45 protein-coding genes (1 of these 45 cut by a window edge) are annotated in these 57,671 nt (G+C 55.6%); 18 read left to right on the forward strand and 27 right to left on the reverse strand.

Features of this window, described 5'->3' with window-relative positions; all coding sequences use genetic code 11:
- Nucleotides 1-44: 44 nt before the first annotated feature.
- Both FAES_RS27800 and FAES_RS27805 read right to left on the reverse strand, forming a co-directional pair.
- The gene (locus FAES_RS27800; RefSeq protein WP_015334541.1) at nt 45-950 is read right to left on the reverse strand and encodes a prohibitin family protein; all 906 of its coding nucleotides are present in this window, start codon (nt 948-950) and stop codon (nt 45-47) included.
- Nucleotides 951-1,299: 349 nt separating this feature from the next.
- A complete protein-coding gene (locus FAES_RS27805) occupies nt 1,300-1,722 on the reverse strand; it encodes a DUF1573 domain-containing protein (RefSeq protein ID WP_015334542.1) in 423 nt (140 codons plus the stop codon).
- A 291-nt stretch (nt 1,723-2,013) separates the two neighbouring features.
- On the opposite strand from FAES_RS27805, the gene FAES_RS27810 reads away from it, so the two are divergent.
- The 5 genes from FAES_RS27810 (at nt 2,014) to FAES_RS27830 (ending at nt 8,441) form a co-directional block, all read left to right on the forward strand.
- Nucleotides 2,014-4,422 carry an alpha-ketoacid dehydrogenase subunit alpha/beta gene (locus FAES_RS27810; RefSeq protein WP_041258450.1) on the forward strand — a complete coding sequence of 803 codons (2,409 nt, stop codon included), beginning with the start codon at nt 2,014-2,016 and terminating at the stop codon, nt 4,420-4,422.
- 90 nt (nt 4,423-4,512) lie between these two features.
- On the forward strand, nt 4,513-5,748 hold the full coding sequence (locus tag FAES_RS27815; RefSeq protein WP_015334545.1) for an acyl-CoA dehydrogenase family protein: 1,236 nt from the start codon (nt 4,513-4,515) through the stop codon (nt 5,746-5,748).
- A 23-nt stretch (nt 5,749-5,771) separates the two neighbouring features.
- The gene (locus tag FAES_RS27820) at nt 5,772-6,818 is read left to right on the forward strand and encodes a phosphotransferase family protein (RefSeq protein ID WP_015334546.1); all 1,047 of its coding nucleotides are present in this window, start codon (nt 5,772-5,774) and stop codon (nt 6,816-6,818) included.
- A gap of 254 nt (nt 6,819-7,072) precedes the next feature.
- Nucleotides 7,073-7,393: a hypothetical protein gene (locus FAES_RS27825; RefSeq protein WP_041258451.1), complete on the forward strand. Its 321-nt coding sequence runs from the start codon at nt 7,073-7,075 to the stop codon at nt 7,391-7,393.
- Nucleotides 7,394-7,637: 244 nt separating this feature from the next.
- Nucleotides 7,638-8,441: a hypothetical protein gene (locus tag FAES_RS27830; RefSeq protein ID WP_015334547.1), complete on the forward strand. Its 804-nt coding sequence runs from the start codon at nt 7,638-7,640 to the stop codon at nt 8,439-8,441.
- 121 nt (nt 8,442-8,562) lie between these two features.
- On the opposite strand, the gene lpcA is transcribed toward FAES_RS27830, so the two are convergent.
- A complete protein-coding gene (gene lpcA / locus FAES_RS27835; protein ID WP_015334548.1) occupies nt 8,563-9,141 on the reverse strand; it encodes a D-sedoheptulose 7-phosphate isomerase in 579 nt (192 codons plus the stop codon).
- Between the two features lie 91 nt (nt 9,142-9,232).
- On the reverse strand, nt 9,233-11,008 hold the full coding sequence (locus FAES_RS27840) for a hypothetical protein (protein WP_015334549.1): 1,776 nt from the start codon (nt 11,006-11,008) through the stop codon (nt 9,233-9,235).
- A 197-nt stretch (nt 11,009-11,205) separates the two neighbouring features.
- On the opposite strand from FAES_RS27840, the gene upp reads away from it, so the two are divergent.
- The gene (gene upp, locus FAES_RS27845) at nt 11,206-11,874 is read left to right on the forward strand and encodes a uracil phosphoribosyltransferase (protein WP_015334550.1); all 669 of its coding nucleotides are present in this window, start codon (nt 11,206-11,208) and stop codon (nt 11,872-11,874) included.
- A gap of 29 nt (nt 11,875-11,903) precedes the next feature.
- Here upp and FAES_RS27850 read toward each other — a convergent pair whose 3' ends face one another.
- Both FAES_RS27850 and FAES_RS27855 read right to left on the reverse strand, forming a co-directional pair.
- A complete protein-coding gene (locus FAES_RS27850) occupies nt 11,904-13,226 on the reverse strand; it encodes an OmpA family protein (RefSeq protein WP_015334551.1) in 1,323 nt (440 codons plus the stop codon).
- A 102-nt stretch (nt 13,227-13,328) separates the two neighbouring features.
- Nucleotides 13,329-14,351: a lysylphosphatidylglycerol synthase transmembrane domain-containing protein gene (locus FAES_RS27855; protein WP_015334552.1), complete on the reverse strand. Its 1,023-nt coding sequence runs from the start codon at nt 14,349-14,351 to the stop codon at nt 13,329-13,331.
- Between the two features lie 104 nt (nt 14,352-14,455).
- Here FAES_RS27855 and FAES_RS27860 point away from each other — a divergent pair, with 104 nt between their 5' ends.
- The 4 genes from FAES_RS27860 to FAES_RS27875 all read left to right on the forward strand — a co-directional run bounded on the left by FAES_RS27860 (nt 14,456) and on the right by FAES_RS27875 (nt 18,581).
- Nucleotides 14,456-16,567, forward strand: coding sequence for a DUF7657 domain-containing protein (locus FAES_RS27860; RefSeq protein ID WP_015334553.1), 2,112 nt, complete (start codon nt 14,456-14,458; stop codon nt 16,565-16,567).
- 98 nt (nt 16,568-16,665) lie between these two features.
- Nucleotides 16,666-17,388 carry a glycosyltransferase family 2 protein gene (locus FAES_RS27865; RefSeq protein WP_015334554.1) on the forward strand — a complete coding sequence of 241 codons (723 nt, stop codon included), beginning with the start codon at nt 16,666-16,668 and terminating at the stop codon, nt 17,386-17,388.
- Between the two features lie 32 nt (nt 17,389-17,420).
- The gene (locus FAES_RS27870) at nt 17,421-17,813 is read left to right on the forward strand and encodes a DUF2304 domain-containing protein (RefSeq protein WP_229364551.1); all 393 of its coding nucleotides are present in this window, start codon (nt 17,421-17,423) and stop codon (nt 17,811-17,813) included.
- Nucleotides 17,814-18,581 carry a glycosyltransferase family 2 protein gene (locus tag FAES_RS27875; protein ID WP_015334556.1) on the forward strand — a complete coding sequence of 256 codons (768 nt, stop codon included), beginning with the start codon at nt 17,814-17,816 and terminating at the stop codon, nt 18,579-18,581.
- Nucleotides 18,582-18,591: 10 nt separating this feature from the next.
- On the opposite strand, the gene FAES_RS27880 is transcribed toward FAES_RS27875, so the two are convergent.
- The 9 genes from FAES_RS27880 to rfbF form a co-directional block, all read right to left on the reverse strand.
- Complete coding sequence (locus tag FAES_RS27880; protein WP_015334557.1) at nt 18,592-19,770, reverse strand: glycosyltransferase family 4 protein; 1,179 nt, start codon at nt 19,768-19,770, stop codon at nt 18,592-18,594.
- A 3-nt stretch (nt 19,771-19,773) separates the two neighbouring features.
- Nucleotides 19,774-20,799, reverse strand: a complete 1,026-nt coding sequence (locus FAES_RS29385) for a glycosyltransferase family 2 protein (RefSeq protein WP_015334558.1) — start codon at nt 20,797-20,799, stop codon at nt 19,774-19,776.
- A gap of 58 nt (nt 20,800-20,857) precedes the next feature.
- Nucleotides 20,858-21,598 carry a cephalosporin hydroxylase family protein gene (locus tag FAES_RS27890; protein ID WP_015334559.1) on the reverse strand — a complete coding sequence of 247 codons (741 nt, stop codon included), beginning with the start codon at nt 21,596-21,598 and terminating at the stop codon, nt 20,858-20,860.
- A gap of 9 nt (nt 21,599-21,607) precedes the next feature.
- Complete coding sequence (locus FAES_RS30250) at nt 21,608-22,375, reverse strand: hypothetical protein (RefSeq protein WP_148289462.1); 768 nt, start codon at nt 22,373-22,375, stop codon at nt 21,608-21,610.
- Between the two features lie 921 nt (nt 22,376-23,296).
- Complete coding sequence (locus FAES_RS27900; RefSeq protein ID WP_015334561.1) at nt 23,297-24,184, reverse strand: NAD-dependent epimerase/dehydratase family protein; 888 nt, start codon at nt 24,182-24,184, stop codon at nt 23,297-23,299.
- 84 nt (nt 24,185-24,268) lie between these two features.
- Nucleotides 24,269-25,591, reverse strand: coding sequence for a class I SAM-dependent methyltransferase (locus tag FAES_RS27905; RefSeq protein ID WP_015334562.1), 1,323 nt, complete (start codon nt 25,589-25,591; stop codon nt 24,269-24,271).
- A gap of 10 nt (nt 25,592-25,601) precedes the next feature.
- Nucleotides 25,602-26,129, reverse strand: coding sequence for a dTDP-4-dehydrorhamnose 3,5-epimerase (gene rfbC, locus FAES_RS27910; RefSeq protein WP_015334563.1), 528 nt, complete (start codon nt 26,127-26,129; stop codon nt 25,602-25,604).
- On the reverse strand, nt 26,126-27,214 hold the full coding sequence (gene rfbG, locus FAES_RS27915; protein WP_015334564.1) for a CDP-glucose 4,6-dehydratase: 1,089 nt from the start codon (nt 27,212-27,214) through the stop codon (nt 26,126-26,128). The genes rfbC and rfbG overlap by 4 nt, the downstream gene beginning before the upstream one ends.
- Before the next feature lie 96 nt (nt 27,215-27,310).
- Nucleotides 27,311-28,087, reverse strand: coding sequence for a glucose-1-phosphate cytidylyltransferase (gene rfbF / locus FAES_RS27920; protein WP_015334565.1), 777 nt, complete (start codon nt 28,085-28,087; stop codon nt 27,311-27,313).
- A 204-nt stretch (nt 28,088-28,291) separates the two neighbouring features.
- Here rfbF and FAES_RS27925 point away from each other — a divergent pair, with 204 nt between their 5' ends.
- Nucleotides 28,292-29,089 carry a hypothetical protein gene (locus FAES_RS27925; RefSeq protein WP_015334566.1) on the forward strand — a complete coding sequence of 266 codons (798 nt, stop codon included), beginning with the start codon at nt 28,292-28,294 and terminating at the stop codon, nt 29,087-29,089.
- A gap of 153 nt (nt 29,090-29,242) precedes the next feature.
- Nucleotides 29,243-31,543 carry an ATP-dependent helicase gene (locus tag FAES_RS27930; protein WP_015334567.1) on the forward strand — a complete coding sequence of 767 codons (2,301 nt, stop codon included), beginning with the start codon at nt 29,243-29,245 and terminating at the stop codon, nt 31,541-31,543.
- Nucleotides 31,544-31,574: 31 nt separating this feature from the next.
- Here the strand turns inward: FAES_RS27930 and FAES_RS30865 are convergent, their stop codons facing one another.
- The 6 genes from FAES_RS30865 to FAES_RS27960 form a co-directional block, all read right to left on the reverse strand.
- On the reverse strand, nt 31,575-31,967 hold the full coding sequence (locus FAES_RS30865) for a type II toxin-antitoxin system VapC family toxin (RefSeq protein ID WP_041258455.1): 393 nt from the start codon (nt 31,965-31,967) through the stop codon (nt 31,575-31,577).
- The gene (locus FAES_RS27940; protein WP_041259590.1) at nt 31,967-32,185 is read right to left on the reverse strand and encodes a hypothetical protein; all 219 of its coding nucleotides are present in this window, start codon (nt 32,183-32,185) and stop codon (nt 31,967-31,969) included. The genes FAES_RS30865 and FAES_RS27940 overlap by 1 nt, the downstream gene beginning before the upstream one ends.
- A gap of 139 nt (nt 32,186-32,324) precedes the next feature.
- Nucleotides 32,325-32,747 (reverse strand): rRNA maturation RNase YbeY, encoded by a 423-nt coding sequence (gene ybeY / locus FAES_RS27945; protein ID WP_041258456.1) that lies wholly within the window; start codon nt 32,745-32,747, stop codon nt 32,325-32,327.
- Nucleotides 32,748-32,877: 130 nt separating this feature from the next.
- A complete protein-coding gene (locus FAES_RS27950; RefSeq protein ID WP_041258457.1) occupies nt 32,878-35,262 on the reverse strand; it encodes a TonB-dependent receptor in 2,385 nt (794 codons plus the stop codon).
- 610 nt (nt 35,263-35,872) lie between these two features.
- Complete coding sequence (locus tag FAES_RS27955) at nt 35,873-36,802, reverse strand: DUF4249 domain-containing protein (protein ID WP_015334571.1); 930 nt, start codon at nt 36,800-36,802, stop codon at nt 35,873-35,875.
- Nucleotides 36,802-39,231: a TonB-dependent receptor gene (locus FAES_RS27960; protein ID WP_015334572.1), complete on the reverse strand. Its 2,430-nt coding sequence runs from the start codon at nt 39,229-39,231 to the stop codon at nt 36,802-36,804. The genes FAES_RS27955 and FAES_RS27960 overlap by 1 nt, the downstream gene beginning before the upstream one ends.
- Before the next feature lie 172 nt (nt 39,232-39,403).
- On the opposite strand from FAES_RS27960, the gene FAES_RS27965 reads away from it, so the two are divergent.
- On the forward strand, nt 39,404-40,300 hold the full coding sequence (locus FAES_RS27965) for a TraB/GumN family protein (protein WP_015334573.1): 897 nt from the start codon (nt 39,404-39,406) through the stop codon (nt 40,298-40,300).
- Nucleotides 40,301-40,306: 6 nt separating this feature from the next.
- Here FAES_RS27965 and FAES_RS27970 read toward each other — a convergent pair whose 3' ends face one another.
- Together FAES_RS27970 and FAES_RS30785 are read right to left on the reverse strand one after the other, a co-directional pair.
- Nucleotides 40,307-41,188, reverse strand: a complete 882-nt coding sequence (locus FAES_RS27970; RefSeq protein ID WP_015334574.1) for a PPK2 family polyphosphate kinase — start codon at nt 41,186-41,188, stop codon at nt 40,307-40,309.
- A 191-nt stretch (nt 41,189-41,379) separates the two neighbouring features.
- Nucleotides 41,380-41,511, reverse strand: coding sequence for a hypothetical protein (locus tag FAES_RS30785; protein ID WP_015334575.1), 132 nt, complete (start codon nt 41,509-41,511; stop codon nt 41,380-41,382).
- 170 nt (nt 41,512-41,681) lie between these two features.
- Here FAES_RS30785 and FAES_RS27975 point away from each other — a divergent pair, with 170 nt between their 5' ends.
- Complete coding sequence (locus tag FAES_RS27975) at nt 41,682-43,283, forward strand: D-arabinono-1,4-lactone oxidase (RefSeq protein ID WP_015334576.1); 1,602 nt, start codon at nt 41,682-41,684, stop codon at nt 43,281-43,283.
- Between the two features lie 34 nt (nt 43,284-43,317).
- Here the strand turns inward: FAES_RS27975 and FAES_RS27980 are convergent, their stop codons facing one another.
- Nucleotides 43,318-44,196: a PPK2 family polyphosphate kinase gene (locus FAES_RS27980; RefSeq protein WP_015334577.1), complete on the reverse strand. Its 879-nt coding sequence runs from the start codon at nt 44,194-44,196 to the stop codon at nt 43,318-43,320.
- A gap of 258 nt (nt 44,197-44,454) precedes the next feature.
- Between FAES_RS27980 and msrA the strand changes: the two genes are divergently transcribed.
- The gene (gene msrA, locus FAES_RS27985; RefSeq protein ID WP_041259593.1) at nt 44,455-45,027 is read left to right on the forward strand and encodes a peptide-methionine (S)-S-oxide reductase MsrA; all 573 of its coding nucleotides are present in this window, start codon (nt 44,455-44,457) and stop codon (nt 45,025-45,027) included.
- Between the two features lie 254 nt (nt 45,028-45,281).
- Entirely contained in the window at nt 45,282-46,679 is a 1,398-nt protein-coding gene (locus tag FAES_RS27990) for a GAF domain-containing sensor histidine kinase (RefSeq protein ID WP_015334579.1), read from the forward strand.
- A gap of 933 nt (nt 46,680-47,612) precedes the next feature.
- On the opposite strand, the gene FAES_RS27995 is transcribed toward FAES_RS27990, so the two are convergent.
- A complete protein-coding gene (locus FAES_RS27995; protein WP_015334580.1) occupies nt 47,613-48,689 on the reverse strand; it encodes a mannose-1-phosphate guanylyltransferase in 1,077 nt (358 codons plus the stop codon).
- 358 nt (nt 48,690-49,047) lie between these two features.
- On the opposite strand from FAES_RS27995, the gene FAES_RS28000 reads away from it, so the two are divergent.
- Both FAES_RS28000 and FAES_RS28005 read left to right on the forward strand, forming a co-directional pair.
- Complete coding sequence (locus tag FAES_RS28000) at nt 49,048-52,110, forward strand: TonB-dependent receptor (protein WP_015334581.1); 3,063 nt, start codon at nt 49,048-49,050, stop codon at nt 52,108-52,110.
- Between the two features lie 282 nt (nt 52,111-52,392).
- The gene (locus FAES_RS28005) at nt 52,393-54,414 is read left to right on the forward strand and encodes a T9SS type A sorting domain-containing protein (RefSeq protein ID WP_015334582.1); all 2,022 of its coding nucleotides are present in this window, start codon (nt 52,393-52,395) and stop codon (nt 54,412-54,414) included.
- Between the two features lie 85 nt (nt 54,415-54,499).
- On the opposite strand, the gene FAES_RS28010 is transcribed toward FAES_RS28005, so the two are convergent.
- Both FAES_RS28010 and FAES_RS28015 read right to left on the reverse strand, forming a co-directional pair.
- Nucleotides 54,500-56,407, reverse strand: coding sequence for an amidophosphoribosyltransferase (locus tag FAES_RS28010; protein WP_041258458.1), 1,908 nt, complete (start codon nt 56,405-56,407; stop codon nt 54,500-54,502).
- A gap of 257 nt (nt 56,408-56,664) precedes the next feature.
- Nucleotides 56,665-57,671: the 3' portion of an NAD-dependent epimerase/dehydratase family protein gene (locus tag FAES_RS28015; RefSeq protein WP_015334584.1), read on the reverse strand. 10 nt of this gene lie beyond the right edge of the window; 1,007 of the gene's 1,017 nt are visible here — the last part of the coding sequence; the start codon falls outside the window, past its right edge — the gene reads right to left on this strand; it ends in the stop codon at nt 56,665-56,667.

Consider the following 57,671-nt stretch of genomic DNA (forward strand, 5'->3'; position numbering starts at 1 on the left):
GGAGCAGCTTACCTGCTCCGGGCTTTGTTGCTTAACTGGTAGCGCTACTTGTCGCTCAACAGCAGGGGCGCATTGCCCCGGCTCCCCATTACCACGATCTTGGTATTGGGCGAAGCCGCCAATTCGCGCTGCGCTTTGATGGCTTCGTACTGCAACTGCTTGTCTGACAAGCCCGTCGACAGGATTTTCTGGTAATCGGCGATCCCCTGCGCCTCGACGCGTTTGCGCTCGGCTTCTTGCCGTTCCTTCTGCAACACAAACTGCATTTTTTGGGCTTCCTGCTCGGCACTGATCTTCGACTCGATCGTCTGCTTCACCGAGTTGGGCAGGTTGATCTTCCGTACCAGCAACTGCTCCAGCGTCAGGCCCCGTTTCTTGAAATCCGATTCGATCGTCTTGTAAATCCGCCCCTGAAACTCGTCGCGGCGGGTCGAGTACAGCGCGACGGCATCGTAATAGACGGCGTTGTCGCGGATGCGGGTACGGGTTACGGGGCGTACGATCTTGTCGTTGTAATCGGTACCGATTTCACGGAAGATGCGCGGCGCCTCCGACGGAATCACCCGATACAGCACCGTGAGGTCGACCACCACTTCAAGCCCATCGGCGGTGAGCACCCGAATGGCATCGTCGCCGTGCTTTTCGCCTTCGTCATAATCAGCCGACATGGTGTAGTTCTGCGTTTTCACGTCGAACTCCGTCACCGACGCCAACGGATTCACCAGATTCAGTCCGGGCTGTAGCACCCGATCCGACACGCTACCAAACAGCGACACCGCCCCGACTTGACCGGCATCGATCTGCCGGATGCTGGCGGTCAGCAACCCGAGAAGCACCAGTATAACGCCCACCACTTTCAGGGGGCGCGAAAAACGAGCAAACGCCAGCGCGGGCGTATTGATGGCAAAGCCGACAATGAGGGTCAGGATGCCAAGGACAACAAAGAACATTGGTTAGGATAAGTTGATCAGCAGTAGGTGGGTGGCTGTCGTTTCATCTCTTGGCGTAAGCAACTTATAGTCAAGCTGTTTTACGGCAACATTTATCCGTCCGACTGCTGCGTAAATGTATCCTGCGCGGCTCCGCCCGGTAGCGGAATTACAAGAGTGGATGCCCGCCTATAGCATCGGTTGCGGGCCAGGATGACCATGCCAGTAGGGCACAAAAAAAGCACCCGATATACGATCGGGTGCTTTTCCTGCACTACTTGATCAATTAACCCTTCAGTAAAAGCGTTTACAGTCGGTCAGTGACTAGTGCATCAGCAATGTGCGCGTCAGCAGCGTATAGACTTGCGACTTATTTCGTTCCTTTCTTCTTGCCAGCCTGAGCAGCCGCGTCGGCGGCTTCTTTCGAGACAACCTCACCTTTCAGCGTAAGGTAGATCGTAGAGGTTTTGGCATTGGTCGTTACCGTAACCGTTTTGTTAAACGGCGAGATAGCCGCAGCGTTGAACGTAGCCGAAATCTGACCTGAAGCACCCGGTGCCACAGGGTCTTTCGAGAACGTAGGCTTGGTGCAGCCGCATGACGCAACGGCATCCAATACAACCAAAGGCTCAGTACCCGTATTTTTGAACGTGAAGACGTGCGTCACGGGCTTGCCTACCTCTACCTTACCAAAGTCGTGCGTCTCTTTAGCGAAAACGATGTTCGCATTCTGGGCAAAGCTAACGCCGACAAAGGCAAATAAAGCTACGAAAAGTGATAATGCGGTTTTCATTTGCGTACTCAATAATTGGTTTGGTTGTCAGATCGAAACAGATGATAAAACAAAGATACCACAAACGCTTTGCCAAAGACTGTTCGGTGGTCGCCTTCTTAACAAAGAACGACAAAAAATCGTTTTTTTGATCCCTTTGTTCCTTTAACGTACTTTTACTACAGGCTGGCTTAGCTGCTGGTTAGAGCCGACTGACGACGAAACGTTTAATTTGGTCGTCAGATTTTTCAGGTGAGCCAATCCCACACTTCATCATCTTATCTGACAACCATCAAATTACGTGCCTTCACTGTGATAGCCAATGAACCGCTTCGCTCTACCGACGCGCTAACCCGCGACGCTATTCTGGCCGATTACCGTCTTGCCTGCGAAAGCCGACAGGTAAGCCTGTTGGGGCGCAAAGACGTAATGGGTGGCCGGGCCAAGTTCGGCATCTTCGGCGATGGCAAGGAACTAGCGCAGATCGCCGCCGCCCGCGCGTTTCAGCGGGGCGATTTCCGCTCGGGTTACTACCGCGACCAGACCTTTGTGGCCGCCCTGGGTGAGCTACGCTGGACTGAGTTTTTCGCCCAGCTTTACGCCCACACCGATCTGGTACATGAACCCAACACAGCCGGGCGGTCGATGAATGGCCACTTTGCTACGCGTTGGCTCGACGAACAGGGGCACTGGCGCAACCAGACCGATTTCTATAACTCGGTCTGCGACATCGCCCCTACCGCCGGTCAGATTCCGCGCTCGGTGGGCCTGGCCTATGCCTCTAAACTGTACCGCGAAAACCCCGATTTAGCCAGTCTGACGGCCTTTTCGCGCCACGGTAACGAGGTTACCTTCGCCACCATCGGCGACGCCTCCACCTCGCAGGGGATGTTCTGGGAAAGCATGAACGCTGCTGGTGTGTTGCAGGTGCCGTTGCTGATGTCGGTCTGGGACGATGGGTATGGGATCTCGGTGCCGGTGGAACTGCAAACGACCAAAAGCAGCATTTCCAAGGCCATGGCCGGTTTTCAACGCGACGGACAGGATCCGGGCTTTGCTATTTTTACGGTAAAAGGCTGGGATTACGCCGCCCTGATCGACACCTACGAGCGCGCCGCGCACATTTGCCGCCATGAACACGTACCCGTGCTGGTACACGTGCAGGAACTGACGCAACCTCAAGGGCATTCGTCGTCGGGGTCGCACGAACGCTATAAATCGACTGAGCGGTTGGCCTGGGAGCGGGCACACGACTGCAACGTTCAGTTCCGCAACTGGATTCTGACCAACGGCTACGCCAGCGACGACGAACTGACGGCCATCGAAAAAGAAGCCCTGACCGTAGCCCGCGACGCCCGGAATACCGCCTGGAAAGCATTTCAGGAGCCCATCAAAGCTGATCTGGAACAGGCTTGCGACCTGCTGCAACAGGCGGCCCGCAACCACCCCAAAGCCGCCGAGCTGATGGCGTTGCGGCAGGAGTTGCAGCGGAACACCTCGCCGCTCTACCGCGACGCGTTCGCCGCGATTCGGAAAGCTGTGCATCTGCTCCGTACCGATCAGGGGCAGGGTAAGCAACTGCTGGTCAACTGGCTGCAAAAAGCCCGGCCGATCAACGACGACCGCTTTAGCTCGCATCTGTACAGCGAATCCGACGAATCGCCATTGCAGGTACGTCCCATCGCCCCCCAATTCTCCGACGATAGCCCCGTGCTCGACGGCTATCTGGTGATGCAGAAGTATTTCGACAGTCTCTTCAGCCGGGAACCGCGTGCCGTAGCCATCGGCGAAGACGTGGGGCACATCGGTGACGTGAACCAGGGCTTTGCCGGGTTGCAGGAGAAATACGGGCATCTGCGCATCACCGATACGGGCATCCGCGAAACCACCATCATCGGGCAGGGCATCGGCCTGGCTATGCGCGGTCTGCGGCCCATCGTCGAGATCCAATACTTCGATTACATTTTCTACGCTCTCGCTACCCTCACCGACGACCTGTCGACACTGCTCTACCGCACCAAAGGCGGGCAAAAAGCCCCGGTCATTGTCAGGACGCGGGGCCACCGGCTTGAAGGCATCTGGCACTCGGGTTCGCCGATGGGCGCCATGCTGAGCAGCCTGCGCGGCATGCACGTGCTGGTGCCGCGCAACATGGTGCAGGCCGCCGGTTTCTACAATACGCTCATCAAGAGCGACGACCCGGCCCTGCTGGTCGAATGCCTCAACGGCTACCGCCTGAAAGAACGCCTGCCCGACAACCTCGACGAGTTCTGCCTCCCGCTGGGCCAACCCGATATCCTGCGCCCGGGTACCGACGTAACGGTAGTTACTTACGGGTCGATGTGCCGGATCGTGCTGGAAGCCGCCAACCAACTGGCCGACATAGGCATCAGCGTTGAGGTGATCGACGTGCAGACATTGCTGCCGTTCGACCTGACCGGCACGATTGTGGAGTCACTGAAAAAGACGAATCGGGTGCTGTTTGCCGACGAAGATTTTCCGGGCGGGGCCACGGCCTACATGCTCCAGCAAACGCTCGACGCCCAAAACGGCTACCGCTACCTCGACGCGCCCCCGCGCACGCTTTCGGCCAAAGCACACCGCCCGCCCTACGGCTCCGACGGCGACTATTTCTCGAAACCGAGTGTCGACGACGTGTTCGAAAGCGTATACGCCATTATGCACGAAAGCGACCCAGCGCAGTTTCCGGCACTGTATTAATGAGTGAAAGAGTGATCCCTCACCGCTAGAAACGCTCTTTCACCGCAGCGGCGGACCGTTCTCTATCTCTTTCACTCTTTTTCTTCTCCCATGGAACCCATCTTCGCCACCGACCATACGCGTGCGCTGATTCCGCGCATTCGTGATTTCATTCAGCATGAGATCATCCCGCTTGAAACAACGGAACACCTCACGGGCAATTTCTCGACGGTGGCCCGGCTGCTCGACCAAAAGCGGGAGCTGGTGAAGAAAGCCGGTCTTTGGGGCCTCCAACACAGCATGGCGGAAGGCGGCCTTGGGCTATCGCTCTGCGAGTTTGGGCAGATCAGCGAAGTGCTGGCCTACAGCCCATTTGGGCATTATACGTTCAACTGCCAGGCACCCGACATTGGCAACATGGAGTTATTGCACAAATACGCCCCGGAGCACCTCAAGCAGACATACCTGGAACCGCTGAAAGCTGGCCATATCCGCTCGTGCTTCTCGATGACCGAACCCGAATTTGCCGGCTCCAATCCGACGCAGCTGGGTACGCTGGCCGAGCAGCAGGGCGACGAATGGGTCATCAACGGGCATAAGTGGTTCACCTCGTCGGCCGACGGGGCCGCTTTTGCCGTGGTCATGGCCGTGACCAATCCCGACGCCGCCCCCCACAAACGCGCCAGCATGATTCTGGTACCGACCGACACGCCGGGGTTCGAGCTGGTGCGCAACATCAGCATCATGGGCGACCCCTCCGACCATTGGGGGAGCCATGCCGAAGTGCGCTATACCAACTGCCGCGTGCCGCTGAGCAACCTGATTGGCGGCGAAGGGCTGGGCTTCACGCTGGCACAGGAACGGCTGGGGCCGGGCCGCATTCACCACTGCATGCGCTGGATTGGCATTGCCGAACGTTGTTTCGACCTGATGTGTCGCCGCGCCGCTACCCGCGAGGTTGAGCCGGGGGTGATGCTGGGCGAAAAGCAGTTTATTCAGGGGTTCATCGCCGAAAGCCGGGCCGAGATTGACGCCTCGCGGCTGATGGTGCTCCGAACGGCCCACAACATCGACGAGCAAGGGGCCGCCGCCGTGCGCAACGAGATTTCGACCATCAAATTCTTTGTCGCCAACATGATGCTGCGTGTGGTCGATCGGGCGATTCAGGTGCACGGCGCGCTGGGCGTTACCGACGATGTATTGCTGGGCTGGTACTACCGCCACGAACGCGGGGCCCGCATCTACGACGGTGCCGACGAAGTACACAAAACGGCCCTGGCCCGCAGCATCCTGAAAGGCTACGGCCTGGATACCCGCAAAAAAGTGAGCGACGCCGTGCGCTCGTGACGAACACCAAGCTGCTTGCTCGAATGCTCCAACCCGACGTACCCACCGCCGTTCGTGCGGGCGAAGAACTGAACGAAACTGCCCTGGCAACGTACCTGAGCCTTGGGCCAATCGCCCGCGTGGCGCAGTTTCCCGGCGGCTACTCCAACCTGACGTACCTGCTCACGATTGGCAAAACTGACTACGTGCTGCGCCGCCCGCCTGTGGGGGCCAAAGCCATCCGGGGTGGGCACGACATGGGTCGTGAGTTTCGGGTACTGTCGCTGCTGCGGGAAGCGGGATACACGAAGATTCCGAAGCCGGTAGCCTATTGCGACGACGAAACCGTTATTGGTAGCCCGTTTTATGTGATGGAACGCGTACCGGGCGTAATCCTGCGGGCGGGTTCGGCCCCAAAGCTCGGCCTGTCCGAAACGACCATGCGGCACTTGTCGGAAGCGCTGGTCGATACGCTGGTGGAGTTGCACGCGCTGCCCGTTGAGCCGACGCTGCTTCAGTTGGGCAAACCCGATGGGTACGTGCAGCGACAGGTCGACGGCTGGCGCAACCGCTACCTCGCCGCCCAGACCGACGACATCCCGGCGATGACCACGCTGGCAACGTACCTGACGGAGCAAATGCCTCCGCAGAACCCGGCCGTGACGCTGCTCCATAACGATTTCAAATACGACAACGTGGTGCTTTCTGACGACCTGAGCGAGCTCCGGGCCGTGCTCGATTGGGAAATGTGCACCGTCGGCGACCCGCTTATGGACGTAGGTACGTCCCTCTCCTATTGGGCCGAAGCGGGCGACGATCCTTTTCGTAAGTCGTTTAACCTGACTTGGCTACCGGGCAACCTGACCCGGCAGGAAGTCGCCAACCGCTACGCCGACCGATCAGGCCGCGACGTCGGCAATATCCTATATTATTATGTCTTCGGCCTGTTCAAAAACGCCGTCGTCATGCAACAGATTTACGCCCGATACAAACAAGGCCTCACCAAAGACGAACGCTTCGCTGGTCTGTTGGCAGGCGTAAAGGCGTTATCAGTCGTAGGAGTGAAAGCGGTGGAGACAGGTACGTTGTAAGTAGTTTTTTAATTGTCGACGGTAATACATTGTATTGATATACAGTCTTTTACTATTTCGCTTTTTTACGTACATTACTATATTGGGTTGTCTCAGACAATTTTCTCACGGGCAGCGTTTTGGGCGATAATTCAAGTCTGTGATAGGCAGCGTTTTTTGCTTGTGTGCCGCGTCTTGTCTAATAATTCAAATTCGTGTGACGGGCCGCTTTAGTTCGTTGAGTAAGACATATTCGACATGGCAAATGATCAAAGATGACAGTAGAAGAATTTAAGCAAAGGTTATCTTGGAACAAGGGTCCTGACCGACAGTTTGGCAACTGGCAAATCATTGATATTCATCATATACTAGTACCATTGCTCGATCAGCAAGAAGTAGATTTCTATTGTTGGAATCAGCAAGATGTCTATCTCTTACGACTTCGTAACCGACCGCAAGAGGGTTTCTTTATTGTTCAACCAACAAAGGCTTGGGAAACACTGACCTATTTAATTGCTGAGCGACCTATTAGTGTTATTGATGATTCGTTTATAGAAAGCACGTTAGCTCGTTTCGATTTGCCCAAAAAAGTTTAGTTTCCAATCCCATATTACGACGGACAGGCAACATTTGGGTACGCCACGTATTGCAGCTCAACCAAGCATGTGTGAAAAGGTACTGGGTACGTCCGTTTGTTCTAGCGTCTCATCCACAATCAACACTTGTGAGCGTTGGGCAGAGTAACCAATCTATAAGCTTACTAATCAATTAAACCTTTTATCCCAACGTGCATCTATTGAGCAACCTGTTTACATTAACGTACCTAAATGCTCAATATGTATGAAATCAGTACTACCTGCGCTGGCGGCGTTGCTATTGCTAGCTGGCTGTGCCCCGAGCACATCGCAACTCATCACGCTCAGCAGCAATAACCTGACGGCCTCGCCCAAACAGGGGTTCGTGTATGACAACGATACCCTGCGCCTGAGTTACCAGTTCTTCAGTGAACGTGGTACCATCCATTTCACCATCGAGAATAAACTGAACAAGCCGCTCTACGTCGACTGGAAACGATCGGCGTTTATCGTTGGGAAGGCGAAGCTGGATTACTGGCGCGACGAAGCCGAGGTAAACCTGACAGGAACGAGCAACGCGCTCGCCTACACGCGCTACTGGAACCGCAGTTATTTCGATGTTAACGGCACCATCCGCAAGGCCAACGCCGTTGATTACATCCCGCCGGGGACAAAGCTGGAACGTGATCAATTCGTTGTCGTTCCGGGTTCAGCGCTGGTCTTGCCAGGGCAGTTTTCAACCCAAAAAGTGGCCTCGACCAATCCCTACAAGTCCAAGCCCGTCGACGTGCAGGTTTACGAATACAACGCCCAGAATTCGCCGCTGTCGTTTCGGAATTACCTGACGCTGGCAGTTGACAAAGAGTTCAAGCAGGAGTTTGTGCTGGATAGCCAGTTCTGGGCATCGGGCGTGCAGGTGATGCCCTTCAAACAACTAACTGGCGGGCAGGAGCTACTAGGCACCGAGCAGTACACCGGCAATATGCTTCGCAACCTTCCTTATTACCGCGCCGATGGGTTCTTTCTGACTTACACGCCGGTTACGGGCTTGAGCAACGCGCCCAGGTAATGTTTTAATTGCAGTTGGTTAGGCTTTTTGTCATCCCGACGACAGGAGGGATCCTGGGTTGTCCTTGCTTGTGATTGAGACGCCTCGAGCTCCTTCCTATCGTCAGGATGACGAAAAAACCTTACGCCAAACCCAACTGCTGTTCGATCAGCAGAATGAAGAGGTGGATCACTTTGATGTGCACTTCCTGAATGCGGTCGGCAAAACCAAAATGCGGCACCCGCACTTCCACGTCGGCCTGCCCGGCGAGTTTGCCGCCGTCTTTGCCGGTTAGCAGTACCACCTTCATGCCTTTGGCGCGGGCCGCTTCTACCGCCCGGATGATGTTGCCCGAGTTGCCGCTCGTGCTCAGGCCCAGCAACACGTCGCCGGTCTGACCGAGGCCTTCCACAAATCGTGAAAACACCGATTCATAGCCGTAATCGTTGCCTACGCACGACATGTGGCTGGGGTCCGACACGGCAATGGCAGCCAATGAACGGCGTTCGCCCCGGTAGCGACCCGATAGCTCTTCGGCAAAATGCATGGCATCGCAGTGGGAACCGCCGTTGCCGCAGGAAATAATCTTATGCCCATCGCGCAGGGCGTCGGCCATCAGCCGCGCCGCCTGAGCAATAGCGTCGATATGGGCCGGATCGGCCAGAAAGGTATCCAGTACCGACCGGGCCTCGGTCAGTTCAGTCAGTATGATGTCGTGCATGGAAATGTCGTCTGACGGTTCGGATTCAACGTTTTGCGGTCCTGCCCATTGAAGCAACCTTAAACGTCAAACTCGACACGTCAAACCCGATTTAAAAAACCCAACTCCGATACGGGGCGTTCCAGCGGATGGCGACGTTGACGATCGACGTCTTGTACGTGTCGGGAATGTACTGGCTGTCCTGCATGCGGTTGAGGTAACGCCCTTCCAGAAACAGGTTGTGTTTCAGCATATAGGTAAGCCGCAGATCGGTGTAGGTCGTAATGGTTTTGCGGCCCTGCCCGATGAAATTATCGTAGTCGCGCAGCCGTTCTTCGTAGTCTTTCAGCACGTTGCCACCGTAGTTGCGGCCCGGAGGATCGGTGCCGTACATCATCAGCGAAAACGTGCCGTTGACCGACAGCCGTTTGTTCTGGTAGCGTAACGTACCCAGCCCTTCCATGAAGTTGGCCCCCAACGGCGACGCCATTGGCTGGTTGAAGTGGGCGTAGTTTGTCTGTCCCGATTTGTGCGCGTAGGTATACGGCCGGGCCATGTTGAACTCGCCCTGCAAGTCGAGGTTGGGAACGCCCAGCACGTCGATGTATTTCAGGCCGGCCTGCACCGCAATCTTGTTCGTCCACGACCCACGCGCCGCCCGGATCTCCTTGATCAGGAATTCGTCGAGCATCAGTTGGCTGTAGAAAAGCAGGTGCTGCGCCGCGTTCACCTTCAGGTCGAGCCCAACGAACGCATTGTCGGCACTACCCCGCGAGGCTTCCACGTAGCGATACAGGATAATCGGGTTCAGGTAATTAATGTCGAACCGATCGCGGCTGTACACTTCGGCCTCAAACAGACCCAGATTCACCCGGCGGCTGATATTGACGCTCAGGTGGTGCATGGTCGTGAATTTCTGGGGCAGCAACTCGATACCCGATAGCGTCACCTGTCCGTTCTGTAACTCGGTAAACAGGTTGGTGTACTGGAATCGCTTGCCAAAGCGGGTCGATAGCTTCAGGAAGAGGTAGGGCGCCGCGTTGTCGGACAGCAGCAGCGACCGAATGCCATTGCCGAAGAAATTACGGTCGTGGCCAAACTGAACATTGATGATTTTCAGCGTATTGAAGGTAATATACCCCCGCGCTTCGAGGAAATCGGCGGCGTTGTTGTTGAACAGCTTCACCACACCCTGCCCCGGCGATGACCCACCGCCAGCGGCCGTCAGCCGGTAGCTTTGGCCGTAATCCTGCACGTATTTGGGGTAATAGGCCTGATTATCGGCGAAGTACGAATAGAAGCCCAACTTGCCGCCGATGCTACCCCGCACCTCGATACCGCGCGTGTTGGTATAAAGCGGGTCAGTCAGCACCTGATCGCGGCCATAGCCGACGTATACAACGGGGTTGATGTGCAGGTCGTATTCTTTATTCTTGACGCTGTAGAAATCGCTTTTCTTTCGGTAAAAAAAGCCCAGAAGCGGCCGTTCGCTGTTGCCCGGCTCTTCGTAGCGGAGCACCACCGGCTGCGTGGCCGACGAATCGGTCGACTGCCCGAAAGCAACCGATACCCGCGGAAACTGCGCTTTTACGGGCTGCGGCGAGGCCCACTCCCAGCTGTCGTCGCGCAGGTAGTTGATGTTGAAGCGGTCGGTGGGTGACAGGCTAATTTCCTGATCGGGGTCATTTTCGAGCGTATCAACCAGTTGCATCACCGCCTGCCGGTTGTAGGGTTTTACGGTACTATGGTGCTGATCGGCCCACCGGCCCAGCCGAATTTCGTAGCGGTCGATGAGGTGGTAGTAGTCCTGATTAAGCGGGATGAAGGGGCTTTGCGCATAAACCAGCGAAAGGGGCAGCAAACAAAACAGGCTCAGCAAATAGCGCATACAGTAATGGGCAACGGTCGGTGGGTGCAAGGTCCCTTTTAGCCAAAATAAGTCGATTCCGTTGGCATTCCGACAATGAGCGGGCTAAATTACGCAAAGCCGATGGCAGTTTTCGGTCTACCGTTTGGCGTTGCGTTGCATATTAGCCTGCGGATTTGCCGGTTGGCACGACCTGACACCCCAAAACTCATTACCCTATGTTTGTTTTTGCCCAGCAGGCTTCCATTGCCAACCAATACATCGCCGAGCTCCGCGACTTGCGCCTTCAAGCTGATCGGGCGCGCTTTCGCCGGAACCTCGAACGGCTGGGTGAACTGACGGCCTACGAAATCTCCCGGACGATGGCCTACCAGAACGGTACGGTACAGACGCCGTTGGCCGTGGCGGAGTCGCAAACGTTGCTACAACAGCCGGTGCTGGCCACCATCATGCGGGCGGGGCTTCCCTTTCACCAGGGCTTTCTGAACGTGTTTGACCAAGCCGACAACGCCTTTGCGGGGGCTTATCGAACAGCGGCCCGCCGCCAGCCCGATACCGACGAACTGGACGAAAATGAGTTCGATATCGTGATGGAGTACATCAGCAGCCCTGATCTGAGCGGCCGCACGCTCATCCTGATCGACCCGATGCTGGCCACGGGGCGGTCGCTCGAGCAGGTGTATCACTCGCTGCTGCGCTACGGTATTCCGGCCCAAACGCACATTGCCGCCGCCATTGCCAGCCCCGAGGGCGTCAGGTACGTGCAAACCCAATTACCGCAGTGCCACCTCTGGCTGGGTGCCATCGACTCCCACCTCAACGCCCACTACTACATCGTGCCGGGCCTCGGCGACGCGGGCGATCTGGCGTTTGGCGGAAAAATCTGATCGCTGACGGATCGTCAGGTACGTTCCCGTCACCGGCTGACAATGAACTCGACCCGCTGGTTGGTCGCTCGGCCCTCGGGGGTGTCGTTCGGGGCGATCGGTTGCGCTTCGCCCTGTCCGTCGGTGGTAAGGCGGTCGGCCCGGATGGCAAACTGACTGACCAACGCCGCCCGCACTACATCGGCCCGCCGTTTGGCTAGCAATCGGTTGGCTTGTTCGTCGCCGTCTGAGTTGGTATGGCAAACGATCTGCACGTGCCGCTGTGGCGCCTGAGTTAGCCAGTCGGCTACTTCCTTCAACGATGCATAGGCGATCGGTTTAAGCGTGGCGTCACCGGGTTCGAACTGAATGCCACCGGCCGTGCATCGCCCCTCGGTGCGTAGGTGCTGTTGCATGGCCGGGTCGCCCACCGCAAAGCGCAGGTTGCCGAGGTAATAACTGTCTTCATCGCGGTGCATAGCGCCTATACCAAACACCAGCGAATTGTAGGGCACGCCCGGCTGGAAAGCCTCAGGTACGTCCCAGACCTTCTCTTCGTTGACATACACGCGTAATCGCTGCTGTTGCCGGCAAATCGAGACAGTCACGATGTTTCGGCCCAACGCCCAGAACGTACTGACGGGTTTCTCGCGGTGTAGCACCGGCTCACGATTGGCCCGGACCGTCAGCTCGCTCATGCCCTGCCGACCAGCGGCGTTCATGGGGTGCAGCAGCAACGTCACACCCCGGTCACCGCCCGCCATTGCCCCCCATTGGGTATACTCGTTGGCGGGGTTGGTCAGGGCGGCGAAGGTGACGTACAGGCCTGTGGAGTAAAAGCTAAAAGCATGGGAACAGGCCAGGTCAAATTGCAGGGTGAACTGATCGGGCAAGTCGGTGATGGCTTCCGGAGAAAACTGACCCGCCTTACCCAACGCCAGCCAATGCGCCGGATCGTCGTCTAGGGTCACGATTTCACCCATGCTGTTGGTACGCCAGCGTGCCGGAAATTCGCCGACGGGGGTTTGGGCGAAATCGTCGAGCAACCGCAGTTGTTTGGCCTGCACAAAATCGACCTGCTCGTACGTTTTAAACGCCGCGGGCACGCCCGTGTTGGGGTCGTAGGTGGGTGGTTTGACTGGCGCAGTGACCGTCGGCGCCAGCGAAGCCACCCCATTATCGGCCGCTACCGGAGCCAGATGAGGCGCTGTTTCGGTTACCCGGAGTTGACTGGTCTGATGAATAGGTCGGCTGGCTGGGGGCCGTCTATTAGCAGATGGTGGATCGCTTTTGGGCGACAGAGAAATACGTAGTTGTGCCTGCATCGTACCAGTGGTTACAACGCACAGCACTGCACCAACAAGAAACTTCATATAAGGCTGATTTCTAGCCAAATGTAAGTATCAGTACCGCTAGTAAGCTACCTGATTAAGGCAGCGGTCAGGCCGACCGTTCTGGTGGCTCTGCGTGCGTAGTTATGCCTGCTCCACGGGCGGCGATTCGATGGGCTTTTTCAGAAACCGCAGGGCCGCGACAAAACCCAGCGCGCTGAACAGCAGGTTGACGAGCGTGATGACAGCGTGCGAAAACGTAGCCCAGATGGTGCCGGTCAGGAGGGGCACCCCATACGCCAGCAGGCCCCGGCTCGCCAGGAAATGATAGGAGCCAATGTTGGCCTGAGTCGGGATGGTAAGGCTGCCCATTGACGTGAGCGCAAAGGTGGTCAGCGAGGCTGAAAGGGGTAGTTTGGCCGTGATGGGCAGGGCCCGAAACAGCGACGCCAGCACCACCAGCGATAGGGCATGGATGGTGCCGGTGATCATCCAGTACAGAGCTGGGTTGTCCACCCGCCGGATGCTCAATAACCCCCGCCGGAACCCCTCGAACCGCTCGCGAAGCCGCAGGCGGTCGTTGAGGCGAGCGCCCAGCCCACGGTCCAGCAGGTAACGCAGGCCTAGGTACGTTACGGCGGCCAGCATTAGCCCGGCAACGCCCACACCGACCCACTGCCCAGCCGACAGGGCAGATAACCAGGTCGGGAGTTGCAGGTACGTTTGGGCGTAGGCCAGCAACCGGCCCGACTCGAGCAGCAAAGTGACCGTCAGGAAAACGGCCGTGGCCAGCAGATCAACCAGCCGCTCGGTGATGATCGACCCCACACTTTCGGTGATGGGTACGTTGTCGGAGCGTTGCAGCAGCGTGCAGCGCAGCAGTTCGCCCGAGCCGGGAATCACCAGCCCCGATGCACTCCCCGCCAGCATCGCCGACAGAGCCCGGCCCGTTGAGGGCTGATGGCCCAGCCCTTGCAGCAGCATTCGCCAGCGTAGCGCACGCAGGACCGTTTGCAGGCCCATCGTTAGGGTGGTCAGGGCAATCCAGGCTGGGGCGGCCTGCCGCAGCTGATCAAGCAGACTGGTGAGCGGCATTCCCCGCAGGGCGTAAATCAGCAGGCCCAGCGCCAGCGCTACCGCCAGTACTTGTTTCAGCGTTTTGTTCATTTTCTCATACTTGGCACAGCCTTTGTGAACGAAGGCACTGTTCACCTACCGGCAAAATTGGTAAATTTGTCTGATTAGGCCCTAAACGCCACTTGACCCAACGAATGAGTAAGAAAGGCAAAAAGCCCGTTCAACCCACTGAACGCCCCCGCCCGATGGCGACGCCAGTGAGTACGGTTTCGCCCACCCAGCCCGTTGTTTCCACACCAACTGCCCCCCCTGTTTCTGCATCAACCCCACCGCCCCCGTCGGATGGCCTTATCCAATTCGACCGGCGCGTCAAGATCACCCTGGGCATCTTTGTTGGCCTGTTCCTGCTGTTTGTGCTGTTCAAATGGCATTACATATCGCTCTCGGCCTGGAATGAGATTCTGCCTGATGGTGGACCGGCGAAGCGTGGTTTGGTAGCCGGTACGCCCAAACGCATCCGGATGGATGATTATGCCGTGGGCGCGCCCTGGATTTTGTCCAACGCCAATACTGGCTTCCAGACCGAAAACGAAGCCATTGGCGGCTTGAAAACACCCCTGATGACGGTGCCGGTAAAGCACCCAGTCACTCTCTTTAAGTTCGGCCACTGGGGGTTCCTGTTTCTGGATGTCGAGCGCGGGTACAGTTGGATGTACAACAGCAGTCCGTTAATTCTGCTGCTGGGTACGTTCCTGTTTTTCCTGCTGGTCACCAAAAACCAGTACTGGCTCTCCCTGACGGGTACGTTGGTGCTGTTTCTCTCGTCGGGTACAGTCTGGTGGTCGTTTATACCCTCGTCGATGATCGGGTATTGCGGGGCAGCCTTCGTGGCGGCGGTCTACCTGTTGCGGAGCCGCAAGCCAACCGTCATTATCCCCGTTGCGGCGGCGCTGATCTGGATTGCCGCTTCCTACGCGACGGGACTTTATCCGCCGTATCAGGTGCCGATGGCCTACCTGTTCATCTTCCTGCTGATTGGGTACGTTGCCAATGAGCGGGCGGCCATTTTTCCGCTGAAAGCCGTTCCCCTGAAGCTGGTGAGTCTGGTTGGGGCGGCGGCGCTGGCAGGCGTGGTTGCCTACCTGTTCAAAAACGACATCGAAGAGACGATCAAGGCCGTCACCAGTACGGTCTATCCCGGCAAACGGAGCGAGACGGGCGGCACGGGCTTCATTGCCAACTGGTATTCCGAATATTACAGCTGGTTCTGGTCGGATCAGAAGTTCCCGAAAGGCTGGCTCAACATCTGCGAACTCTCGCACTACCTCAATTTTGCGCCGGTCATTATCCCGCTAGCAATTGCCCTATTCGCCTTTACGCGCCGCATCGACTGGATGCTGGTGGGCGCGATGGTCTTTGTGGTGCTGATGTGGCTCTGGATGGAAGTAGGGTACCCCGAAGCCATTGCCAAAGCCACACTGATGAGCATGGTGCCCACCCGACGGGCGCAGATTCCCATGGGCGTGGGCGGTATTGTCTTGCTGTTCCTGTACCTCGGCTACCTGCGCTCGGTCGACCTGGCCCAGTTGAAAGCCAACGTACCTGGCTGGTTCACGCCCGTGGCAGGGCTGGGCGTGGTGGCCTTTGTGATTTACACGGCTTCGGTCAACATCGATGATTCGGAAGGCCTGCTCACCTCGAACCAGGTGTTCATGCCGGTGCTGTTTTTCATCCTGATGAACGGGCTGCTGCTTTTCTCGCTCAATATCCGCTACCGGGTGGGGCTGTTCTGCGCGGGCATCGTGCTGTTCTTGCTGCCCAACCTGAAAGCCAACCCGCTGTCGAAGGGCCTGGCCCCGCTGACGGAAAACATCGTTTACCAGAACGTGAAGGCGATCGTCGACCGCGACCCGAATGCCCGCTGGGTTGTCAACGGCAATCAGTTTATTACGTACATGGTCACGGCGACGGGCGCGAAACAGATTACGGGCGTGAAGTACATTCCGAACCGGAAGCAGATTTTCAGCGTGCTCGATCCGCAGATGAAGCGCGACTCGGCCTACAACCGCTACGCGCACGTCACGTTCCAGACGTATATCAATCCCCAGCAGGGCGATACCACGATTCTGGCGCAGCAATACGAAGACGGGTACGTGATTGCGGGCGACCCCTGCTCTCCCAAATTCAAGAAGCTGAACGTCAAGTACATGCTCTACGACCATGCTCCGCAGATACCCTACGAGGTACGTTGTATGAAGAAAGCCGTCGAGCTTGGCTCGATGACCATTTACGAACGCGTTGATTGAATGAATAATGGATAGTGACCTTAAAAGTCCAGGCACATTGAACCCGCAAGGCCATCATCCATTGTACATTATCCGTTATTCATTACAGTACCCTCCCCATGCGCACCCTCATTGTCATCCCCTGCTATAATGAACAGGCCGCGATTGCCGACGTAGTGCGCACCATTCAGCGGGTGATTGCCGAGCAGGGTTTTGATGCCGACGTGCTGGTGGTGAACGACTGCTCAACCGACAATTCGATCAACATCATCCGCACGTTGGGCTGCCTGTACCTCGATTTGCCCGTTAATCTGGGCATCGGCGGGGCGATGCATGCGGGCTATCGCTACGCCTGGCGCAACGGCTACGACGCGGCGGTACAGATGGATGGCGATGGCCAACACCCGGCCCACGAACTGCACAAAATCCTGATGCCCCTGTTTACCGATCAGGCCGACGTGGTGATTGGGTCGCGTTTTCTGACCAACGAAGGGTTCCGGTCGTCGGCGGCACGGCGGGCGGGCATCCGCTATTTCCGGTGGCTCAATCAGTTGCTGATCGGGCAGGTTATCCACGATAGTACCTCAGGCTTCCGGGCGTTTAACCGGAAAACACTGGCCGTCGTCAACGAGTATTACCCCGACGAATACCCTGAACCAGAGGCCATCGTACAATTTGGTCTCAACAACCTGCGCATGCTCGAAGTCCCCGTTGTCATGCAGGAACGGCAGGGCGGCGTGTCGAGCATCAACACGGGGCGGGCGGTGTACTACATGGCCAAAGTATCGTTGGGCATCTACTTTGTGTACCTTCGACTAAGCGGCCGCAGCCGGCGGTCATAATCACTATGGAAGGCATTTCGATACCTATACAATTGATCAGCATAGCCGGCGCGATGGTCTTTCTGATCATGATTTTCCGGCTGATCGTGCGGGGGCGGCTGCGTGAAGAATATTCCATCATCTGGATTTTCTGCACGTCGGTGCTCATCTTCTTCTCCATCTGGCGGAAGGGGCTGCACTATCTGGCCAGTTTGCTGGGTGTCTATTACCCGCCGTCGCTGCTGTTTCTGGTGGGCATTCTGGCGATTATCGTCTTTCTGGTGCACCTCTCGGTGGTGAATTCCAAGTTGCAGAGTCAGATCAAAACGCTTTCGCAGGAAATGGCTTTTTTGAAGCAACAGTTGGAAAAACAGCAGGCCGGGTCAACGGCGCAGGCGTCGACTAAAGCTGAGCAGAAAGCATCCGTTGAAGAAACAGCATCGTAAGTGGCACTCCCCGGCATCACGGTCATTACCCCGTCCTACAACCAGGCGTCGTTCATTCAGGAAACCATCGAGTCGGTGCTGTCGCAGGGCTACCCTAGTCTGCAATACCTGATCATCGACGGGGCCTCTACCGACGATACGGCCGCTGTAGTGGCGCCCTACACCGACCGGCTCACCTTTCTGTCGGAACCCGACCGCGGTCAAACCGATGCGATCAACAAAGGCCTTCGCATGGCTACGGGCGAGGTGGTTTGCTGGCTCAATTCCGACGATTATTTCCTGCCAGGTACGTTGCAGGCCGTGGGTACCTTCTTCGCCAACAACCCGGCGGCGCTGTGGCTCACGGGCGACTGCCTGATCATCAACGAAAGCGGCCAGCCCATTCAGGGGCCCATAAAAACGTATAAACGGCTGCTTCGGTCGCTGTCGCCAGCGGCCTTTCTGGGCCTGACCAACGCCGTTTGCCAACCCGCTACGTTCTGGCGGCGCAACGCTCACGAGCAGTTGGGTTACCTGCACGAGAACCTGCGCTATACTATGGATTACGATTGGTGGCTGCGACTTGGGCAGGCGCAACCGCCGGTGGTGAGCGGGCAGGTCTTTTCCGCTTTTCGCATTCATTCGGCGTCGAAAGGCGGAAGTCAGTTTGAGCAGCAGTTTGCCGAGGATTACGAGACGCTTTGTCGAAACGAGCCCTCGCCAGTTGTCCGTGGGCTACACCGTCTGCACAATCAGCTCATTACAACAGCTTACCGGCTGCTGAAGTGAGCTCAGGTTGTCAGGAGACCTCGGCCAGTACGTCGCTGAAGACGGTGTGCGTGAGCGACCAGTTAAACTGAGCGGCGTGTTGAATTGCGCCGTCTGATAGGCGTTTCCAGAGGGGTTCATCGGTAAATAGCCGCGCCAATTGCCGGGCCAGCGCCTCATCCGACGCATAGTCGTAATAAAGCCCCGACACCTCGTTGGTCACGGTCTCGGCGGTGCCACCTGTGCCCGTAACGACTGCCGGGGTACCGCAGGCCATCGCCTCGATAGGCGATAAACCAAACGGCTCGTTATGGGCGGCGTGCACAAATACCTGGCTGCTACAGAGCAGATTAGCCAGTTGCCCGGTCGTGAAAAACGCATCGATCAGCGTGACGGCGTCGGTCAGGTTCAGCGCTTGGATGAGTTGCAGCAGCGCCTCTTTTTCGACGCCCTTGCCTTTAATCACCAGCCGCACGTCGCTGCAACCGGGTTGTTGCCGGAGCAGCGCCAGCGCCCGCACCACCTGATCGACCCGTTTAAACTTATTCAGCGTACACACCATCACCATCTGCCGTTGGCGCGGCACGTTGGGGCGCGGGTAAAACGTGTCGTGGTCGATACCGCAGTACACCAGCCGGATGCGCCCCCGGTCGAGTTGGGGAAAGGTCTGCTCGACCGTGCGTTGTGAGTAGCGCGAGTTGACCACTACCCGATCAGTCGTGGGCATGAGGGCAAACTCGACCTGCCGGAATAGCGGGTTCATCAGTTTGAGCCCCCACCGCATGTAATCGGGCTTGATCGACTCAATCCAGGCGTGTTCGAAGATAAAGGCCGTTGGCTCGTGGCAGACGTAGACGAGTTGCACCGATGGCGTCAGTTTTTTATAAAACCAGCCCCACCAGTTGGCCGGAAATGGCTCCGACACCACCACCGACGAGCCGATACGCCGGGCGGCCCGGTGCACACGCCAGTACATGAGTGGGTAAAGCACCCAGAACCAGATCGACGACGACAGGGGCCCGCCCACATCGACAAACTGTACCCCCGACGCCCGGGCGTCGGCCGTGATGGTCGGATCTGACTGGACTGACACGACATAGACCGGCCAACCGGCCTGCACCAGCCGTTTACTCACTTCCAGCAGCACCGTGGTGGCACCGCCAGCCAGCATACAATGCGGATGCAGAAAGGTAATGGGTGGTTTGGTCATGAATCAGAAAGGGCGCTTAACCACTTTTTGCAGGCGCAAGTATACGCCATACATGCTGTTCAGGAGTGGTCTGGTGAGCGCCGCCTGTGGTTTACTCAGTAAGAAAGTAACGAATCGGGTAAAGGCCGATGGCGCCCCAATCTGCTTTGTTACGATGGCTAACGCGTCCTTGGCTTCGCTAGCCGTGCAGCCGCCCGTGAAGTAATCAATCAGGGCAGCCAGTTCCCAACGACGAGCCTGGTATTGCCGCCACTCGGCGATTGCGTCGTCACCAACGTACCCAGCCAGAAGCGTCGATTCCGTAACCAGTTGAATGCACTGCCCCGCATCGATAATGTTCTTGATCAGCCGATTGCCGCCCAATTTCCCCTCTTTGGCTGTCCAGATACGAAACTTGCCCGTAGGTTTGTTGACATACGCGATCTGACCGAGTTCATGAGCCTTGAGCAGCAGGGCTACGTCAAAACCATACGTGATGTGGCCATCCAGTACATCGCGACAATACCGATAGGCATCGCGGCGAATCATACCGCCGGGTATCCAGGCAAAGAAAGGCCGTTGGCGAATTAGTTCGTTAAGCGACTCGGCGGCGGTACGAATACCCGTTGGCTTCCGATTGTAGAAGAACTTGATCTGATCCAAATCCCGAAAATCGACACTAGCCAACTCCCCATAGGCTACGACAACACGATCGTTGGCCGGTAACTGCGCGACCAGCGTTTCCACACAATCCGGGTAGAGATAGTCATCGGAGCACAGGTAGAGTATCCAGTCGCCTTGCGCCTGATCAGCAGCAAATTGAAAATGCTCAACCATTGGCAGAAACCGCTCGGGCTTCACAACGCGCAGTCGTGGGTCGGTTTGCGTAGCCAGCCAGGCAGGTACCTCGTTGGTCGAGTGATTATCAGACACGATAACTTCCAGCGGCGCATAGGTCTGCGCCAGTGCGCTTAGCAACGCCTCCTGGAAATAAACGAGTTGCTGATTATAAAGCGGGATGACGATACTAACCAACGGCGGATAAATCAATGCATTAAACTGGTTTATGCAGGCCTACGCAGGATTGCATGTTCTTCGAACAATGCGTTTATTTCACCCGCTTTAAATACCCCTCCGGCGCTACCGAAATCAGCAGCTTATTGTCGATGCTGTGGTCGATTTCGAAGTTGTCGTTTGTTTTCAGGTACTCCCAAACCGCTGTTTTTGGGTTATTGCCCACGTCCCACGGGCGGTCATAGGCACCGCGTGGCATGTCTTCCACGATGGTATCGAACACCACGCAGTAGGAGCCGACCGTCACAAAGGGGGCATACAGTTCCAGTTCGCGCAGCACGTGCTCATGGGTGTGGTTTGAGTCGAGGCAAACCATGATTGTCTCTTTGCCTTCTGCGCGGCGGGCTACTTCCGCTACCAGTGCTTCGTCAATCGCGGAGCCTTGCAGCATTTCGATGCGCTTGAACATCGGATGCACCTCGATCTCGCGGCGGTTGTGGTCCCGAATGTCGATGTCGATGCCCAGCACCTCACCTTTCCCGATCAGTTCAAGCAGCGATGCGTAGTAGATCAGCGACCCGCCATGCGCAATGCCCGTTTCGATGATCAGGTCGGGTTTGATGGCCCAGATCAGCTCCTGCATGGCGATCATGTCCTGCGGATACTGAATGATGGGCCGTCCCATCCACGAAAAATTGTACGAATATTTATCCCGGTTCGAGGCCACGTTGAAAGCGGCCGCCGCCTCACGAAGATCGCTGGGCTGTGCGTAAGAGGCGATGCGCTCAGCGCGTTCCTGCTTAAACTCGTCGATTGGGTTGAGGGTCGGAGTCATACGGTGTTGTTATCGGCGCGCTTTCAAATCAGCGACTTCCTGTTTTAGTTGGTTAATCTGGTTTTTCTGGTCGATGAGGTACAATGTCAGCTCTTCGATCTTCTCCAGCAGCTTGGCATTCAGTTGGGCCGCATCCACTCCTTGCTTCACCACCTGCTCCGCCGAAGGTACATGGGGTAAATGCTGATTGGCTTTCACAAACGCAGCCACTTCGTCCAGCGGCATCAGGGGATAGCCCGGGGCAAACACCTTGTCGCTCCACTCTGCTACCTGACTGATCTGAATCCGATACCGGCCCTTTACGACCTCACCCCGTTCGTTTACTGTCAAAAATTGATCCGTAGTGGTGCGGGCCGGGCTGCTGGCCGTTAATTTTTCCAGCCGCAAGCCTGACTCATCGGCCTGATCGCTGCTGACATGCAGCCGGGCGGTAGGGGCTGAGGTGCCGATGCCCACGTTGGCCTGATTGCCCAGCACCACGGCATTGCTGACAGCAACCTGGGCGTGAGCGCCGATGGCTGTGGCATTGTGCAGGGGCTGAGGAGCCTGGGCCAGTACGCCCGCCTCGGTACCCAGGAACGTGTTCTGGCTACCCCGGTCGTGTTGGCCAGTGGCGTAACCAACGTATACGTTATCGTCGGTGTTTTCATCGGGCCCGGCATCACGCCCCACAAACGTATTTCGGCTTCCGGTCACGTTGTTTTTGCCCGAGCCGGCTCCGAAATAGGTATTGCTGGTTCCGGTCGTCAGCACGTAGCCGGCCCGGAAACCAACCATCGTGTTTGAGTCGGCCCGAGCATTGAACCCTGCCTGATACCCCACATACGTATCGTACTGACTGGCAAAGTTGGAATAGCCAGCCTGATGCCCTACAAAGGCGTTTTTACTACCACTAAAATTTTGAAAACCAGCATTTTGACCAACGAACACATTTTGGCTGCCTGACTGATTATAATAACCTGACTGATAACCTATAAACGCATTATTAGACCCCTGTTGGCTATTCAGACCTGCATACGTACCCACAAAGGTGTTTGCATTGCCAGATGTATTCTTGTGCCCTGCCCCGTGGCCAATAAACGAATTCCACGAACCGGTTGTGTTTAATAGCCCTGAACACGTACCAATGAACGAATTTTCGTGTCCAGTTATATTGGCAAATCCGGCCCCACCACCAACAAATACATTGCAGACACCAGTCGTGTTGGCAAACCCGGCCTGGTGCCCTAAAAACGTATTACGATCGCCTTCGATATTACTTGAGCCCGCATTCAAGCCTAGAAAGGTGTTATAAAAACCAGTCGTATTCTCGACGCCTGCCCTAAAACCAATGAATAGGTTTTCATAGCCGGATGAGGTCATCTTACCGGCTTCCTGTCCAATAAATGTGTTTTTTGAGCCGGTTGTAAGCGATATACCACTATTGACACCCTCCATCTGGTTGTGGCGGCCTGACTCACCATTTTTAGTAATCCTGGCGCCGCTCAGGTAACTAACACTAGCCGGTTTAGCTGATGCTGGCCCGATCTTGACATATTTTGTTTGGGCAAGCACGGCGCAGGGCAATGCCATTAATACGAACAATAAACGAATACGCATAGTCACGGTAAGTTGATAGCTACTACTTGAATTATAAACAAATGTATCGGTTGATCCTATACTAATCACATTGCTTGAAGCCCTTATCACTCTACTTTCTTATCTGTTAGGCCGCTGCGCAGAATCTGAATGGGTTGTTGCCGCTACAATTGTATTCAGCTTTCGGTTGTCGCCCCAAAAAGCCATTGGCTCGTAATCAGGGTAAGGATAGTAGCCCAGATGCAGGTCGATCTGAGCCTTTAAACGGACCAAGTGCTCCTCGACCAGGCGACGCACCGATATAGGCTGGCCGCTACAGCAGTTGATCACACCCGTCACCGCTGTCTGTTCGGCAATCAGGCTCAGGTACGTTGCCACCGTCTCGACAGGCAGGTAATCGCGCAGTTGCTCACCACCCGACATTTTGAACTCGGGCTCACCCGCCGCTACGGCTCGTTCGAGCAGGGGCAGGATCGAATTGGGGTTCTGGCCGGGCCCGTACATGTAGAACAACCTCGCCCATTTCAGCACGAATGGCTGTTCGGTTTGCAACGTACCCAGGAACGTCCGCAACGACTCTTTAGCCAGCGCGTAGGCATTGCCGGGCTGCGCCGGTACGTCTTCCGATAAGCAGCCACTCTGCATACCGTACTCAAAACAGGTGCCGGTTACGGTCAGGTCGCGCAGGCCGTGCACAATTAGATTTTTGAGGAACAGGTACTGCGGAAACAGGTTTTGGTCGAGGTGGAACGAGGCTTTGTAGTTGGGCAGTCCCTGCCAGGCCAGATGAATGACTGCGTCGGGTTGGCCAAAGTAGGCGTAGAGGTCGCGCTCCTCGGGCTGCGCCGTCAGCCGATAAGGAACCACCGCAACCTGACTGGCCCACTCAAAACGTGCGAAGTGGTCGAGGGTAGTGGCCGAAACCGTTACGCGATGGCCACGCGCCAGCAAAGCCCGCACTACGTGCTGCCCCACAAACCCCGATGCGCCCGTTACGAGAAAATGCATGAATTTGAGCGTTTACAGTTCCTGTCCTCTGTTGGCTACCGCCGGAGTAAGCTTACGCCAGCCAACAAAAGACAGTAAACGTTTTCACAACACCTTTACCTCCGGAATGGGCACAACAAACTGTCCGCCCCATTCGGTGATGTAGGCCAGTTGCCTGGTGATTTCTTCGCGCAGGTTCCAGGGTAGGATCAACACGTAGTCGGGTTGCCGCTCTTTCAGGGTCGCTTCGGCTACCACCGGAATGTGGCTGGCAGGCAGGAATTTATCTTGCTTGGCAGGGTTGGCGTCCACCACAAAATCGATGAGGTCGCTTTTGACGCCGCAATAGTTCAGGAGGGTATTGCCTTTGGCGGCCGCGCCGTAGGCTGCGACCCGTTTACCGGCCCGTTTTTGTTCGATCAGAAAATTGAGCAGATCAAGTTTGACCTGTAGGGCACGCTGCTGAAACCCTTCGTAGTAAGCCATCGTGGTCAGACCCGTATGGGCTTCTTTTTGCAGCATGGCTTCCACACTGGGCAGCACAGGCTTGGTTTCGTCGGCGTCGTGGCGAGCGTATATCCGCAGCGAGCCGCCGTGCGTGGGCAGTTCCTCCACGTCGAAGAGCGTCAGGCCCTGCGCCGCGAAAATCTGCCGGACAGTCGTAAACGACAGGTACGAAAAGTGCTCGTGATAGATCGTATCAAACTGGTTGTTCTCGACTAGTTGCAGCAGGTGCGGAAACTCCATCGTAATGACGCCGGTCGGTTTCAGCGCAATCGCCATACCCGCCACAAAATCGACGATATCAGGTACGTGGGCAAGTACGTTGTTACCCAGCAGCAGGTCGGCTCGGGCGTCATCACGCCGGGTACGTTGGTCGGCCAGTTCGCGGGCCAGTTCGGTGCCAAAAAAACGCGTGATCGAGGGTATACCTTTCGCGATTGCCGCCGCCGCCGTATTGGCCGTCGGTTCGATGCCCAGCACGGGAACGCCTTTCTCGACAAAATACTGCAACAGATAGCCGTCGTTCGACGCCACTTCGATCACCTGCGAGTTGGCGTTCAGCCCGAACCGCTCGGTCATAGCGTCGACATACCGCTTTGAATGGGCCAGCCAACTGGTCGAGAACGACGAAAAGTACACGTAATCGCTGTCAAAAATGGCGTCCGATTTCTTGTACTCATCGACCTGCACCAGGTAGCAGGTGGGGCAGGTGAAGACCTTCAACGGGTAAAACGTCTCGGGTTCGTTCAGTTGCGCGGCGGTCAGGAACGAGTTGGAAGCTGGCGAGTTGAACAGGTCGATAAAGACGTGGCTCAGCGGCGTGTGGCAAAATCGGCAATTCATGAGCGAGTAATGGACAATGCACGATGTATAGTGGACAATGTCGTTGAATCCGTTGTCTTTGCGCAATTCCTCATTGTGCATTGTTCCTTATTCATTGTACATTAATGAAGCCCAGATCCCGCTCGGATATGTCCGTTACGGGGAGGGGCCAGTTGATGGTTAGTTTCGGGTCGTTGTAGCGGATACCGGCTTCGTGTTCGGGCGCGTAAGCCGCGCTGTGGCAGTAGACCAGTTCGCAGTTAGGTTCGAGCGTCTGGAAACCGTGCGCACAGCCTTCGGGAATATACAGCATCTGCTGATTTTGGGCGGATAGCTCGGTGCCAAACCACTGCCAACGCGTGGGCGAGTCGGGCCGCAAATCGACCAGCACGTCGAATACACGGCCAGCTACGCAACGCACCAGCTTCACTTCGGCGGCGGGCGCGTGCTGGTAATGCAGCCCCCGGATGCTGCCTGGTTTGGCCGTCATCGACTGGTTCATCTGCACCCAGTCGGCGCACAACCCACGCGCCAGAAACGCGTCCCGATCGAAGGTGCGCATAAACCAGCCCCGGTGATCGCCACGGGGGGCGGGCGTAATCAAAAATGCGCCGTTGATAGGAGTTTCGGCAAACGTCATAAGGCCCAGGGAAGGTTAGTGGCACGCGCCCCGTCGACGTAAGCGGCCAGATCGGCGGCGGTATTAACGCTCCGGTTTTCGTACTGATCGCGGTACCAGAGCACCGAGCGCCGGATGGCCGTGGATGTATCCCAAACGGGTTGCCAGCCCAACCGCTGACGCGCTTTGGTGGCGTCGAGGCTCAGCAGGTGCGCTTCGTGCGGGTTTTCGGCCGATGGCTCTTCTTGCACCTGAATGAGCGGCCACACCGACCGGGCTTCCCGTACCACCGCCCGAACGGGTAACACATCAGCGGCATCAGGCCCAAAATTCCAGCCTTCAGCCGCCGTAACGTCGCCTTCCAGCAGGTGTTGGCTTAGCCGCAGGTAGCCCGACAGCGGTTCGAGCACGTGTTGCCAGGGCCGCACCGCCAGCGGGTTTCGGATGGGTACAGGTACGTGGTTCTGCACGCTACGGATGAGGTCAGGAACAAGCCGGTCTACGGCCCAGTCGCCCCCACCGATCACGTTGCCCGCCCGACCACTCGCCACCAGCACCTGATGTGTTTGGCCATACTGCGCCGGGTTGAAAAAGGAATTTCGGTAACTGGCCGTAATGAGTTCCGCCGCTCCTTTCGATACACTGTAAGGGTCGAAGCCGCCCATCGGGTCGGTCTCGCGCAGGGGTTGGCCATCTTCGGGGTTTTCGTAGCACTTATCACTGGTCACCACCAGCACGGCCCGCACCGACGGCGTCTGCCGAACGGCTTCCAGCACCCGCGCCGTGCCCAGCACGTTGGTCTCGAGCGTATCGAGCGGTGTCCGGTATGATTCGCGCACCAATGCCTGCGCCGCCATGTGAATGACCAGGTTGGGCTTTGCCGCCTGCATGGCCCCTATCAGGCTGGGTACGTCGTTGATGTCGGCCAGCGTTTCGGCTACGTCGAGGTCCAGCAGCGCATAATGGCTGGGCGTGGTTGGGGCGGGTAACGAATAGCCGACCACCGTGGCGCCTAACTGCCGCAGCCAGTAGGCTAGCCACGAGCCTTTGAAGCCCGTATGCCCCGTCAGAAAAATCGTTTTATGTCGATAAATGTCGTTGAACATCGTTGTCAGCTTGATGGTTGGCGTCTACCGCTGCTGTTGCTTCGCGCTCAGCATGGGCGTTCCTTGTACAGATAACGTCATACAGTAAACACCAGGCTAATTATCCCACACCTTCCAGTCGGCTTGGCCGGTGGCCCAGGCGGTTTCGAGTTCGGTTTTGTCGCGGAGGGTGTCCATCGGTTTCCAGAAACCATGGTGGCGGAAGGCCATCAATTCACCCTGCGCCGCGAGCGTCTCCATCGGGTACCGCTCCCAGGTCGTATCGTCGCCGTCGATAAGGTCGATCACCGACGGATCACAGACAAAGAACCCCCCGTTGATCCAGGCGCCATCGCCCTTAGGTTTTTCTAGAAAGGAACGAACCCCGTTGCTATCCAGCACGTCGAGCGCGCCGAAACGGGCCGACGGCTGCACCGCCGTCAGCGTGCATTTTTTGCCGTGCTGCTGATGAAAGTTGACCAGTTCGGTGATGTCGACATCACCCACGCCATCGCCATAGGTCATCATAAACGACTCGTTGCCGATGTGGTGACGTACCCGGCGCAGACGCCCGCCCGTCATGCTCGTCAGGCCTGTATCGACGAGTGTCACTTTCCAGGGCTCGGCATGCGAGTCGTGAATATCGATCCGGTTGGTCGACAGGTCGATGGTGACGTCGGACTGATGGAGGAAGTAGTTGGCGAAGAACTCTTTGATGATGTAGCCCTTATAGCCGAGGCAAACGATGAACTCATTGAAGCCATGGGCCGAATAGATTTTCATGATGTGCCACAGGATAGGCATCCCACCAATCTCGACCATCGGTTTGGGCTTAACGACCGTCTCTTCGCTCAGGCGCGTGCCGAGGCCGCCGGCCAGAATCACTACTTTCATGAATATGCGTGGCTATCTACGCGATGGGTTAGGCCCGGCAAGTTAAGGCAACTTCGCGCAGGTCAGAAAGCACCGTCCCAATTTTCATGCCAGCCGTTGATATGACTAATACAGCATATATTACCCGTTCAGAAATGTAACCAAATTGATTACTTACCTTATCCAGTCGTAGCTGATCAAGCGGTCAAAAACCATCAAACGTTTATGAAAGCCTACTCACTCCGCGCTTGGCTCCTGCTGCTGCTTCCCCTTTGTGCCGCCTTTACCTGCTCTGATCACCGCGAGCCTCAACCACTGCGGTATCGGTTAAAAACAGTCAAATACTCAGTAGGCCCTCCACCAAATTACACGCCACAGACTTTTACCCTTACTTACGATAGTAATGGTCGGATAGCAAGCTATGACTACGGAAGTAATGCCACGAATTGGACTGTCGGATACGACAACCAGAATCGGGTAGCTTCGATCTTTTTTCTAGACCGAGGTCAGAATGGCAATTACTTCAATGCGTATACCTATAATCAGCAAAGTCAGCTGACGCAGGTTACCCGTACCAGATATCCGGGTCGGTCAACCGAGCCAATAACGCCTCGGTTACAGAGTACGTACGACCTCAATTACGCATCAACCAGTGCTACAGTTCCCAGTAAGCTGATTACTACGTACCTGGATCCGAACTCTTCACTGGAGCAGATTTATACGTTTAGCGGGGGTAATGCCATCCAGGTTGGCGACAAGACCTATACGTATGACAACACGCCAAATCCTTACAAAGGCTTGTTTGGTCTGAATTTGTATTTCAGCCTGGATCAGGGGTTTGGACTGCCCGTACCGATTAGTCCTTTCAGGCCTAGCCAGCGCTTTACAGATCTTGGCGTGAAGGTGTATAACCAGAATAACATCACGACCGATGCGACGCTAACCTATAATAGCGATGGACTCGTTACGAAAATCGATTACAACGACGGGGCTTCCGAAGAATTTACCTACGAGGCATACTAACCATCTTACCCCATTTCGACAGCCAACTTCTGGGGCAATTATTTCGTATTTTTGAGTGTTATTTTAACGATGCTGGATGGTAGACCATGACCACTGTACGAGCAGTGATCGAAGCTCTACTGTCCAGCATCTACCGTCTATAGATAGCACACAATGATCGATTATATAGCTGGGTTGAACGATCCGCAGCGTGAAGCGGTGGTCCACGGCAACGGGCCGCTGATGATTATCGCGGGGGCGGGTTCGGGCAAAACGCGCGTTCTGACGTATCGCATTGCGCACCTTATCGACAAGGGGGTTGACCCCTTTCGGATTCTGGCGCTTACCTTCACCAACAAGGCCGCCGGCGAGATGCGTCACCGCATCGAGAAGGTAATTGGCAACGAGGCCCGCAACATCTGGATGGGTACGTTCCACTCGGTGTTTGCCAAGATTCTGCGCATCGAAGCGCAGGCCCTGGGTTATACCAGTAACTTCTCCATCTACGATACCGACGATTCGAAGTCGCTGCTGCGGAGCATCATCCGCGAGATGGGCCTCGACGATAAACAGTACCGCGCCAACGCCGTTTTCAACCGGATTTCAGGCGCAAAAAACCGGCTGGTCGGCGCCGAAGAATATCTGCTCAACCCGATTATTCAGGCCGATGATTCCTCGGCCAAGATGCCGGAGGTTGGTCGGATTTATAAGGAATACGCCCGGCGGTGCTTTGCGGCTAACGCCATGGATTTCGACGATCTGCTGTTCAACACGAATGTGTTGTTCCGCGATCACCTCGACATCCTACATAAGTATCAGCACAAGTTTCAGCACGTGCTGGTCGATGAGTTTCAGGATACCAACGTGTCGCAGTACCTCATCACGCGCAAGCTGGCGGCGGTGCATCAGAACATCTGCGTGGTGGGCGACGATGCCCAGAGTATCTACGCGTTCCGGGGCGCCAACATCGAAAACATCCTGAATTTCCAGAAAGATTACGGCAAAGACACCGTCAAGATCGTCAAGCTGGAGCAGAACTACCGCAGCACCAACACCATCGTGCAGGCGGCCAATTCAGTGATTGCCCGCAACCGGAATCAACTGGAGAAACGCGTTTTCACCGACAACGAAACCGGCCCGCTGATTGAGGTGATCAAAGCGGCCTCGGACAATGAAGAGGGGCGGCTGGTGGCCAACGGCATTTTTGAAGCGAAGGTGCAACAAGGCCTGCGCAACAACGACTTCGCCATTCTGTACCGCACCAACGCCCAGTCGCGGGCCTTCGAGGAAGCCCTGCGGAAACTGAGCATCAAGTACCGGATCATCGGGGGTCTTTCGTTCTACCAGCGCAAAGAGATCAAGGATCTGATCGCCTATTTGCGTTTTACGGTCAATCAGGCCGACGAAGAAGCGTTTAAGCGGATTATTAACCTACCCAAACGCGGCATTGGCGATACCACCCTGGCCAAGATTGCGGTGTTGGCCAGCGAAAAGAACGTACCCATCTGGGAGATCGTCAGTAACATTTCGCTCTACGTTGCCGGGCGAGCCATGATGGCCATTGAAGGCTTTGCCGAATTGATCAAGAGCTTCGGCCTGATGCTCGACAAGAAAGATGCTTACGAGGTAGCGGCCCACGTGGCGAAGTCGTCGGGCATCCTGAAAGAACTGTACGAAGACAAAACCGTGGAAGGGCTGGCCCGCTACGAAAACGTGCAGGAATTGCTGAACGCCATTAAGGAGTTTGTCGACAACCCCGAAACGGAAGACAAAAGCCTCAGTTCGTTCCTGCAAACGGTGTCGCTGCTGACTACCGCCGACGAAAAAGAAGATGACGGCGACAACGACAAGGTAACGCTGATGACCATCCACGCCGCCAAAGGGCTGGAGTTCAAAAACGTACACATCGTGGGGCTGGAAGAAGACCTGTTTCCGAGCCAGATGATGCTCGAAAGCCGCGCCGATCTGGAGGAGGAACGTCGACTGTTCTACGTGGCCATCACCCGCGCCGAAAAGAAGCTGACGTTCTCCTTTGCCGAGTCGCGCTACCACTATGGCCGCCTGAAACTCTGCGAACCCAGCCGGTTCCTGATGGAAGTCGATCAGACGTACCTGAGCATGGCAAAAACGCCGACGCCGCCCAAACCGCGCTTCAACGGCGACGACAATTACGCCAGCCGCAACCGCGACGAAATGCCCTCTGCCGGTTCGATGAATTTCGTGCGGACGCTGGCGCAGAAAACGGCACAGCGGCAGGTACCCCAGCCAACCGTCACGCATACCCCCTCGGCCGATTTTGCCCCCAGCAACACCGCAGAGCTAGCCGCCGGGCAGCGGGTCGAGCACGCCAAATTCGGTTTCGGCACCGTTAAATCCATGGATACCAACGGCACCGAACGCAAAGCCGTCATTCAGTTCGACGTAGCTGGTGAGAAGACGCTCCTGCTCAGTTTCGCCAAGCTGCGAATTGTATAGTGTAGGTACGTTGGCCTTGTAATTAGTGCCATTACCAGATGACATTGACTAGATCAGTATAGTGCCTGACGTTTGCATCAGCACTAATGAACGGTAACTGCTCATTAAGCGCAACAGCTATTAGTATTCGGTCAAATGGATCGCGATGTTGGGGTAAGAGTGGTATAGCACTGTATTGGTCAATATGTTGAATAGTTAACGGTAACAGTATAAATCCGTCGTTCTGCATCCGTTCAGCTATGTCACGAATCGCGACAGGAAGATCAGGTAACTTGTCGATTTTCTGCTTAATGGCTATCTCGAACAAGCTAATTTCACTGACGTACACAGTGTCGCTTTGTAGCAGGCGAAGCGCCGCCCCTGACAGTTTAGAGGGACTGACCAAAGACCATATCAAAATTTGCGTATCAATCAGGCACGCCATTACATGTAGTCAGCTAAATCGTCGATCGGGTCATTAAAATCATCAGGAACCTTGTACTTTCCTTCCCAACTTCCTAAACGTACCCCTTTTCGCTCAGTTGGCAGCTGGGTCGTTTCCTGCAAAAAGGTGACCAGCACCGGCACTTCGTGATCAATCTGCGGAGCTTCATCCAGAAAGATCGTCCCATCTCGGTAAGTACCCGAAAGTGTTGTGAGCATACTGTTCTTCTTTGCTAGTAAAACGGAATTATTTACCTCGTAACCAAATATAGCCAAGTCTGGCCTTAGTACGGTTAAACCACTCGTCACCAATAGCAGCGTGCCGTCAGGCCTTTAAAGTTTCAGAAACTGGATAGGTTTACCCCCCGAACGTACCCAGCCACTCGTCTTCTTTGGCGCGCATAGTGGCAGCGTCTTCATCGGTTTTGTCGCCGTAACCACAAAGATGAAGCAGGCCGTGGGCTAAGACGCGGCGCATCTCCTGCTCGGCCGACGTACCTAGCTGGGTAGCGTTGTCGGCTACACGGTCGACGCTGATGTAGATATCACCTTCGATGGGATCGTCGGCAAATTCGCGATTGTCGAAAGTGATAATGTCGGTGTAATAGTCGTGCTGCAAATAGTCGCGGTTGACTTGCAGGACGTATTCATCCGAGGCAAAAATGTAATTCAGATCGCCCAATTCATGCCCCTCAGCCTTGGTTTGAGCCGTTAGCCAGCGTTTCACCGCCAGCTTCTGCGGCAGCTTGAAATCAACGTCTTCAGTGAAAAAGCGAATCATTGGAGCATGTATAATGTACGATGAACAATGCGGTCCGCCGCCGCGGTACAATGGTTGCTGACGCAGCACACTAGCCAGTTGTACCGCGGCGGCGGCGGACCGCATTGTTCATCGTACATCATACACTCCCTTAAAGTTTCACCCGCACACCGATCAGCACGTTCCGGGTGGCTTGGGGGAAGTAGTAATTGTCGGAGGCGACGCGGCCTTCGCTGACATAGGCGTAGGTATAGCCGTTCGACTCGTACAGTTCGTTGAAGGCGTTGTTGAGCAGCACCGTAAACGCCATTTCCTGCACAAACCGGGGCTTGATGGTATAAATCAGCCGCAGGTCGTTTACGAAATAAGCGTTCAGTTTGCGGGCGTCGCTGCTGGTGTTGTCCAGAAACTGCTGACCCACGTATTTGCTCAGCAAGCCCACCTCCAGCCCTTTGGCGGGCGTCAGCAGCAGTTGCGAACCGGCAATCACGTTGGGTGAGAACGCGATGTCGGTCGTACCCAGTCGCTGAAGGTCCTGGTTACCTGTATCGAAATTGTCGAGGTAGAACGTGGCGTTGCGCACCTTGTTCTGGCTGATGGTCGCGTTGGCATTCCAGCGCAACGCCTTCGTCAGTACCAGCGTGCCATCGAGTTCAATGCCCGCCCGATAGCTGCTGGGTACGTTGATGCGGTTGTACGCCCCCACATCGTTGATCTGCCCATTCAGCACAAGCTGATTCCGGTAGTCCATGTAATAACCGTTGACGTTCAGGGCGTAGCGGTCACTGCGGATCTTGATACCGGCCTCGTAGTCGTACAGCGTCTCGGCCAATGGGCGGCTCCCCGGCGTCGACTGCGTGTAGTCATCGCGGTTGGGCTCTTTGTTACCCACACCAAAAGAAGCGTAGGCCGTTAGCTGATCGCTAACCGTATATGTCAGGCCGGCTTTGGGGTTAAAGAACGTGAGCGCCGCCTGCTGCGTGACGTTCCGCTGCTGGTTGTCAAAACCCAGAAACGAGTAGTCAACGGTACGTACCTGAAGATCCACGTAGGCGTTCAGTTTGGGCGTGAACTGGTAGTAGGCTTTGGCGTAAAGGTTGGCGTCGGTTTTCGTCGCGTCGTCTTCGTAATAGCGCTGGCGGATGTTGCTCGTCGACGCAAACCGCGCCCAGATTACCTCGCCAAAGTGCTTGCCCTGATAGCGGTTCCAGCCGCCACCGATGTTAGCGGTCAGCCGTCCGCTGCCGGTGTAGTCGAACGAGAAAACGGTGCCATAGAAATCGTTGTCGAGCCAGCGCCGCCGGATCAGGTCGGTGCGGCGAATGGTTGAATCACCGATAACCACGTTGGGTAACCCATACCGGCTAAGCTGGTCGTTTTCCCGGTATTGCTCATAATAGCCCCGCCCTTTGGTGTAAAACGCCGACACGTTGGCCCGCCACCGCCGACTCAGTTCAGTCGAGGTGATGAGCTGGTACTGATCCTGCTGGTAGTTATCGGTTTCGTTGTCGTAGGTCAGGCTGTTGTACGTACGGTTAGTGGCCAGCAGCGCCTCCGGCACGCCATTCCAGGCCTGATACGTTTTTTCCATCCCGGAGAACACGTTGAGCCGCACGTAGTTCTTCGCCCCGTAATAACCACCCGATACGTAAAACGATTTCAGGTCCGACGACGCCCGATCGATGTAGCCGTCAGACGCCACTTTGGACAACCGCGCATCCACCACGAAATGATTGTTGAGCAACCCCGATCCGGCCGAAACCGTAGCGCGCCGGGTATTGAACGACCCACCCGACAGGTTCACTTCGGCGTATGGCTCTTTCTGAAGCGCGTTGGTCTGCACGTTCAGGCTGGCCCCGAAGGCCCCGGCCCCGTTGGTCGACGTACCCACGCCCCGCTGAATCTGTACGCTGCTAACCGACGACGCAAAATCGGGCATGTTCACCCAGAACGTCCCCTGCGATTCGGCGTCGTTGTAGGGAATGCCGTTGAGCGTGACGTTCACCCGCGTGGCATCAGAACCCCGGATGCGAATGCCCGTGTAGCCAACGCCTGCACCCGCATCGGAAGTCGTTACCACCGATGGCGTGAAGTTGAGCAGCAGGGGCAGATCCTGCCCCAGGTTGAGCTTGGCCAGCTCTCGGCGGGTTACGTCGGTGTAGGCGACGGCCGTTTTTTCGTTGGCACGCGTAGCCAGCACCACTACTTCGTCCATGACGGTTTCGCTCTGGCGTAGGGAAATGGTGACGGGGCCATTGGCTGGCACATTAACAGACTGATCAACAGGCGCGTACCCCACCAGCGATGCACGGAGCTGGTATGTACCAGGCCGTAGATTAGTGAGCTGAAAATTACCGTTGGCATCGGTGTTGGTTCCCTTCAGCGAGCCGTCGAGCGTGATGGCTGCGCCCACCAGCGCACCGCCGCCAGCGTCACGTACCTGACCCGATAAGGTTGTTGATTGCTGCGCCCAGGCAGTCAGCGTGAGTAGCCACAGCAGAAAGCTGCAGGCCAGTCGATAGGTTGTTGTTTTCATCGCAGTGCGCGAAAGCAACGAACAGGTAAAGGGGCTGTTACCTACCGTTTTGGTTTGTATGGTTGTCTTGTATTGCCGCAGCGAACACCCGTTCGCTGCGCCTATTCCCTGCTGCGGCATTACCCGTGTACAGGTTCTATGGGTATAATCTCAGCCCGTTGTTATAAGGCACCCCTATTAAGATTAGCAGGCGCAAAGATACAGCAGCCAACGCCAGAAATGGAAGCCATGCCACCTTTCTGGCACTTATTTCCTGGCTACGCCATCGGCGGCTTTCCGCACACGGCACGGCAACAGGCGGGTAGGCTGCTTCGGGGTAGCATGTCTAGACCAGCCACTATTCTTTATCTATAGGATAAAAGAAAATAGCGGATTCCCACGTTTTGTTATAAGAATTGTACTTGAGCAATTCGTTTTGGTACAGAACTTGCTTAAAACCAGATAGACCCGATTCGGCTTCTGATCTTACAATTGTAAACTCATGAAAAGTCTAATACTCTTTGTCCTGACTTGCCTTGCCTTTGTTGGTGTATTTCTGACGGTTACGGCCAGCGTATTTCTGATCGCCGGTATGGCCGTTTACGTGTTAGGGCGCCGCTTGTTCGGCTTCTCACGCCCCGTCTCCGCGTAAAAATTCTTTCGTCACCGTCGCCGTTCGCGTTCTGACCGGCGACACCAGAAAGAAACCGACAGCGGCCGGGCCGTTGGTCCGTACATTCCGAATATTGCTGGGTACGTTAGCAGGTGGCGTCGCAAAGAGGCCCGCATTCTGCAACTGTGCTTTCAATAACTCCCAAAACGTATAACCCTCCACCGTTATGGCGCGCATCTCGATCCGAACCGAATCGTTCAGTGCGTATAGCTTCTCGGGGTTGGCCGATTGGCGAATGGGCCGGATAAACTGAAGGCCATCGGTATCAGCGCTCCCCCGAAAGGCTCCGTTGTAGGCCAGAATAATGTCCTGCGGGCGATTCTGAAGCTGCCCGTTCCGGAAATACCGGATGTAGTAATAATCAGCAGCCCCGGCGATGTCGGTGGCGTAAAACTCAGCCCTGTAGCCCGTTTCGCTGGATACAGGGTTTATTTTTTGCTTCGAAAACGTGAGCGAGTCGATAGGCGGGATGCGCGGCATCTGCGCGATGGCCACGTACGATTCGCTGCCATACGTAATACTGAGCGCGTAGGTACGGCCGATCACGCCCAATTTGGCGGTATCGCTGCTGTTCGCGGGCTTCCATTTGTACACACCGTCATTGTCGGGGTCGGTAAACGCAAAGCGCCGCGTAATGCTGTTACCGGCCGCCGATACTTCGCCAACCAGCACCGACGCGCTCGTGACGGGCGTAGCCGGGCCATTATCGAAATAATTGCGGGTTTGTGTCAGCCGGATTTGCTGTTCGCCAGGCTGATCGGTGAGCCAGGCATCAATAGCCAGTTGGCTCGGGGCCGAGTCGATTTTGGTGTCAATGACCGTTTCGCAACTGGTCAGGACCAACGTACCTAGCAGGACTAGGGGCAAGTAAAGCAAACTCGTTTTCATCAGAATTTGAAGTTGTAGGTCACGGAAGGGATGAGGGTGGCAAACACCGAATAGCGGATCGCCTGCGTCTGGGCGATGTTGTCGGGGTTGGGCCGGTAGAACTCCGAGAACGGGTTTTTGCGGGCATACACGTTATAGACCGAGAATACCCAGTTGTCTTCTTTCTTCTTACCGGGCCGCTTTTTCCCCTGCAGCGTGGCGGCCAGATCAAGCCGGTGATAAGGCTGAATGCGGTAGTTGTTGCGTACATTTTCGGGATTGGTCCCTGCGGCGATATTCTGGAAATCGAATCGGTTGCCGAAGAAGGTGGCGGGCGTGCCACTCGCCAACACAAACGTGGCCGAGAAATTCCAGCGCGAGACTGAGCCATCAGCCCGTTTGGCGGGGTCATACAGCACCACGGCGTTGAGCGTGTGGCGTTTGTCGAACCGGGTCGGGTACCATTGGTTTTCGTTGATGCCCGTCACCAACCGTTCGGTTTTGGCCAGCGTGTAGCTCAACCAGCCGTTGATAACGCCCTTATTCTTGCGCAGGTAAAATTCGGCCCCATAGGCCCGGCCCTTACCCACCACCACGTCGCCTTCGAGGTACTGATTCAGCACCAGGTTGGCCCGGTCAATGTAATCGATCTGGTTTTGCAGCGATTTGTAGTACACCTCCACTGACGCCTCAAAGTCGTTGCCCGAGACTCCCCCAAAGTTACGGAAGTAGCCCGCCGCCACCTGATCCGACAGCTGCGGGGCAATATTGTTGGTCGATGGCGTCCAGACGTCGAGCGGGGTCGAGGCGGTTGTGTTCGAGAGCAAGTGCACATACTGCGCCAGCCGGTTGTAGCTCAGTTTGACCGAGCTGCCGGGCGCCAGATCGTATTTCAGGGCAAAGCGCGGCTCCAGATTACCATAGGTCTGAATGGTCTCGCCGGCTTTGTAGGTACGTGTCTCCTGCAGGGGCCGACGTACCCGGCCCGGCTGCGGCGAGTCGCCAAACGTATAGGCTTCACCGGGGCCGAGGTACTGGTAAAACGAGTAGCGCAGGCCATATTGGAGTTGTACACGCGGCGACACCTGCTGTTCATTGCCCACGTAGAGCGAGCTTTCCAGCGCGTATTTACTCTTTAGCCCAAACGACCGCACTACCCCGGCGCTCGCGGCCGTAGCCACACCGGGCTGGAAATCGTAGAGTAGCGCCTGCCCGCCAAACGTTACCGTGTTCTTGTTCCAGAACAGCGTGAAATCGGGCTTGATGCTGTAATTAACGATCTTGGCGTTGGTGCGGAAATAGTCGTTTCGGTTCTCGGCTTTCTGCCGCAGATCCGAGTCGAGCGAGTAGTCGTAGTTGCTGTAAAACGCCGTCGTGTTCAGAAACAGCTTGTCGTTGAAGACGTGGTTCCAGCGCATCGAGGCGGTGGCGCTGCCCCAGTTGAAGCCGAAATCGGCGCCAAATACGTCGCGCCCAAAGTACCCCGAAGCAAAAAGCGTGTTCTTGTCGTTGATCCGCAGGTTGGCTTTGGCCGTCAGGTCGTAGAAATAGAATTGGGAGCCTTTCAGATCGCCTTTCAGAAACGGTTGCGCCAGCACATCGGCGTATGACCGCCGGCCCGCCACGATAAACGACCCACGCGCCGTGCCGTCTTTGCCTTTAAATAGCGGCTGCTCATACGACAGGCGACTGAAAATCAAGCCAATACCACCATTAATCTCGCGCTTTTTGGCGTTCCCTTCTTTCAGCCGCACGTCCAGAATCGACGATACCCGTCCGCCATACAGCGCCGGAATCCCGCCTTTGACGAGCTTGACGTCTTTGACGGCGTCGGGGTTGAATACCGAGAAAAACCCGAACAGGTGGCTCGAGTTATAAACGGGTGCTTCGTCGAGCAGCACCAGGTTTTGATCGATACTACCGCCCCGCACGTTGAAGCCCGTTGCTCCCTCGCCGACCGTCGACACGCCGGGTAGTAGTTGAATGCTCCGCACAATGTCGACCTCACCCAACAGCGCCGGAATGCGCTGAATCGTTTTGATATCGACCTTATTGACGCTCATCTCGATGTTCGTCACGTTGTCGTCTTCACGGCGGGTCGATACGACCAGTTCTTGCAAATCCCGGCCTTCCTCCTTTAATTCAAGGTCTAATCGAACGTTCTGCGTCGTCAGATCAACAGTGCGGGTAAGGCGCTGGTAACCAACGTACGTAATCACCAGACCGTAGCTGCCTTTGGGGAGCGTGATCGAATAAAAGCCGTAGTTGTTGGTGACGGCCCCGGTGCCGGTTTCTTTGTTGTACACCGACACCCCAATGAGGCCTTCGCCATCAGACGCGTCTTTGACGTAGCCACTAACGGTGAATTTTTCCTGAGCGAAGGTGCTCAGTGAAAGCAACCAAAAGAGGCAGAACAAGGGTACTTTTAGTAACGTAGTTGAATGGTTCATGAAGTATAAGAACGTCCCGGTGAATCAGATTGGTAACGGCGCAGGCATGCTATTTGTTAACTGGCAACAAAGGTACCTAACCAGCGTGGGGGTCGTTTATTAACAATGAGTAAAACACGTTTTGGTAGGTATGAACGGTCTATATTGAGGCCGAAACTCTCCATCCAACGCTATGCATCTGTCTCGTCTGTTTTTGCTGCTTACCTGTCTGTTGGCAACGGGCGCCCAAGGGCAGTCGTTGCTATGGGAAGTGTCAGGTAACGGGTTGACCAAACCGTCGTATCTGTTTGGCACTTACCACATCCTGCGCGACAGCTACTTGCAGGGCGACACGCTGACGTGGTCTTATTTCAAACGGGCAGAAGGCGTCGTTGTGGAGATGGTCTTCGACTCGACGGAGGTGAACAAAGTGGCGCAGTACGGCACCATGGCCGATAAGAACCTCATTCACCTGATCAACGCCAGCGATTACAAACTGGTGGCCGATGAGTTCAACGCCATGACCGGGCAGGAACTGTCGTTTTACAACCAGATCAAACCGATCATTATCGCCACGGCGCTCAGCGTGGCCTATGCCCGCAAGCAGTCAGATACCCTCACGCGGTTTACAGGACAGCCCATCGACATGTACTTTGTGAATCAGGCCAAACTGCGACGCAAGCCACTACTAGGCCTAGAAACACTGGAAGAGCAGTTGAAACTGCTCTATGACCGCCAGCCCGTTGAGCAACAGGCCCAGCAACTCGTACGGCTGGTAAAACGCAAATCGTACGAAAAGCCCAAAGGCCCCAGCCTCACCGACCTCTACCTGAAGGCTGATCTGGAAGGCATGTGGAACCTGTTTCAGCGTGAGAGCGAAAGCAGTAGCGACCTATACGCCCTGATCGACGACCGGAACATGCGCTGGATGGGGCAGCTACGGCTGGCGATGGCGGGCCGCTCAACGTTCATCGCCGTGGGGGCGGGCCACCTGCCCGGCCCCAATGGGTTGCTCAACCTGCTCCGTGAAGCGGGGTTTAGCGTTCGGCCTCTTACCAACAAGGTGGCGTTTGCCCAGACAGCCCGATAGCCCGCCTCAGGCGTCTTCCGACTGGCTTTTCAACTTCCGAATCAGCCGTTTGGCTTCTTTGTCGTCGCGCTCGGGAAAATCGGCCGGGATGCTTTCAAGCAGTTCCGTCATAACGTGCGCGATAATCAGTTGCTGGTTGGCCCGGTCATCGCTGGGAATCACATACCAGGGGCAGTCGGGTGTGGCGGTGGCGTTGATGGCGTCTTGGTAGGCTTTCATATAATCGGGCCAGTATTCGCGCTCCTTCAGGTCGTTGTCACTTAGTTTCCACTGCTTTTCGTCGTCGTTGAGGCGAGCCAGGAGCCGCTGTCCCTGTTCTTCCTTCGACACATGCAGGTAGAACTTCACGATCCGAAAGCCATTCCGGTGCAGGTACGCTTCCATGTTGGCCATGTCGGTGTAGCGCTGTTCCCAGAGCTTGGCCTGGCTGCGCAGAAACTCGTCAGGTACGTTGCCCTCATCCAACCGGTCAGGGTGGACTTTCAGCGCCAGGACTTCTTCGTAATACGTCCGGTTGAAAATGCCGATAAATCCCCGCTCGGGTAGCTTTTTCCAGAAGCGCCACAAATAATCGTGGGCCATGTCTTCTTTGCTCGGTTTCTTGAAGGCTGCCACCTGAAACCGCGACGGGTTCACTCCTTTGAATACGTGCCGGATGCTACTGTCTTTGCCGGCGGCATCCATCGCCTGAAACAGGACCAGCACGCCGTATTTCTCGTGGGCATGCATGCGATTCTGCGCCTGATCCATGCGGTCGCTGAGGGCATCAAGTTGGGCGGCCCGGTCAGTTTCGTCGGTATAAAAGGGCTCGACACGGGTGGGTGTCGATTTGTGAGCATAGGGCGTTTTCCCGTCGTAACGGAATTGGCTGGTGTTGATGCGTTTCATGGGCTGGGTACGGTTTCGCGCGTTGCCGGTCGCCGGACCGGTGCTACAGGAATCAACCACCCCTTGTCCAATTTGTTTACCGGGCAGCTCATTGGCCCTAGCTAAGAATTGACTGAGTAACCACTTGATTTACAATAAGTCACGATTGGCAATTAGTAGCCTCCATCTGGCCCTCTCCGACTACATATAGCTCAAACCAGCCAGGTTAGGCCAGTTAGAAACCCTTCCTCCCTCATTGGCACACCTTCCATCACGAGGGGAATGATTGGAGCGGTCGGGTCAAACCGTTGCGTCAGCAGGCCAATCTGGTAGCGGGTTTTCATCAGGGCAGCTGGATGCCCGCCCCAACGGCTTGATCAGTGGTTCTGTCATACCAATAGCCGGATCGTTTGACAAACACCCACCAATCAATAACAATCTGTTCATTTGAAAATAGCGATCGGCCAAATGGCGGTACATTCCAGTCTGTTCACTGCTTCGCTATTTTCTCTTTATGCAAACTGCATCTGCTAACATACCCACCTTACCCGTAAACGGCGTTACCTTCTACCTGCCCCAATCCATCGACGACGTCAAGGCATTGCTCCGGCAGGCCAGGCAGGCCAACCAGTCGGTTTCGGTGCGTGGCTCGGGCCACTCGTTTCCACTCACGCCCCAAACCGAAACGTCTGCCAACACGATGCACATCATGCTGTCGCATCTGAATGCCGTTTCGCTCGACAAAACCACCGGTATCGTGACAGTACAGGCGGGCTGCCACCTCGGTCTCGACCCGTTTGACCCCACCAAAATCTCCACGACCGAAAACTCACTCTGTTACCAGCTCGACCCCCTCGATGCGCAGGGCCGACGTACCCAGCCCCCCGGCTGGGCCTTACCCGACCTGGGTGGCATCACCCACCAGACCATCGGCGGGTTCATGGCTACGGGCTCGTCGGGTGGTTCCACCAAATTTGCCTTTGAAGACGCCCTCCTGAGCGTTCGGGTGGTGTATCACGGCGAAACCGACGTGGAAGAACGCGTCTTTGAACGACCGGCCACCAATGACCCCAACGATCCGTTCTACGGAGCGGCGTTTGCCAGCATGGGCCTGATGGGCATCGTGGTCGAGGCCACCTACCAGTGCATTCCGGCCTTCAACATCGTCGGGAGCGAGCAGACCTTTTCACAGAGCGACTGCTCGATGGTCGATCTGTTTGGTCCGGGCAGCGGCGATACACCCAGCCTGCAACAGTTTCTGAACAAAACCGATTACACCCGGCTGATGTGGTGGCCGCAGGCCTCAGAACAGGAGATGGTAATCTGGCAGGCCGCGCGGGCCGACGCGTTCAAGGACTGGCAGACGTTTGTGCCGAAGCCCTACCTGGAAGTACCCAAGCCCTTTGGCTCGCAGACCTTACAAGACGTGATCGAGTGGCTGGCGGGTAAACTCTTTGAAACCATCGATCGCCTGCCCTTTTTCATCGAGCTGATCATCAAACGCATCTTCCCCAAGGGCAACCCCACCCGCGAGGAACTGATTCGGGAACTCGAAAAAATGCAGGATGGCATGCTCCTCCGCATCCTGAAATTCTTTGTGAGTCAGGGCGAAGACCAGCAGTTTCAGGACATCTGGTGGAATGGCCTGCCTATGGACAATCAGATGAGCGACGATCTCTTTCCCGTCTGGTTTACCGAACTCTGGATACCGATCGAACAGACCGAAGCGGTCATGCAGTTTCTGAAGAAATTCTACCAGAATCCCGAAAACGCGGGCATCTTTTCGGTGGAACTCTACGCCGCCAAGGCCAGTGAATTCTGGCTTAGCCCGGCCTACGGCACCGATGTGTTCCGGGTCGATGTGTTCTGGTTTGCCAAAAACGAGGAAAACCCCGTCGACTACTACGACCGCTTCTGGAGAGCCCTGCCCGCCGCCGGGTTCTATTTCCGGCCACACTGGGGCAAATACCTGCCTGATCCCAATGGCCCGCAGGGCATAACGTACCTGCAGGCACAATACCCTCGCTGGAATGACTTCATGACCCTGCGCCAGCAGATGGACCCACACAACCTGTTTGTAACCCCCTACTGGCAGAAGCAATTAGGCTTGTCATAAAAAGAGCGCGCTACGGGGCAGCGCGCTCTTTTAGTTATTCTTTCAGTTTCGGAATCAGTTTCTTCAGCGCCTCGAACCGCTCAGGGTCAGGCTTCATCTCTTTGAGAGGTAGCTTTTTCAACTCCTCGATCAGGATGCGGCCCACCAGCAGGCGCATGTTCTTCTTATCGTCGGCGGGGACCACATACCAGGGTGCGTGGTCGGTTGCCGTTTTGTTGATGGCTTTCTCAAATGCCTCCTGATAATCGTCCCAGAATTCGCGCTCGTGCAAATCGCCCTCCTCAAATTTCCAGTTTTTGTCGGGCTCTTCAATCCGGGCTAGTAGGCGCTCGGCCTGTTCTTTTTTGGAGACGTGCAGAAAAAACTTAATCGTGCGGAAGCCATTCCAGTGCAGGTGTTTCTCCATGTCGGCAATGGCTTCGTAGCGGTGCTTCCATACTTTGTCCAGGTCATCGATAAACTCGGCGGGCACCCGTTGGCTCTGGGTCAGTAGCTCGGGATGCACTTTCACCACCAGCACCTCTTCGTAATATGACCGGTTGAAAATCCCGATCATGCCCCGCTCGGGCAATTCGCGGTAGCTGCGCCAGAGCCAGTCGTGATCCAGCTCCTGCTCGGTTGGGCGTTTGAACGAATAGACCCGCAACCCGAGCGGATTAGTCCCCCTGAACACGTGCTGAATGGTGCCGTCTTTGCCGGCGGCATCCATCGCCTGAAATACAGCCAGCACCCCATACCGGTTGTCCGAAAACATGCGCGTCTGTAACTCGTCGATCTCGGCCGCGTTGGCGCTCAGTTGCGCATCATAGTCGGCGTCGTCGGCATAATAATCATCGACTTTGGTCTTCGCTTTTTTGATCGAAAACTTGTCAGAACCATCAAACCGAAAGGGGCTGGTGTCAATCTTGCTCATAAAGTGTTGGCAGGCGTGAACGGCTGTACCTGAGATAAAAGTAAGCCAAGTGACCGAATGGTGGCTGCTGTTTTGTCGGCGCTCCCATCCTATCGGCAAACTAATGCGTAGATGAGAATGTTAAGTTAACAGGCAACTAACTTGCTTTCATCGCAAATGACAACTGCCCCGTTTCGTTTTGCTGTCACGCTCCTGGCCATCTGGTTCAGTGTTGGCGCCACAGCCCAAACGCTCCCCCAATCAACTAAATCAAAACGAATGACTTCTGAATCAGCTTCATCGGCAACACTCGAAAAAGCGACGTTTGGCACTGGTTGCTTCTGGTGTACTGAAGCCATGTTTGAAACACTCGACGGTGTTAAATCGGCGGTATCGGGCTACGAAGGTGGTCAAACCAAAAACCCGTCCTACAAAGACGTTTGCAGCGGCGAGACCGGCCATGCCGAGTGCGTGGAGGTGACCTACGACCCCAGCAAAGTAACCTACGCCGAATTGCTCGAAGCGTTTTTTCGTAGCCACGACCCTACCAGCCTCAACCGGCAGGGAGCCGACGTCGGCACGCAATACCGCTCGGTGGTCTTTTACCACAACGATGAGCAAAAACGGCTGGCAGAAACGGCCAAAGCCGAGCTGGACAAATCGGGTGCGTATAGTAAACCCATCGTGACGGAAATTAGCCCCGCCACCACCTTCTACGAGGCCGAAGCCTATCACCAGAATTACTTCGCCAATAACCCCGACCAGGGCTATTGCGCCTTTGTGATCGCGCCCAAGCTCGACAAATTCAAAAAAGTATTTAAAGAGAAGCTACGCGCCGACGTTAGCCACTAACGCTGGCTGCTTGTCTTGAAAAGCCCCAATTCAGCGCTGGATTGGGGCTTTCTTCGTTAGTCAGCCGCTTTTTTCGTGCTGTACACCTGCGGTTCTTCAGCCGACGGAATTCGCCCCATCCTAATTTTGTCCTTAATCTGCAACGTTTCGTCGCGCTATATATAACCCTACAGGTAAGTACTGAGTTAATGAAAGGACTACTTGCAGTGCCGCTGATCTATGCTGCAATAACCACCGGATAAATCAGCCCATTCATGCCCGCTACCACTACAACCACACCTGATCTGCTTGATGAGGCCAATCGTCTTGAGGCGGTGAAAAGCTACAACATACTCGACACCCTGCCCGAGCAGGAGTATGACGAGTTGACCCAGTTAGCGTCGCACATTTGCCAGACACCCATTGCGCTCATCAGCCTGATCGACGAACGTCGACAGTGGTTCAAATCAACCCATGGGCTGGCTATTCAGGAGTCGCCACGGGCAGTTGCCTTTTGCAATCACACTATCCAGAGCCCGCAGGACGTGTTCGTGGTTCCCGATTCGCGCCTCGACGAACGGTTTGCCGAAAACCCACTGGTGACCGACGACCCCAACGTTGTTTTCTATGCAGGCGTACCGCTGGTTGATGATCAAGGGTATGCACTTGGCTCCTTGTGTGTTATTGACCGTAAGCCCAATCAACTAAGTGCGGCTCAACTGTCGGCTCTCAAAGTACTGGCCAAGCAGGTTGTGAATCTGTTTATTCTACGCAAGCAAAACCAGTTGCTGAATGCCCATCAGGCAGAAATGCAACAGACCATCACGTACCTGGCTGATACACAGCACCATCTAACCCAAAGCGAGACCAGCTATAGGCAGCTTGCCGAAGAGCTGGAAGAACGGGTACAGCAACGTACCCAGGAACTGGAACAAGCTAACCGCGAACTCAAACGGTCAAACGATAACCTTCAGCAGTTTGCCTACGTGGCCAGCCACGATTTGCAGGAGCCGCTGCGGAAGATCCAGTCGTTTGGTGCGCTGCTACAGGAACACCTTGGCAAACACGTTGACGAGCAAGCCGCCGATTACCTGAATCGGATGATTTCTGCGGCTACCCGGATGTCGCTCCTGATCACTGACCTGTTAACGTTCTCGCGTTTGTCTACCCGGCAGCGACCACCCGAATCGGTTGATTTACAAAGAATTGTAGCGAATACCCTGGACACGCTATCGTTGCAGATTAGTCAGCGGAATGCCCAGATTACGGTACAGCCATTACCCACTGTGCTGGGCGATGAAACGCAACTGACGCAGTTACTCCAGAACCTGTTGTCGAATGCAATCAAGTTCACCCCGCCGGAGCAAACACCGCAGATTCAGATTAGCCATACGCTCCTGAATAGAGCAGAATTACCGGCTCAATTACGCCCCACAAGTAATGCCGAGCGCTTTCATCAGATCGATGTCCGCGATCAGGGCATTGGGTTTGACCCCAAATACTTGGATCGCATCTTCCAGGTATTTCAGCGGCTGCACACAAAGCATCAATTTGCGGGTACCGGCATTGGCCTCGCTATTTGCGAGCGTGTGGCTACCAATCATAGCGGTTGCTTAACTGCCCATAGCCAACCAGGGCAGGGAGCCACTTTTTCGATCTATTTACCCGCTTAATTAAGGTAGTTGCTGCTCATAGCCTAGCCGGTCATGTCAATGAGTAGCAGAGATTGACGTATATGGCATACCGTTCAACCAGATACTTAGCCTGGCATGACCCAATCGTAATGTAGCCCGATCAGGCTTTAGTTGTCCTGGCTTACTGATAGCGGCCGGTTTGCCAATGAGCACCTGCCTATCGGGTGAGTTTGAGCAAGTTGCCGCTCGTAGCGCATTGTGTGACAAAAAAGCGCTATGCTGACAGGTCACTGGTAGCGCATTTCGTTTGACAAAAACGACCAGTAACGGGTTGTACACAATTCGGCGTTGATACAATCATTAGGCTATCACTTACTTTCAAGTATAATTTCAAAACAATGAAGTTATATGACAATACCAATATCATTTGTTAACTTGCTAAATAGTACACATTATTGTCAATATATCACGTCAATGGCTTGGTGCGGGCAATAACGCACAGATGCTTAAACCGTTGAAACGGCCCTCTTTTGCCAGAGTTCTGCCCTTTCTGATAGAGCAACTAGTAGCAGGTATACTAAACGGTTATTGTCTATCAATAGCCTCATAAAACATAAGATGGGCTGCTGCTGGTAGCAACAACCCATCGTTTCTTTTTAGTTGGATAAAGTAAATTGAAAAGCTTCGGTCGTGATGAACTGAAGCTTTTTTGTTACTGTGTGATTCATAATAACAATCGCAAATATGAGCTATTAGTTAACAAAGGCAAGTCTCCTATTGAGAAAATTATTGATTGAGTGGTCGGTTGCACACTCATGTTCCACAGCAACCAACTGACTAACGTACCTGGCCAGGTACGTTGCTGATTCCCTATACAAACAAAGCGTACCGGAACAGGCAATCAGCTAGAGGCTCCTCTACACTGACGACCCGTTTCAGTACGCTTCCAATGTAACACGTAGCTACTGGCTATTAGACAAACTCGACGCCCCGCTCTTTGGCGTCGGCAACGAATTCTTTCACCTTTTGCTCTTCCTCTTTCCGGCAGATCATCAGTACGTTGTCATACTCGGCCACAATGTATCCGTCGAGGCCGTTGACCACAACGAGGCGATCTTTGGGTGTTTTGATAATGCAGTTGCGCGTATCATAGAGCATGATATGCCCGTCGATCACGTTCAGCTCGTCGCTCTTGTCGGATACTTCATACAATGATTTCCACGTACCCAGATCCGACCAACCGAAGTCGCTCAGCACCACGTAGACATTATCGGCCTTTTCCATCACGCCATTGTCGATGGAAATACTTTTGCAAAGCGAGTACGCCTTGTCAACAAACGCCTGCTCATCGCCGGTGTAATAAATCGATTTCCCCTCGGTGAAAATCTCGGCGACTTCGGGCAGGTATTCGTTGAACGCTTTGCAGATGCTCTGTACATTCCAGACGAAGATACCCGCGTTCCAAACGAATTCGCCGCTTTCCACAAACTGCTTGGCTAGTTCGAGGTGGGGCTTTTCGGTAAACGTTTTTACCTTCTTCACCTCGCTTCCCGACTCATCGTCGGCGATGTATTGGATATACCCGTATCCGGTATCAGGGCGGCTGGGCTGAATTCCGAGCGTTACCAGCACGTCGTTATCCTTCGTGGCGGCCAACGCCGTCCGGATCGTGCGCTGAAACTCATCCTGCTTCAGAATGATATGGTCGGCCGGCGCCACTACGATATTGGCCTGCGGGTCGCGCTCGGCAATTTTATAACAGGCGTAAGCAATGCAGGGGGCCGTATTGCGCGCGACTGGTTCGCACAGAATCTGATCGTCAGACAGCTGCGGTAGCTGTTGCTGGCACAGATCCTTGTATTTGTCGCTGGTAACGATGTAAATGTTTTCGGGCGGGCAGATCCCGTCGAACCGATCAGCAGTTTGTTGCAGCAGTGTACGGCCCGTGCCAAGTACATCGTGGAACTGCTTGGGGTAGGTACTGCGGCTGAATGGCCAGAAACGAGTTCCGACGCCACCTGCCATTATGATAACATATGTGTGATTCATGAGCAAAAGTCGACTTATCGCGCCTACTAAACTGCCGACAAGAAAGTTGATACCACAAAAGTAAGCTAAAGGGCTGTTGACCCGGGGTAGCCAGTGGATAATTACGAGCGTACGAACCGCTAGTGAGCTCAGAGACAGTCCAATGAAGGAGCGGATATATTATTATTTCATCATAAATTAGGATTTGTTACCAATATTTGACTTAGGTAACCGAAAAATAAATTGCTGATTAACAATACATTAACAAAAAAATCAGGCAACTCAACACGTAAATATTTCAATATAAAATTGTACAAAGTGCATATTGTCAGTATGTTTATCCACCTAATCAGGTTTAACTCACTACAACAAACATCCTATGCTGAGACACTTACACCTAAAGGCCACGCTTGCTGGCCTGTTTTTTTTGCTGACTCTCACGGCAGCCTGGGCTCAGACTAAACTATCGGGGCGCATCAGTGACGCCAGTGGTCAGCCGCTGCCCGGTGTCAGCCTGACCGTCAAGGGGCGGGTATCGGGCACGATTACCGACAGCCGGGGCAATTTTTCGCTGACCACCAACACACCCCCACCGTTTGTGTTGCTGGTAACGTCGGTTGGTTTTAAAGGGCAGGAGTTAACCGTAAACAGCTCCAACGCCACCTTCGACATAAAACTGGACGAACAACCCCTGCTCGGGCAGGAAGTGGTCGTGGCGGCATCACGCGTGGAAGAGACCGTGCTCAAATCGCCGGTAGCGGTCGAGAAAATGGACATTCGGGCCATTCGTGAAACTCCCGCCGCCAGCTTTTACGACGGCCTGGCCAATTACAAAGGTGTCGACATGGCGGCGCAGGGCCTGCTATTTAAATCCATCAACCTGCGCGGCTTCGGGGCGACCGGTAACCCACGTACGGTGCAGATGATCGATGGAATGGATAACTCAGCCCCAGGCCTGAACTTCCCGATCGACAACATTGTGGGCATGCCCGAACTAGATGTTGAAAGCGTGGAGATTCTGCCCGGCGCGGCCTCGGCCCTCTATGGCCCCAACGCCATCAACGGCCTGGTGCTGATGAACAGCAAAAGTCCGTTTCTGTATCAGGGCCTGAGCGCCAACGTACGAGGTGGGGTAATGAGCGCCAGCAACCGCACGACCGCCAACACGCCTTTCTACGACGGGTCAATCCGGTATGCCAAAGCGTTCAATAACAAGCTGGCGTTTAAAATCAACCTGTCGTACATCAAAGCAGACGACTGGCAGGCGACCAATTACAGTAACCTGAACGTAGCGGGTGCCCAAACGGGGATCAACGACCCGGCTCGTGGGCTAGGCGTAGCCCCTAACTACGACGGCGTCAACACGTACGGCGACGAAGCGCAGGCCAACATACTCACGGTTGCCAATAGCCTTATTTCGGCGGGTCGGTTGCCGGCTTCAGCGGCAGCACTGTTCCCGAACCGGAGTGTGAGCCGCACGGGCTTCCGCGAAATCGACATGGTCGATTACAACACCAAGAGTTTCAAGTTCAACGGCGCTGTGCATTACCGCCTCACCGAAAAGGCTGAGCTCGTGGGTCAGTTCAACTATGGCTACGGCACGACGGTCTATACGGGCACGGGCCGCTATTCGCTGCGAGGCTTCAGCCTCAGCCAGGCTAAAGTGGAGTTGCGGGGCAGCAACTACACCTTGCGGGCTTATACCACGCAGGAACGCTCGGGCGACTCCTACACGGCCGGTCTAGCCAGCGTATTTATGAACGAGGGTATCAAACCCAGCACGCAGTGGTTTGGCGAGTTTGCCGGGGCATTTGCGCAGGCCCGTGGCGGTGGTCAGTCTGAAGAGCAGGCTTTCGTGACTGCCCGGACGTTTGCCGACAACAACCCGTTTGCCAGCGGTTTCAACAACGGGGTACGTCCTCAAGCGGGTACGGCGGCCTATCAATCGCTGCTCGATACGTACCGCAACCGGCCCATTACGCAGGGTGGCGGCGCTTTCCTCGACAAATCGAATCTGTACCACGCAGAAGGTGTCTATAACCTGAAAGACAAAATCAAGTTTGTCGACATTCTGCTGGGGGCCAACTACCGCAATTACAGCCTCGGCTCGGAGGGTACGTTGTTTGCCGATCAGGTAGAGAACCGTAACGGGCGCATCAGCATCAACGAATACGGCGCCTTTGCGCAGGTGGGCAAAAACCTGTTCAGCAACCACCTGAAATTGACGGGTTCACTCCGCTACGACAAAAATCAGAACTTCGACGGTCAGTTTACGCCGCGGGTATCGGCCGTGGGTACGTTCGGTGAACACAACATCCGGCTGTCGTACCAGACAGGCTTCCGCATCCCGACTACGCAGAACCAGTACATCGATCTGCTGGTACCTAATGCCCGCCTGATCGGAGGCCTACCCGAGTTCTATAATCGCTATAATCTGGCCAATTCCTATCCCTTGACCAACGTGCAGGCAGTAGGCGCCGCGATTGAAGCAACCCGCGCTAACCCGGCGACGGAGGTACAGGCCAGAGCCGTAATTACCCAACAGGTAACGGCCCAGGTAACCGGTGCCGTTCAGCAACTTGTTGCTGCCGGCACTGTCCCAGCTAGTGCATCTGCCGTTGTCATTCAGCAGCAGGTAGCCGCCGCGCTACCCGCCGCCATTTCAGCCAACGTAGGCAATGTCACGCAACTACTGGCAGTATCAGCCAATTACAACAACCTGAAACCCTACCAGCGGAAGCCTTTCAAGCCGGAGCGCGTGGCGAACTACGAGATCGGTTATCGGAGCGTATTTGGCAAGAAACTGTTTGTCGATGCCTACTACTACTACAGCGTATACACCGATTTCATTGGTAACGTAATTCTGCTACAGCCTAAAGCGTCGGTCGCTCCTGGTTTGCTGGAAGAGAAAAGCGGGGTATTTAGCGGCAATACCCGGCAGGTGTATTCATTACCCGCCAATAGCAGCCAGGATATTACTGCCTCGGGCTGGGCACTGGGCCTGAATTACGCACTTGGCCAGGGCTACACGATCAACGGTAATATCTCGAACAACAAACTGAACAACTTCACCGCCTCCGACGAAGTGCAGTTTGCGCAGTTCAACACGCCCGCATACCGCTGGAACCTGGGCTTTACCAAACGCGCCAGCAACAGCTCAAAAATCGGCTTTAGTGTCGCCTTCAAGCATCAGGACGCCTTTGTGTGGGAGGCAGGCTTTGTGCAGCCGTCAGAAACGGGCGTTCCGTTCTTCTCCAACACGATCGTACCGGCCATCAACAACCTCGATGCGCAGGTTAGCTACAAGGTGAGCAGTCTGAAATCGTTGATCAAGATCGGCGCGACCAACATCGGCGGAACGCCTTACATTCAGGCTTATGGCAGCCCGGCGATTGGGTCGATGTATTATGTTGGCCTGACTTTTGACGAACTGATGCAATAAAATTTAGTGATCGGCTAAGGGCTGATTCTTACGGCTACGTATCCATAGGGCTATGTAACCGTATGGATCAGCCCTTAGTCATTGATGATCAACCATTTTTCTCGTGACGCGCCGCTTTTCAGTTCGTCATAAAGCTGAATGGGCGGCAAGCGGAGATCGAATGTCGATTACCCAGGATAAGTATGTAGCAATTTTAATCTCCGCCCAAAGCAGGGAAAATCGTACTGGCTTTCTTTTTGTTTTTCGAAGCTTGCAGCCTGATTACCATACGTCTTTATCCATATGAAAAAATCTATTTACACTCTGCTGCTGCTCTGTGCACTCCTGCCAACCGCAGGACGGGCCCAGGTCACGCAAAAGTTTGCCTGGACAGCGCGGCTGCCTGCTCGACCCATTGCCATCGCCACCGACGCTGGGCGCGGCGCCTACGTGCTGCTGGAAGGCAATACCATTCTTCAGATCGACGCGCAGGGGCGCGAACGCTGGAAACAAACCTTTACCGATTGGCCAACGATCCGGCGCATCACGACGACGTCGACCGGTCAACTCGTGATGGCGGGGCCCTTCACGGGGCAGTTCACCATCAGCGACTCCACGTATAAGCTCAACGAGGACTACGAAACCAGCACGTTTGTAGCCGCCCTCGACAGCAACCACGCCCAGCGCTGGACAACCTACATCATTACGCCCGACGGGCTGATGAGCCAACCCACCACCCTGGCGACCGACGCCAGCGGGGCCATTCTGGCCTTTGGGCGCCGCTCTGAAAGTGGGAATCCGTTTCTCTGCCGGTTTGATATGGACGGGCGTTTTCTGGGATCGCGCGTATATGGTGGTCCGGTGGTGCCGGCGCCCGACGCCGTAGCGATGGTAGCCAACTCGGAAGGGCAGGCGCTGCTGAGCATTACCGAACGCACCCGACAAAGTAGTTCGGGCGTCCTGACTAAAGTGACTGACGATTCGCTTTATTGGACGGCCTACATCGGCGAGAGCCTCGGCTCCGTGCCCGATCGCCGCTTCGATACCAACCCACTTGACCTGAGTGTCGATCGGCGCGGCAATACGGTCGTATTATCGAACTACACACTTACCGACCGGGCCGAAGGGCTGCGCGTCGAGCAGGGGCAGGCGCTGCTCCGCTACGACGCCAGCGGCAAGAACACCTGGTTGAAAACGGGCGTCGTCCGGCCCGATTCGGCCATGGCAACGGGCCTGGTTGTTGACCCGAGCGGGGCCTTTGTGGTCTTTGGCGGCTATGAAGGCGAGTACACGCCCGAAACCAACACGTACAGCAAAGCCGACTACATCAGCCTGGCCGGTTACTCGCCCGAAGGGAACTTGCGCTGGACCACCCGCCTCAACGCCAGCAGCGGCAATGATCACCTCGTCGACGTGGTTCGACTGAACAACGGCTCGCTGCTCCTGCTGGGTAGCACCACCGGTACGTTGACGTCGTTGTCAGCCACAGGTACGTCAGAGACTCCGGCTTATTTCCTCACGAACTTCCAGCCGTTTGACCTGCAACCGACGACCGCTCAATCGGTGGTGTTGTGCGCCAACGGCCAAACCACGTTACGGGGCAACTACGCTGGTTATTTTGAACAGCCGCTGACGCTTCAACTGTCCGACGCGACGGGCAGCTTTACCAACCCGCAGACGCTGGCCAACGTACCCATCGGGGTATCGGGCAGCCTGTTCTCGGTAACGAATTTCGCCGTGACGGTACCCGTTCCAGCGAGTGTGGCTGCCGGCACGTCGTATCAACTTCGGGCCGTATCATCGGTACCGGAGTATTTGGGCGCGACCATCACGGCTACGGTAGCCCAGGCGCCAGCCATTCCGATGGTGCAACAGGTGGGTGATGAGTTGCTGGCGTCGACCACAGGTACGTCAGGTGTGACCTATCAATGGTACACGAGCGGTCAGCAGCCCGTTTCGGGCGCAACCGGGGCGCGTTTCCGGCCCACGCAGCCGGGTGCTTATTACGCAGTCGCGATGGCAGGCGGTTGTCCGTCGCTCGCCTCCGAGGCGCTGCAATTCCTGTTGTTAGCCAACGAACCTACGGTTACGATCTCGGTCTATCCGAACCCGGTTTCTGACCGTCTGCTGGTTCAATGGCCCGCCGCCATCGCTACCAACGGTCAGCTGGAGCTTACCGACCTGACCGGCCGGACGGTTCGGCAGCAGGCCCGCACCGGCGAGGTAACCGAACTGAATGTGCGCGACCTTACCACCGGCGTTTACCTCCTCAGCCTGCAAGCCGACGGCCAACCCCGTCAGGTGCATAAGGTGATGGTGAAGTAAAAAGACCTTCAACGTAAAACGGCCAAGTGGCTGACGCGCTCTGTGAATGCGTCAGCCACTTGGCCGTTTTACGTTGAAGGTCCTTCTAGTAGGCTCGTACTACCTTGCCTTCCATAAAGTTGACGAATGATTTGTTGACGACTTTGTTGCCGCCCGGCGTGGGGTAGTTACCCGTGAAGTACCAGTCGCCCGAGTGGTTGGGGCAAGCCTTGTGCAGATTCTCCACAGTCTGGTAGATCACCGCGACTTCGGCTTTCAGATCGACCTGATCGTTACGGCGGGGCGTGATGATGTCGGCCACTTTCCGCGAAATCTCGTCGTGCGTAAACGGTTCGAACAGCGCCTTCACGTAGTTCTCGGCAGTCGCGTTGCCCGTTTCAACGGCGGCAACGGCCTGCCCATAGACTTCGTCGACGATGTTGTTCAGGCCGCGTTCGTTGAGCAGTTGAAGCACCGCCCGGAACGCTACGAAATCCTTCACCTTCGACATATCGATGCCATAGCAGTCGGGGAAGCGGATCTGCGGCGCTGACGAAACGATCACGATTTTCTTCGGTTCCAGCCGGTCCAGCATGCGCAGGATACTCTTCTCCAGCGTCGTGCCGCGCACAATCGAGTCGTCGAGCACGACCAGTGTATCCACGCCTTTGCGCACCACCTCGTAGGTCGTGTCGTAGACGTTGGCCACCATTTCGTCGCGGTGGGTATCGTCAGTGATGAACGTGCGGAGCTTGACGTCTTTAGATACCAGTTTTTCAATCCGCGGCCGGAACGACAGTACCCGCTCGAGGTCCTTCTCAAACAGAATACCGTCCATTATCGCCTTCTTGCGCTGCTTGAAGAGGTAATCTTCCAGCCCTTCAACCATACCAAAGAAGGCGGTTTCGGCCGTATTGGGAATGTAGCTGAAGACGGTGTTCTCCAGATCGTAATTCACCTCTTCCAGAATCTGCGGCACCAGCAGGCGGCCCAGCATTTTCCGTTCGTTGTAAATATCGGGGTCAGTCGCGCGGGAAAAATAAATGCGCTCGAAGCTACACGACCGTTTTTCGATGGGTTCGATGAACTGGTATTCGTCGTACTCACCGTATTTGTCGACGATCAGCGCATGACCCGGCTTGATCTCCTGAATCTGGCTGTAATCGGCGTTAAAGGCCGTTTTGATGGCGGGTTTCTCCGAAGCCACCACGACCACCTCATCATCGGCGTAATAATAAGCAGGGCGGATACCGGCGGGGTCACGGGCCACAAACGACGCGCCGTAGCCCGTCATACCGACCATCGCATAACCACCGTCGAAATCACGGCACGAGCGGTGCAGTACCCGCTGAATATCGATGTTATCCTCGATGATATCCGACAGATCGGGGTTTTCGTAGATACCCTTGAACCGGTCGAATACGCGCTGATTTTCTTCGTCGAGGAAGTGCCCGATTTTCTCCATCACCGTTACGGTATCGACGAAGTCTTTCGGGTGCTGCCCAAGCGAGACCAGTTTATCAAACAACTGATCCACGTTGGTCATGTTGAAGTTACCGGCCATCACGAGGTTACGGCTCCGCCAGTTGCTTTGCCGCAGCATGGGGTGGCAGTTCTCGATTTCGTTGGCTCCGTGGGTGCCGTAACGCAGGTGACCCATCCAGACTTCGCCCGTGAAGGCTACGTTTTCCTGAAGCCACTTAGCATCGCGGGCATTTTCCTTGTTTTTTTTGAGGGCCTTGGCAAACTTCTTATTGATCTTGCCAAAGACGTCGGCCACCGGCTGATGATCGACGGAGCGGTAACGGCTGATGTAGCGATGACCGGGGGGTACGTCGAGCTTGATGTTGGCAACCCCGGCCCCATCCTGGCCCCGGTTTACCTGTTTTTCCATCAACAGCATCAGCTTGTTGACCGCGTAAAGGGGCGTACCATACTTATCGATGTAGTATTGATACGGTTTACGAAGACGCAGCAGCACGATGCCGCACTCGTGTTTAATAGCGTCGCTCATGGAAGCGTTACCTGGTTTGGCACCGGCGCGAACCAGCGCAGTTGGACTCAGTTCGTTGTATGAGGGTAACACCACGCCCCGTCGGAAACGTTCGGTGTACAGACACACAAAAGTACAGAGTTTCTGAGTCGGGGTGGCCAAACCACCGGACGATACCCCTTACTTTAATCGGATGTAACCATACCATTGCGGTGTGTGGCAGACGTGTGACTAGGTGGTAAAAAGCTGACGCGCGGCTACACATTCGCCTGCGATAACTACGCTGCTCTACCTAACAAATACCCCGCTTCCCGGAACCAGGCGTAGGCTTCTTCGATCGCCTGCCGGATGTGCGTCTGTGGTAATTTCAATTCATCGATAGCCTTTTGCGACGAAAAATAATGGCCGTCGTTGGCAATGAGCGTCATGGGTACGTTCACCAGACCGGGCCGACCCGTCAACCGGGCTTTCCAGTCGGAAAAACGGCCGTACCAGTGGGCAACATTGGGTGGCAATTCAAACCGCGGCGGACGTACCCCAGCAACCTCGGCCATGAGCGTGAACGCCTCTCGGTAGGTCAGGTTTTCGTGCCCCAGGATGTACGACTGCCCAATGCGGCCCATCGTCAGGGCGTTGACGGTAGCCACCGCTGCATCCCGGACGTGGACGTAGTTTTTGCCCCCCACCGGATAGCCGGGTACGTTCCGTTTGGCAATCGCCAGTAGCATCGCACCCGACGTGGGCTTGACATCGAGCGGCCCGAGTAGAAACGACGGATGCACCGACAACGCCGGTACGTCGTGGTTATGGGCGGCATCGCGCACCAGTTGCGTGGCTGCCACTTTGCTATCCATGTAATCGAGGCCGTAGACCGCGCCCGTGTAGGGCAGTTTCTCGGTGCCGGGCTGCTCCTTCGTGCCGAAGCCAAAGACATTGGCCGTACCGACATAGACTAGCCGACGTAGGTTCTCAGCCCGCACGGCGGCAATCACGTTTTCGGTGCCGGTTTTGTTAACCGCCCAGATGTCGGCGCTACGAGCCGGGTTGACCTGCGTGTTGGCCGCTACGTGAATAACGGCGGCGCACCCTTTGGCGGCACGGCGCAGATCGGGGGCGTTGAGGATGTCGCCCTCGGCAAACTCGATGGGTAGGGAACTGGCTCCACTCAGCAGCGCCTTACGGTCGCTGCCCGGCCGCACAAACGCCCGGACGTGGTAATTCCGGGCCAATAATTCACGCGCCACGTGGCTCCCCAAAAAGCCGTTAGCGCCCGTTAACAGAATAG

The organism is Fibrella aestuarina BUZ 2 (genome assembly GCF_000331105.1).
Taxonomy (GTDB): Bacteria; Bacteroidota; Bacteroidia; order Cytophagales; family Spirosomataceae; genus Fibrella; species Fibrella aestuarina.

Excerpts from the sequence above, each read along its gene's own strand:
- rfbF (WP_015334565.1), bottom strand. The coding sequence starts at position 28,087 with ATGAAAGTAGTGATTCTGGCCGGCGGCCTCGGCACGCGCCTGAGCGAA.
- FAES_RS27815 (WP_015334545.1), top strand. The coding sequence starts at position 4,513 with ATGGAACCCATCTTCGCCACCGACCATACGCGTGCGCTGATTCCGCGC.
- FAES_RS27865 (WP_015334554.1), top strand. The coding sequence starts at position 16,666 with ATGCGCACCCTCATTGTCATCCCCTGCTATAATGAACAGGCCGCGATT.
- FAES_RS27990 (WP_015334579.1), top strand. The coding sequence starts at position 45,282 with ATGCCCGCTACCACTACAACCACACCTGATCTGCTTGATGAGGCCAAT.
- FAES_RS27825 (WP_041258451.1), top strand. The coding sequence starts at position 7,073 with ATGACAGTAGAAGAATTTAAGCAAAGGTTATCTTGGAACAAGGGTCCT.
- FAES_RS27900 (WP_015334561.1), bottom strand. The coding sequence starts at position 24,184 with ATGCATTTTCTCGTAACGGGCGCATCGGGGTTTGTGGGGCAGCACGTA.
- FAES_RS30250 (WP_148289462.1), bottom strand. The coding sequence starts at position 22,375 with ATGGTTGGTTTCCGGGCCGGCTACGTGCTGACGACCGGAACCAGCAAT.
- FAES_RS27855 (WP_015334552.1), bottom strand. The coding sequence starts at position 14,351 with ATGAACAAAACGCTGAAACAAGTACTGGCGGTAGCGCTGGCGCTGGGC.
- FAES_RS30865 (WP_041258455.1), bottom strand. The coding sequence starts at position 31,967 with ATGGCGTGCCTGATTGATACGCAAATTTTGATATGGTCTTTGGTCAGT.
- FAES_RS27880 (WP_015334557.1), bottom strand. The coding sequence starts at position 19,770 with ATGACCAAACCACCCATTACCTTTCTGCATCCGCATTGTATGCTGGCT.
- ybeY (WP_041258456.1), bottom strand. The coding sequence starts at position 32,747 with ATGATTCGCTTTTTCACTGAAGACGTTGATTTCAAGCTGCCGCAGAAG.
- msrA (WP_041259593.1), top strand. The coding sequence starts at position 44,455 with ATGACTTCTGAATCAGCTTCATCGGCAACACTCGAAAAAGCGACGTTT.
- FAES_RS27860 (WP_015334553.1), top strand. The coding sequence starts at position 14,456 with ATGAGTAAGAAAGGCAAAAAGCCCGTTCAACCCACTGAACGCCCCCGC.
- FAES_RS27820 (WP_015334546.1), top strand. The coding sequence starts at position 5,772 with ATGCTCCAACCCGACGTACCCACCGCCGTTCGTGCGGGCGAAGAACTG.
- FAES_RS27965 (WP_015334573.1), top strand. The coding sequence starts at position 39,404 with ATGCATCTGTCTCGTCTGTTTTTGCTGCTTACCTGTCTGTTGGCAACG.
- FAES_RS27960 (WP_015334572.1), bottom strand. The coding sequence starts at position 39,231 with ATGAACCATTCAACTACGTTACTAAAAGTACCCTTGTTCTGCCTCTTT.
- FAES_RS27940 (WP_041259590.1), bottom strand. The coding sequence starts at position 32,185 with ATGCTCACAACACTTTCGGGTACTTACCGAGATGGGACGATCTTTCTG.
- FAES_RS27995 (WP_015334580.1), bottom strand. The coding sequence starts at position 48,689 with ATGAATCACACATATGTTATCATAATGGCAGGTGGCGTCGGAACTCGT.
- FAES_RS27930 (WP_015334567.1), top strand. The coding sequence starts at position 29,243 with ATGATCGATTATATAGCTGGGTTGAACGATCCGCAGCGTGAAGCGGTG.
- FAES_RS28010 (WP_041258458.1), bottom strand. The coding sequence starts at position 56,407 with ATGAGCGACGCTATTAAACACGAGTGCGGCATCGTGCTGCTGCGTCTT.
- FAES_RS28000 (WP_015334581.1), top strand. The coding sequence starts at position 49,048 with ATGCTGAGACACTTACACCTAAAGGCCACGCTTGCTGGCCTGTTTTTT.
- rfbG (WP_015334564.1), bottom strand. The coding sequence starts at position 27,214 with ATGTTCAACGACATTTATCGACATAAAACGATTTTTCTGACGGGGCAT.
- rfbC (WP_015334563.1), bottom strand. The coding sequence starts at position 26,129 with ATGACGTTTGCCGAAACTCCTATCAACGGCGCATTTTTGATTACGCCC.
- FAES_RS30785 (WP_015334575.1), bottom strand. The coding sequence starts at position 41,511 with ATGAAAACCCGCTACCAGATTGGCCTGCTGACGCAACGGTTTGACCCG.
- FAES_RS27925 (WP_015334566.1), top strand. The coding sequence starts at position 28,292 with ATGAAAGCCTACTCACTCCGCGCTTGGCTCCTGCTGCTGCTTCCCCTT.
- FAES_RS27840 (WP_015334549.1), bottom strand. The coding sequence starts at position 11,008 with ATGCGCTATTTGCTGAGCCTGTTTTGTTTGCTGCCCCTTTCGCTGGTT.
- FAES_RS27970 (WP_015334574.1), bottom strand. The coding sequence starts at position 41,188 with ATGAAACGCATCAACACCAGCCAATTCCGTTACGACGGGAAAACGCCC.
- upp (WP_015334550.1), top strand. The coding sequence starts at position 11,206 with ATGTTTGTTTTTGCCCAGCAGGCTTCCATTGCCAACCAATACATCGCC.
- FAES_RS27800 (WP_015334541.1), bottom strand. The coding sequence starts at position 950 with ATGTTCTTTGTTGTCCTTGGCATCCTGACCCTCATTGTCGGCTTTGCC.
- FAES_RS27830 (WP_015334547.1), top strand. The coding sequence starts at position 7,638 with ATGAAATCAGTACTACCTGCGCTGGCGGCGTTGCTATTGCTAGCTGGC.
- FAES_RS27975 (WP_015334576.1), top strand. The coding sequence starts at position 41,682 with ATGCAAACTGCATCTGCTAACATACCCACCTTACCCGTAAACGGCGTT.
- FAES_RS27850 (WP_015334551.1), bottom strand. The coding sequence starts at position 13,226 with ATGAAGTTTCTTGTTGGTGCAGTGCTGTGCGTTGTAACCACTGGTACG.
- FAES_RS27890 (WP_015334559.1), bottom strand. The coding sequence starts at position 21,598 with ATGACTCCGACCCTCAACCCAATCGACGAGTTTAAGCAGGAACGCGCT.
- FAES_RS27950 (WP_041258457.1), bottom strand. The coding sequence starts at position 35,262 with ATGAAAACAACAACCTATCGACTGGCCTGCAGCTTTCTGCTGTGGCTA.
- lpcA (WP_015334548.1), bottom strand. The coding sequence starts at position 9,141 with ATGCACGACATCATACTGACTGAACTGACCGAGGCCCGGTCGGTACTG.
- FAES_RS27980 (WP_015334577.1), bottom strand. The coding sequence starts at position 44,196 with ATGAGCAAGATTGACACCAGCCCCTTTCGGTTTGATGGTTCTGACAAG.
- FAES_RS27905 (WP_015334562.1), bottom strand. The coding sequence starts at position 25,591 with ATGCACAATGAGGAATTGCGCAAAGACAACGGATTCAACGACATTGTC.
- FAES_RS27805 (WP_015334542.1), bottom strand. The coding sequence starts at position 1,722 with ATGAAAACCGCATTATCACTTTTCGTAGCTTTATTTGCCTTTGTCGGC.
- FAES_RS28005 (WP_015334582.1), top strand. The coding sequence starts at position 52,393 with ATGAAAAAATCTATTTACACTCTGCTGCTGCTCTGTGCACTCCTGCCA.
- FAES_RS27955 (WP_015334571.1), bottom strand. The coding sequence starts at position 36,802 with ATGAAAACGAGTTTGCTTTACTTGCCCCTAGTCCTGCTAGGTACGTTG.